At 69.8% G+C, this 55,217-nt stretch carries 52 protein-coding genes and 1 CRISPR repeat array (2 of these 53 cut by a window edge); of the genes, 25 read left to right on the forward strand and 27 right to left on the reverse strand.

Annotated features, from left to right (window positions below; all coding sequences use genetic code 11):
* From DFP85_RS02285 to DFP85_RS02300, 4 genes are all read right to left on the reverse strand, one after another.
* Nucleotides 1-275, reverse strand: partial view of an ABC transporter permease gene (locus tag DFP85_RS02285; protein ID WP_133634544.1) — the 5' end (the start) only. 490 nt of this gene lie to the left of the window's left edge; 275 of the gene's 765 nt are visible here — the first part of the coding sequence; its start codon is at nt 273-275; its stop codon lies beyond the left edge, outside the window.
* Nucleotides 272-1,300: an ABC transporter substrate-binding protein gene (locus tag DFP85_RS02290; RefSeq protein ID WP_133634546.1), complete on the reverse strand. Its 1,029-nt coding sequence runs from the start codon at nt 1,298-1,300 to the stop codon at nt 272-274. The genes DFP85_RS02285 and DFP85_RS02290 overlap by 4 nt, the downstream gene beginning before the upstream one ends.
* A 161-nt stretch (nt 1,301-1,461) precedes the next feature.
* On the reverse strand, nt 1,462-1,983 hold the full coding sequence (locus tag DFP85_RS02295; protein WP_133634548.1) for a C40 family peptidase: 522 nt from the start codon (nt 1,981-1,983) through the stop codon (nt 1,462-1,464).
* 51 nt (nt 1,984-2,034) lie between these two features.
* Entirely contained in the window at nt 2,035-2,379 is a 345-nt protein-coding gene (locus DFP85_RS02300; protein ID WP_133634550.1) for a hypothetical protein, read from the reverse strand.
* A 244-nt stretch (nt 2,380-2,623) separates the two neighbouring features.
* Between DFP85_RS02300 and gloA the strand changes: the two genes are divergently transcribed.
* Complete coding sequence (gloA, locus tag DFP85_RS02305) at nt 2,624-3,157, forward strand: lactoylglutathione lyase (RefSeq protein WP_133634552.1); 534 nt, start codon at nt 2,624-2,626, stop codon at nt 3,155-3,157.
* A 102-nt stretch (nt 3,158-3,259) separates the two neighbouring features.
* A complete protein-coding gene (locus DFP85_RS02310; protein WP_133634554.1) occupies nt 3,260-4,228 on the forward strand; it encodes an ABC transporter substrate-binding protein in 969 nt (322 codons plus the stop codon).
* 87 nt (nt 4,229-4,315) lie between these two features.
* Here DFP85_RS02310 and DFP85_RS02315 read toward each other — a convergent pair whose 3' ends face one another.
* From DFP85_RS02315 to DFP85_RS02360, 11 genes are all read right to left on the reverse strand, one after another.
* Complete coding sequence (locus DFP85_RS02315; RefSeq protein ID WP_133634556.1) at nt 4,316-5,053, reverse strand: DODA-type extradiol aromatic ring-opening family dioxygenase; 738 nt, start codon at nt 5,051-5,053, stop codon at nt 4,316-4,318.
* 66 nt (nt 5,054-5,119) lie between these two features.
* Entirely contained in the window at nt 5,120-5,542 is a 423-nt protein-coding gene (locus tag DFP85_RS02320) for a DoxX family protein (protein WP_133634558.1), read from the reverse strand.
* A 113-nt stretch (nt 5,543-5,655) separates the two neighbouring features.
* On the reverse strand, nt 5,656-6,549 hold the full coding sequence (locus DFP85_RS02325; protein ID WP_133634560.1) for a LysR family transcriptional regulator: 894 nt from the start codon (nt 6,547-6,549) through the stop codon (nt 5,656-5,658).
* Between the two features lie 25 nt (nt 6,550-6,574).
* The gene (locus DFP85_RS02330) at nt 6,575-7,744 is read right to left on the reverse strand and encodes a lipocalin-like domain-containing protein (protein ID WP_133634562.1); all 1,170 of its coding nucleotides are present in this window, start codon (nt 7,742-7,744) and stop codon (nt 6,575-6,577) included.
* Nucleotides 7,741-10,278: an FtsX-like permease family protein gene (locus DFP85_RS02335; RefSeq protein WP_133634564.1), complete on the reverse strand. Its 2,538-nt coding sequence runs from the start codon at nt 10,276-10,278 to the stop codon at nt 7,741-7,743. Before DFP85_RS02335 ends, DFP85_RS02330 begins: the two co-directional genes overlap by 4 nt.
* Nucleotides 10,269-10,952, reverse strand: coding sequence for an ABC transporter ATP-binding protein (locus DFP85_RS02340; RefSeq protein WP_133634566.1), 684 nt, complete (start codon nt 10,950-10,952; stop codon nt 10,269-10,271). The genes DFP85_RS02335 and DFP85_RS02340 overlap by 10 nt, the downstream gene beginning before the upstream one ends.
* 105 nt (nt 10,953-11,057) lie before the next feature.
* Nucleotides 11,058-12,098: a metal ABC transporter solute-binding protein, Zn/Mn family gene (locus DFP85_RS02345; RefSeq protein ID WP_133634568.1), complete on the reverse strand. Its 1,041-nt coding sequence runs from the start codon at nt 12,096-12,098 to the stop codon at nt 11,058-11,060.
* A gap of 37 nt (nt 12,099-12,135) precedes the next feature.
* Nucleotides 12,136-13,026: a metal ABC transporter permease gene (locus DFP85_RS02350; RefSeq protein ID WP_133634570.1), complete on the reverse strand. Its 891-nt coding sequence runs from the start codon at nt 13,024-13,026 to the stop codon at nt 12,136-12,138.
* Nucleotides 13,010-13,744 (reverse strand): metal ABC transporter ATP-binding protein, encoded by a 735-nt coding sequence (locus DFP85_RS02355; protein WP_133634572.1) that lies wholly within the window; start codon nt 13,742-13,744, stop codon nt 13,010-13,012. Before DFP85_RS02355 ends, DFP85_RS02350 begins: the two co-directional genes overlap by 17 nt.
* Nucleotides 13,744-13,893, reverse strand: a complete 150-nt coding sequence (locus DFP85_RS18845) for a hypothetical protein (RefSeq protein WP_166644574.1) — start codon at nt 13,891-13,893, stop codon at nt 13,744-13,746. The genes DFP85_RS02355 and DFP85_RS18845 overlap by 1 nt, the downstream gene beginning before the upstream one ends.
* A gap of 93 nt (nt 13,894-13,986) precedes the next feature.
* Nucleotides 13,987-14,652 (reverse strand): hypothetical protein, encoded by a 666-nt coding sequence (locus DFP85_RS02360; RefSeq protein WP_133634574.1) that lies wholly within the window; start codon nt 14,650-14,652, stop codon nt 13,987-13,989.
* A 172-nt stretch (nt 14,653-14,824) separates the two neighbouring features.
* On the opposite strand from DFP85_RS02360, the gene DFP85_RS02365 reads away from it, so the two are divergent.
* The 3 genes from DFP85_RS02365 to DFP85_RS02375 all read left to right on the forward strand — a co-directional run bounded on the left by DFP85_RS02365 (nt 14,825) and on the right by DFP85_RS02375 (nt 18,556).
* Nucleotides 14,825-17,104 (forward strand): CehA/McbA family metallohydrolase, encoded by a 2,280-nt coding sequence (locus DFP85_RS02365; RefSeq protein WP_133634576.1) that lies wholly within the window; start codon nt 14,825-14,827, stop codon nt 17,102-17,104.
* A gap of 78 nt (nt 17,105-17,182) precedes the next feature.
* A complete protein-coding gene (locus DFP85_RS02370) occupies nt 17,183-17,659 on the forward strand; it encodes a TspO/MBR family protein (protein WP_133634578.1) in 477 nt (158 codons plus the stop codon).
* Between the two features lie 3 nt (nt 17,660-17,662).
* Complete coding sequence (locus tag DFP85_RS02375) at nt 17,663-18,556, forward strand: alpha/beta hydrolase (RefSeq protein WP_133634580.1); 894 nt, start codon at nt 17,663-17,665, stop codon at nt 18,554-18,556.
* A gap of 52 nt (nt 18,557-18,608) precedes the next feature.
* Here the strand turns inward: DFP85_RS02375 and DFP85_RS02380 are convergent, their stop codons facing one another.
* Together DFP85_RS02380 and DFP85_RS02385 are read right to left on the reverse strand one after the other, a co-directional pair.
* Complete coding sequence (locus tag DFP85_RS02380; protein ID WP_133634582.1) at nt 18,609-20,975, reverse strand: putative inorganic carbon transporter subunit DabA; 2,367 nt, start codon at nt 20,973-20,975, stop codon at nt 18,609-18,611.
* A complete protein-coding gene (locus tag DFP85_RS02385) occupies nt 20,972-22,582 on the reverse strand; it encodes an NADH-quinone oxidoreductase subunit L (protein ID WP_133634584.1) in 1,611 nt (536 codons plus the stop codon). Before DFP85_RS02385 ends, DFP85_RS02380 begins: the two co-directional genes overlap by 4 nt.
* 128 nt (nt 22,583-22,710) lie before the next feature.
* Between DFP85_RS02385 and DFP85_RS02390 the strand changes: the two genes are divergently transcribed.
* Entirely contained in the window at nt 22,711-23,610 is a 900-nt protein-coding gene (locus DFP85_RS02390) for a LysR family transcriptional regulator (RefSeq protein WP_133634586.1), read from the forward strand.
* Between the two features lie 66 nt (nt 23,611-23,676).
* Here the strand turns inward: DFP85_RS02390 and DFP85_RS02395 are convergent, their stop codons facing one another.
* Nucleotides 23,677-24,270, reverse strand: a complete 594-nt coding sequence (locus DFP85_RS02395; RefSeq protein WP_133634588.1) for an SAM-dependent methyltransferase — start codon at nt 24,268-24,270, stop codon at nt 23,677-23,679.
* 124 nt (nt 24,271-24,394) lie between these two features.
* Here DFP85_RS02395 and DFP85_RS02400 point away from each other — a divergent pair, with 124 nt between their 5' ends.
* Nucleotides 24,395-25,357, forward strand: coding sequence for a DUF4349 domain-containing protein (locus tag DFP85_RS02400; RefSeq protein ID WP_133634590.1), 963 nt, complete (start codon nt 24,395-24,397; stop codon nt 25,355-25,357).
* Nucleotides 25,358-25,484: 127 nt separating this feature from the next.
* Complete coding sequence (locus DFP85_RS02405) at nt 25,485-27,395, forward strand: LTA synthase family protein (protein WP_133634591.1); 1,911 nt, start codon at nt 25,485-25,487, stop codon at nt 27,393-27,395.
* A 63-nt stretch (nt 27,396-27,458) separates the two neighbouring features.
* Here the strand turns inward: DFP85_RS02405 and DFP85_RS02410 are convergent, their stop codons facing one another.
* Complete coding sequence (locus DFP85_RS02410; RefSeq protein WP_133634593.1) at nt 27,459-28,484, reverse strand: aldo/keto reductase; 1,026 nt, start codon at nt 28,482-28,484, stop codon at nt 27,459-27,461.
* 264 nt (nt 28,485-28,748) lie between these two features.
* On the opposite strand from DFP85_RS02410, the gene cas3 reads away from it, so the two are divergent.
* The 16 genes from cas3 (at nt 28,749) to DFP85_RS02485 (ending at nt 46,127) form a co-directional block, all read left to right on the forward strand.
* A complete protein-coding gene (gene cas3, locus DFP85_RS02415) occupies nt 28,749-31,454 on the forward strand; it encodes a CRISPR-associated helicase Cas3' (RefSeq protein ID WP_133634595.1) in 2,706 nt (901 codons plus the stop codon).
* Nucleotides 31,435-33,132, forward strand: coding sequence for a type I-E CRISPR-associated protein Cse1/CasA (gene casA, locus DFP85_RS02420; protein WP_243737181.1), 1,698 nt, complete (start codon nt 31,435-31,437; stop codon nt 33,130-33,132). Before cas3 ends, casA begins: the two co-directional genes overlap by 20 nt.
* Nucleotides 33,129-33,785: a type I-E CRISPR-associated protein Cse2/CasB gene (gene casB, locus DFP85_RS02425; protein ID WP_243737182.1), complete on the forward strand. Its 657-nt coding sequence runs from the start codon at nt 33,129-33,131 to the stop codon at nt 33,783-33,785. Before casA ends, casB begins: the two co-directional genes overlap by 4 nt.
* Nucleotides 33,786-33,814: 29 nt before the next feature.
* Nucleotides 33,815-34,888 carry a type I-E CRISPR-associated protein Cas7/Cse4/CasC gene (cas7e, locus tag DFP85_RS02430; protein ID WP_133634599.1) on the forward strand — a complete coding sequence of 358 codons (1,074 nt, stop codon included), beginning with the start codon at nt 33,815-33,817 and terminating at the stop codon, nt 34,886-34,888.
* Between the two features lie 9 nt (nt 34,889-34,897).
* Entirely contained in the window at nt 34,898-35,653 is a 756-nt protein-coding gene (gene cas5e, locus DFP85_RS02435) for a type I-E CRISPR-associated protein Cas5/CasD (RefSeq protein WP_133634601.1), read from the forward strand.
* Nucleotides 35,653-36,345, forward strand: a complete 693-nt coding sequence (gene cas6e / locus DFP85_RS02440; protein ID WP_133634603.1) for a type I-E CRISPR-associated protein Cas6/Cse3/CasE — start codon at nt 35,653-35,655, stop codon at nt 36,343-36,345. The genes cas5e and cas6e overlap by 1 nt, the downstream gene beginning before the upstream one ends.
* Before the next feature lie 27 nt (nt 36,346-36,372).
* The gene (gene cas1e, locus DFP85_RS02445; RefSeq protein WP_133634605.1) at nt 36,373-37,293 is read left to right on the forward strand and encodes a type I-E CRISPR-associated endonuclease Cas1e; all 921 of its coding nucleotides are present in this window, start codon (nt 36,373-36,375) and stop codon (nt 37,291-37,293) included.
* A 1-nt stretch (nt 37,294) separates the two neighbouring features.
* Complete coding sequence (cas2e, locus tag DFP85_RS02450) at nt 37,295-37,591, forward strand: type I-E CRISPR-associated endoribonuclease Cas2e (protein ID WP_133634607.1); 297 nt, start codon at nt 37,295-37,297, stop codon at nt 37,589-37,591.
* 106 nt (nt 37,592-37,697) lie between these two features.
* Nucleotides 37,698-39,738: a CRISPR direct-repeat array (repeat unit 29 nt; unit sequence CCGGTCCCCGCAGGCGCGGGGATGATCCG).
* Between the two features lie 243 nt (nt 39,739-39,981).
* On the forward strand, nt 39,982-41,205 hold the full coding sequence (locus DFP85_RS02455) for a YbfB/YjiJ family MFS transporter (protein ID WP_133634609.1): 1,224 nt from the start codon (nt 39,982-39,984) through the stop codon (nt 41,203-41,205).
* A gap of 158 nt (nt 41,206-41,363) precedes the next feature.
* Nucleotides 41,364-41,777, forward strand: coding sequence for a hypothetical protein (locus DFP85_RS02460; RefSeq protein WP_133634611.1), 414 nt, complete (start codon nt 41,364-41,366; stop codon nt 41,775-41,777).
* 106 nt (nt 41,778-41,883) lie between these two features.
* Entirely contained in the window at nt 41,884-42,960 is a 1,077-nt protein-coding gene (locus tag DFP85_RS02465) for a DUF2235 domain-containing protein (protein ID WP_133634613.1), read from the forward strand.
* A gap of 94 nt (nt 42,961-43,054) precedes the next feature.
* Nucleotides 43,055-43,189 carry a hypothetical protein gene (locus tag DFP85_RS19185; RefSeq protein WP_279512915.1) on the forward strand — a complete coding sequence of 45 codons (135 nt, stop codon included), beginning with the start codon at nt 43,055-43,057 and terminating at the stop codon, nt 43,187-43,189.
* 2 nt (nt 43,190-43,191) lie between these two features.
* Nucleotides 43,192-43,653 (forward strand): DUF3592 domain-containing protein, encoded by a 462-nt coding sequence (locus DFP85_RS02470; RefSeq protein WP_166644575.1) that lies wholly within the window; start codon nt 43,192-43,194, stop codon nt 43,651-43,653.
* An 80-nt stretch (nt 43,654-43,733) separates the two neighbouring features.
* The gene (locus tag DFP85_RS02475; protein WP_133634617.1) at nt 43,734-44,795 is read left to right on the forward strand and encodes an endonuclease/exonuclease/phosphatase family protein; all 1,062 of its coding nucleotides are present in this window, start codon (nt 43,734-43,736) and stop codon (nt 44,793-44,795) included.
* 90 nt (nt 44,796-44,885) lie between these two features.
* Nucleotides 44,886-45,443: a hypothetical protein gene (locus tag DFP85_RS02480; protein WP_133634619.1), complete on the forward strand. Its 558-nt coding sequence runs from the start codon at nt 44,886-44,888 to the stop codon at nt 45,441-45,443.
* A gap of 96 nt (nt 45,444-45,539) precedes the next feature.
* Nucleotides 45,540-46,127 (forward strand): DUF4202 domain-containing protein, encoded by a 588-nt coding sequence (locus DFP85_RS02485; RefSeq protein WP_133634621.1) that lies wholly within the window; start codon nt 45,540-45,542, stop codon nt 46,125-46,127.
* A gap of 33 nt (nt 46,128-46,160) precedes the next feature.
* Here the strand turns inward: DFP85_RS02485 and DFP85_RS02490 are convergent, their stop codons facing one another.
* The 3 genes from DFP85_RS02490 to DFP85_RS02500 all read right to left on the reverse strand — a co-directional run bounded on the left by DFP85_RS02490 (nt 46,161) and on the right by DFP85_RS02500 (nt 48,566).
* A complete protein-coding gene (locus DFP85_RS02490; RefSeq protein ID WP_133634623.1) occupies nt 46,161-46,529 on the reverse strand; it encodes a DUF6746 family protein in 369 nt (122 codons plus the stop codon).
* Nucleotides 46,530-46,653: 124 nt separating this feature from the next.
* On the reverse strand, nt 46,654-47,709 hold the full coding sequence (locus DFP85_RS02495; protein WP_133634625.1) for a C45 family autoproteolytic acyltransferase/hydrolase: 1,056 nt from the start codon (nt 47,707-47,709) through the stop codon (nt 46,654-46,656).
* Between the two features lie 92 nt (nt 47,710-47,801).
* Nucleotides 47,802-48,566 (reverse strand): dienelactone hydrolase family protein, encoded by a 765-nt coding sequence (locus DFP85_RS02500; RefSeq protein ID WP_133634627.1) that lies wholly within the window; start codon nt 48,564-48,566, stop codon nt 47,802-47,804.
* A 139-nt stretch (nt 48,567-48,705) separates the two neighbouring features.
* On the opposite strand from DFP85_RS02500, the gene DFP85_RS02505 reads away from it, so the two are divergent.
* Nucleotides 48,706-49,911 (forward strand): ABC transporter substrate-binding protein, encoded by a 1,206-nt coding sequence (locus tag DFP85_RS02505; protein WP_133634629.1) that lies wholly within the window; start codon nt 48,706-48,708, stop codon nt 49,909-49,911.
* Nucleotides 49,912-50,023: 112 nt separating this feature from the next.
* Here DFP85_RS02505 and DFP85_RS02510 read toward each other — a convergent pair whose 3' ends face one another.
* From DFP85_RS02510 to DFP85_RS02530, 5 genes are all read right to left on the reverse strand, one after another.
* The gene (locus DFP85_RS02510) at nt 50,024-51,325 is read right to left on the reverse strand and encodes a branched-chain amino acid ABC transporter permease (RefSeq protein WP_133634630.1); all 1,302 of its coding nucleotides are present in this window, start codon (nt 51,323-51,325) and stop codon (nt 50,024-50,026) included.
* A complete protein-coding gene (locus tag DFP85_RS02515) occupies nt 51,325-52,329 on the reverse strand; it encodes a branched-chain amino acid ABC transporter permease (protein WP_133634632.1) in 1,005 nt (334 codons plus the stop codon). The genes DFP85_RS02510 and DFP85_RS02515 overlap by 1 nt, the downstream gene beginning before the upstream one ends.
* 34 nt (nt 52,330-52,363) lie before the next feature.
* Complete coding sequence (locus tag DFP85_RS02520) at nt 52,364-53,068, reverse strand: ABC transporter ATP-binding protein (RefSeq protein WP_133634634.1); 705 nt, start codon at nt 53,066-53,068, stop codon at nt 52,364-52,366.
* An 88-nt stretch (nt 53,069-53,156) separates the two neighbouring features.
* Complete coding sequence (locus tag DFP85_RS02525; RefSeq protein ID WP_133634636.1) at nt 53,157-53,924, reverse strand: ABC transporter ATP-binding protein; 768 nt, start codon at nt 53,922-53,924, stop codon at nt 53,157-53,159.
* A gap of 24 nt (nt 53,925-53,948) precedes the next feature.
* A protein-coding gene (locus DFP85_RS02530; RefSeq protein WP_133634638.1) for a sodium-dependent transporter crosses the window boundary here: on the reverse strand, nt 53,949-55,217 show its 3' portion. The gene runs 177 nt beyond the window's last position; 1,269 of the gene's 1,446 nt are visible here — the last part of the coding sequence; its start codon lies beyond the right edge, outside the window — the gene reads right to left on this strand; it ends in the stop codon at nt 53,949-53,951.

Below are 55,217 nucleotides of genomic sequence, written 5' to 3' on the forward strand. Positions count from 1 at the left end.
GCCGGTAGCAGCGCCGCCGACACCCCCACGGTGATGCCCAGCAGCGAGCCCAGTAGCAGCCCCACGCTGTAGTGGGCGAGACTCGCCGTTACCACTTCGAGCCAGATGCCGTCGGCGATCTCGGCGGCCAGGACGCCGGGAATCGTCGAGGGCAGCGGCACCAGGCTGCCGGGCAGCAGGCCGCTGCGCAGGGCCAGTTCCCAGAACAGCAGGAAGGCGGCCAAGCCCAAGGCGCCGAGCAGGCTGCGGCGATGGCGCGACAGGACCGGTGTCATGATCCTGCCTGCTCCTCGGCCACCGCATCGTAGAGGTCGGTGTCGAACAGCGCGTCCAGGTCGACGCGCTTCCTGAGCGTGCCCTGGGCGGCCTGGAAGTCATGCATGGTGCGGGTGGCCTCAAGGATGGCATGGGGGTCGGCGAGGTAGTTCGAAGAGGGAGAGCGCAGGGCTGCCTCCACGGTATCGAGCCCGATCAGGCGCTTGCCGACGAACTCGCGGACGTGGGGCGCGGCCCGCTCGGGTTCCTCGACCAGTACCTCGGTGGCGCGCAGGTGCAGGGCCATCAGCGCACGCATCGCCTCCGGATGGTCCGCCAGCGCGCTCTCGCGGGCCGCCAGCACGGCCCCGGGCTGGCCCGGCAGCATCTCGTCGGCCCGGGCCACGACCCGGGCGCTGTCGTCGCGCTCCTGTACGGTGGTGAGGATCGGCTCGAGGATCGAGGCGGCATCCACCGCCCCGGCCAGCAGCGCCTGCTGGACCCGGTCGGCGCCCATGGCGACGATATCCACGGCCTCCTCGCCCACGGCCAGCTGTTCGACCAGCCAGTAGCGCAGCACGGTGTCGGGTACCGAGCCGCGGGGGAAGGTGGCGATCTGCGGCTTGCGGCCCTGCTCCTCGGTGAAGCGGGCGATGGCCTCGGCCGGATCCGCGACGCGGGCGAAGGTATCGGCCAGCTCGCCGCGGGCAACCAGGCCGATCTGCTCGCGGATGCTCGCCGCCAGCACCTTGATCGGCACGCCATTGGCGCGGGCGACCATGGCCGGCCCGATGCCGAAGTACATGACGTCGAGCTCGCCGGAGGCCAATGCCTGGACCATGGCTGGGCCGCTGGAGAAGCGGGTCAGCTCGAGTTCGAGGCCGGCATCGGACGTCCAGCCCTCGCCCTCCATCACGAACAGCTGGGCGACCGGCAGGATCGGCATGTAACCCACCTCGAGGCGGGTGGGGTCATCGGCCTGGGCCGGGCCGGCGGCGATCAGCAGGGCCACCAGCGGGGCCAGCAGGCGGGGGACGCGGGACATGGGCTCTCTCCGGGCGTGAATCACGACCCTTCATCCTAGTGCTTCGACCCCTTATGACGTAAATGTTTGCATAAAATAATTTTTTATACACATATGTTATTAGTTGCGCCCCGGGCGCTGACAGGAGGAGGCAGGCCTGGTGGGGCGGTTCGGCCGTGGCGTCAGGGCGCGGGCGCGGCGGCACCCAGGAAGCGCTCCTGCCAGTAGTCCAGCGCCAGGGTGGTGGTGGTGACCCGGCGACCCCGCCCCGGGGCGTGGATCATCTCGCCGTCGCCCAGGTAGATGCCCACGTGGCTTGCCTTGCGCCCCCCCGCGGTGGCGAAGAACAGCAGGTCGCCGGGGCGCGCCTCGTCAACCCGCGGCAGGGCCTCGAACTGCTGCCGGGAGGTGCGGGGCACGCGTATGCCGGCCCGTGAGTAGGCCCGCTGCACCAGCCCGGAGCAGTCCATGCCGCGCTCGGTGGTGCCGCCCAGGCGATAGGGGGTGCCCAAAGCGCGCCTGGCCTCGGCGAGGATCAGCGCCCGGTCGATGGAGAGCTCCCCCGGCGCGTCGCGAGTGGCGAGCTCGCGCCCCGCGCAGCCTGCCAGCAGGACGGCCAGCAGCAGCATGACCAGCATGCGGATGCTGGCCATCGGCAGGACACGGCCGGTCGCAGGACGGGGCAGGGCAGGGGTCGCGGGCATCTCCGGGTCACTCTCGGGCGGTCATGCCGTCAGCCTACCCCTTGGCTTGCATCAGCGAAAGGCGATGCGCGTGCCGCTGGCGAGCATCTCGTCCGGCGAGAGGGCGTGGCCCGGCACGCCGATCATCTCGTCGCCGCACTGGTCGCCCCAGGTCAGCACGCCATGGGTCAGGCCGATGCCGCCGAGCAGGTCGCGGATCTCGCCGGTGCCGAGGAAGGTGCGAGTAAGGCCCTGGCTGTCGGAGAGCTCCGAGACGTCGTTGGCGTGGTGGAAACGCACCGTGTAGATGCCATCCATCGACTCGACCTCGACGATCGGCGTGAGGCCATGGGCGACGGCATTGGCGATCTGCTTCAGGGTGACATGGTCACCCAGTTGATAGGCCGGGATGGACATGGGGCTGCCTCGTGAGGGGTCATGGATGTACAACTAGTGTAGAAGGTGGTTCGCCCATATCAAGCGCGTTTCTCGCTTGTGGCGATCGACGGTGCGGCGGCGAATGCAACATATGTATATGACTTATAAAGAGAGTGGCGGCCCCTGGTGCCGGGTGGGCTCCACCCGAGGGGGTGGAAAAGCGTGCCGGCCGCCCTCAAGTTCTTGACTCATCGACCATCCACCCTTGCGAGAAGGAGTCCCCATGAGCTTCCAGGGAGAGCAGCACCCCGGCGTCCAGGCGCCCACCGCGGATAGCGAGGGCTTTCGCCTCAACCACACCATGCTGCGGGTCAAGGACCCGGAGAAGGCGCTGGCCTTCTATACCCGGGTCTTCGGCATGCGAGTACTGCGTCGGCTCGACTTCGAGGAGATGCAGTTCTCGCTCTACTTCCTGGCGCGGCCGGAACCCGGCGAGCGCGTCCCGGAGGAGACCGGCGAGCGCACCGTCTGGACCTTCAGCCAGCGCGGGGTGCTCGAGCTGACCCACAACTGGGGCACCGAGGAGCAGCAGGACTTCGCCTACCACGACGGCAATGCCGAGCCCCAGGGCTTCGGGCATATCTGCTTCAGCGTGCCGGACCTCGAGGCCGCCCAGGCCTGGTTCGACGCCAACGACGTCACCTTCGTCAAGCGCGGCGACCAGGGCAAGATGAAGGACGTGGTCTTCGTCAAGGACGCCGACGGCTACTGGATCGAGGTCGTGCAGGCCGACCGTCTCGGCCAGATGGGCGACTGACCCCTCTCCGTGCTGCCAGCGGGGCGGCCTTTGCCTTAAACGGCGCTGGGGGATAAGGTCTTGGCCATGTTCGTTCATGGCATGACCTGCCAAGGAGACCCGATGAAAGCGCTGAACCGTCCCGTGACCCTGGCCCTGGCCGGTGCCCTGCTGGCCGCTCCGCTGGCCTGGAGCTCCGTTGCCCTGGCCGAGGAGCCCGAGCAGGTGCGCTTCTCCGTGCCCGCCTGGCCCGGCGTGACCGTCAAGACCGCCCTGGCCGCCCAGCTGCTGGATGCCCTGGGCTACCAGACCCGCCAGCAGGAGCTCGGCTCCACCATCACCTACGAGGCCCTCACCCAGCGCGAGCTGGATGCCTTCCTCGCCGCCTGGCTGCCCGCCCAGCAGTCGATGTTCGACGCCACCATGGAGAAGGGCCTGATCGTCGACCTCGGCAACAACGTCGAGGGCGCACGCCTGGGCTTCGCGGTGCCGACCTATGTCTATGACGCCGGCGTGACCTCTGCCGAGGACCTGGCCGACGAGGAGATCGCCGAGAAGCTCGGTCGCACCGTCTACTCCATCGAGGTCGGCTCGGGCATGAGCGACACCCTCAACGAGGCGGTGGAGAACGACACCTATGGCCTGGGTGACTGGAACCTCTCCGAGACCTCCACGCCGGGCATGCTCAGCGCGGTGGACGCGGCCATCAACCGCGAGGAGTGGATCGTCTTCGCCGGCTGGACGCCCCACTGGATGAATATCGAGTATGACGTCGAGTACCTGACCGACACCCAGGACATGTGGGGCCCCGACGGCGGGCGCAGCGACGTGCGTACCCTGGTGACCAGCGACTTTGCCGAGGCCGCCCCCAATGCCACGCGGCTGCTCGACCAGCTCAGCTTCACCGCCGATGACCAGAGCGCGATGATCCGCGGCTTCAGCTACGAGGAGCGCGAGCCCGAGGCGGTGGCGCTGGACTGGATCCGCGCCAACCCGGCCAAGGTGAAGGCCTTCCTGGAAGGGGTCACCACGCGCGACGGCGAGCCGGGCTGGTCGGCCGTGCAGCAGGCGCTGGAGATCCCCGACGCCTGATCCTGCCGCGATGAGTGACACGACGAGGCCGCCCCACGGGGCGGCCTCTTGCGCTCTGGCCTGGCCCTTTCCCGGGCGCCCCGCTCCTCAGGCGAAGGCATAGAGGTCCATGGCCAGCACACCATGCTCCACGCTGTGGTGCAGCCGCTTGCCCGGCCCGCCGGCCCCCATGGCCACCAGCAGCGGCTGGAAGTGTTCCGCGGTGGGATGGTTCTTGCGGGCCTGGGGGGCGCGTTTCCAGGCCAGCAGCGCCTCGCGGTCATCCGCTTCTAGCCGGGCATGGACCCAGTCGACGAACTCGCCGACCCAGGCCGGCGTCGGCGCCGCCAGGGCCTGCATTTCCGCCAGGTTGTGGGTCAGGCTGCCCGAGCCGACCACCAGGATGCCCTCCTCGCGCAGTGCGGCCAGCTTCTCGCCCAGGGCCACCAGCTCGGCGTTGGACCATCCCACCGGCAGCGACAGCGAGACCACCGGGATCTCGGCCTCGGGATACATCAGCGACAGCGGCACCCAGGCGCCGTGGTCCAGGCCACGCTCGGTGGGCACGGCGTTGAGTTCGCGGGCCAGGCGCATCGCCAGCGCCGGGTCGCCCGGGGCGGGGTACTGGCACTCGAAGAGCGCCCGGGGGAAGCCGCTGAAGTCGTGGAGGGTCTCGGGACGCTCGCTGGTGCTGACCAGCAGCTGGCGGCTGGCCCAGTGGGCCGAGACCACCAGGATGGCCTTGGGTTGCCTCTCATGACCCAGCCGGCGCAGGAAGTCGTGGGCCGGCCCGGGGGTCAGGGCCAGCATCGGCGAACCATGGGAAATGAACAGGCTGGGCAGCATCTCGGCTCTCCTCCGGTGGACGGGCGCCGGCCCCGAGGGGCCGGCGCGGTCGAGGTGGATGATGGGTTAGGCGAAGCGGCGGTTAAGAGTCAGGCTGCCGCTGCCCAGGCCGGCCTGGACCAGCAGGGCGATGGCCCAGAATACCGGGAACTCCCAGCCGCCGCCCTCGCTGGAGAAGACCCAGCCGTTGCCCAGGTGGACCCAGGCGGCGCCGAGCAGCACCGGGACCAGGGCCAGGCTTACCCAGCGGGTGAAGAGGCCAAGGATCAGTGCCATGCCGCCGCCCACCTCGGCGAGGATGGTCAGGTAGGCCAGCACGCCGGGTAGGCCCAGCGACTCGAAGTAGCCCACGGTGCCGGGCACGGTGAAGAGGAAGACCTTCATCAGGCCGTGGGCCAGGGTCATGACGCCGAGCGCGAGGCGCAGCAGGGCGATGGCGTGGGGCTGCAGGGACTCGGGGCGGTTCGCGGCAAGGGGCTGGGGGGTCATGGTGTCAATCTCCGTCGAGGGGGTGGGGTATGTCGATGGGGTTCACTCTACCCGCGACCCGTCAGGAGATAATCTGGCCTGCATGAAAATCATTGTTGCGTAAATAGCGACAATTAAAGCTCCCGCTCCCAGGTCGGTGGGTCTCCCCAGGCCGCGGCCAGGAAGTCGAGGAAGCGCTCGATCTTGGCCGGCAGGTGGCGGCGAGCCGGAAACACGCCGTGGATGCCCAGCGTCACCGGCGCCTCATCGGTGAGGATCGGGACCAGCCGCCCGCGGCGGATGCTCTCGGCGACCAGGAAGCTTGGCTGATGCACGATGCCGAGCCCGGCCTCGGCGGCCTGGGTCAGGACATCGCCATTGTTGCTGTCCAGCGGCCCCTGCACGGCCAGGCGCCGGCCCCCCAGCTGCCACTCGGTGCCGCCGCCGTTGCGATAGCGCAGGCAGCGGTGCCCGGCCAGCGCCTCGAGGCTCTCGGGCTGGCCGTGTGCGGCGAGGTAGCCGGGCGAGGCGCACAGCAGCAGCCGGCAGCGCGTCAGGCGGCGGGCCACCAGGCTCGAGTCCGGCAGTTCCCCGATGCGGATCGCCAGGTCATAGCCCTCCTCGAGCAGGTCCACGCGACGGTCGTTGAGGTCGAGGCGCACCTCCAGGTCGGGGTGCTCGACCATGAAGCGGGTGACCTGGGGCGCCAGGTGGCGAGTGCCGAAGCTCATCGGGCCGTTGAGCCGCAGGCGGCCCCGCACCTCGAGGTGGCCCGCGCCGACCTCGGCCTCGGCCTCCTGCAGCGCCTGCAGGATGCCCTGGGCCCGCGCCAGGTAGCGCTCGCCCGCCTCGGTCAGGTGCAGGCGCCGAGTGGTGCGCTGGATCAGGCGAACCTCGAGGTGGGCCTCCAGCTGCATGACCAGCCGCGACACCCGGGTCCGCGACAGCTCCAGGGCCTCCGCGGCCCGGGTATAGCTGCCCAGCTCGGCAACACGGACGAAGGCGGTGATGGCATCCAGCAGCGGCATGGCGGTCCTCCCGGTCGTCATCGGCTCAGTAGCCGGTCATCTCGAGATAGCCCCGCCCTCGCGGCGCGCCACTGGCGTGGTCGGTCACCCTCACCGCGCCCTCCCAGTAGCTCACCGTGGTGGCCATCCAGCGATCGGCATGGGGCGCCTCGACCGTGAGGTCGAGGCCCTGGTCCGGAAGCCGCAGCCGCCAGCGGGTAGGCAGCGTCCGGCCGGCCACGGTCGAGGTGGCCAGGGGCTCGAGGGCGAGGCTGTCGTCATCGAGGGGGGTGGTCTCGCCCTCGGGGGTGATCCAGCTGCCCGAGAGGTAGTCGCCCCCGTCCTCGCCGCCGCCGCGCAGGCGGAAGGCCATCAGCCGGTGGCCATCGGCCAGGTGCAGCGAGAACCAGTCCCAGCCCGCCTGGTCGGGGCCGAGCAGCTGGCTGCTCCACTCGCGGTCGAGCCAGGCGCGGCCCGTCACCCGCCGGGATTCACCGTCCAGGGTCACCTCGCCGCTGACCCGGTAGAAGGGCTGGCTGACGTAGATCGAGCCCTGGCCGTCGGCGGACTTCTGGCTGAAGCCATTCTCTCCATGGCGCACCAGGGGCCCCTCGGCGTCCAGCAACAGCCGGTAGCCGAAGGGAGCGCCGTCATGCTCGGCCGTGGCGACCAGTTCAAGCTGTGACAGGGCATCCCGGTCGCTTTCCCCGACGCGGCTGGTCAGCGTCCAGTCGTCGAGCCAGGCGTGGAAGGGGGCCGCGGTGACGCCCGCCTGGTCCCGCCCGGGGTCGCTTTCCCGGGAGCCGCCCCGGGCGAAGCGTTCGGCCACCCGGTGGGTATCGCCCCGGGAGACGGCCATATGGGCCATCCACAGCTGGTCGGCGGCCCAGGGGCCGGCCGTCTCGGGGCGCTCGGCGGGAGGCAGCTGGGCCTGGCGGAACAGGGTCCACTGCACGCCGAGTGGCTCGCCGCTGGCATCTTCCAGGTTGGCGGTCAGGTACCACCACTCCAGGCGATAGTCGGGATGGGGGCCGTGGTCCTCGGGAAAGCGCAGGCGGGTGCCTGGGGCGGCTTGGCGGAATCCCCCGGCCTCGGCGCCCAGCCCCGCGAAGCCCTGGGAGGGGACAGGGGGCGCCTCGTCCTCGCAGCCCGCCAGCCCTGTCGCCAGTACGGTAGCCAGCAGGGCGACCCCCAGCCAGGTCGGCCAGCCCTTCATGACGCCTCCTCCTCGGCCAGCAGGGTGCGGGGCGGCGTGCGCCACAGGGTCAGGGCCGGGAGGGCGGCCGCCAGCAGGGCCACCCCCAGGGCGGTGGCCAGGGTCAGCCCGATCTCGCCGGGGAAGACATGCAGCGGCAGGCGCCAGCCGAAGGCGGCCACGTTGATCACCGCCACCAGGCAGACGGTGATGGCGATACCCAGCGGCACGGCGGCGAGCCCCGTCACCAGTGCCGCCCCGCCCAGCTGGGCCAGCTGGATGGCGGCCAGGCGCCCCCGGGTCACGCCCAGCGCCCAGAGCGGCGCCAGCCGGCGGCGGCGCTCCCGAGCCTGGGCCAGCAGGCTGGCGAGCAGGGCCAGGGCCGCCACGGCCAGGGTCAGGGCGTTGAGGGCCCGGGTGATGGCGAAGGTGCGCTCGAAGATCTCGGTGGAGAGCGCCTTGACATCGCGCTGGTCGCGCAGTGCGTCGCGGCCCAGCCCGAAGCGGGCGTCGAGCGCCCGGGTGAGGGCTGGAGAGAGCGCCTCGGCCTGGCGCTCCCCCGGCGGGCCCGTGTCGGCGAGCACGATGCCCAGCGACCCCGGCGCGGCGGCGAAGCGCTCCCGCAGCGCGGCCGTGGCCAGCAGCACCTCGCCGCGGGGGTTGCCGTAGTCGGGGTAGATGGCGGCCACCGTCACCCGCTGTTGGCCGCCCGGCGAGCGCAGCACCAGCCGGTCCCCGGGGCCGATGCCCTGGCCGAGGGCCAGCTGCTCGTTGATGAAGGCCTCGCCCTCCTCGAGGGCGCGCCAGGCCGCCTCCCGCCCGGCCCGGGTCTCGAGCAGTGGCCAGGTCGGGGTGAGCCGGGCGCCCGGGGTGATGCCGAACAGCGTCATCGGCACCGCGAGGCCCCGAGGGTCGTCCCCGGCCTGCACCTCGAGCAGGGTCGACTCGGCGTCGGCGGTGGGCAGCAGCTCGGCGACCTCGTCGCGGGCGACCAGCCAGGCCTGCACCGCGTCGAACTGTCCGGCCGGCGGGCGCAGGTAGAGGTCGGCGGTCAGCCGCTGGTCGAGCCAGTCGAGGAAGGTCAGGCGAAAGCCGCCGACCATGCTGCCCACCCCCAGGTTGGCGGAGAGCGCGATCAGCAGCGCCATCATGGCCAGCGACAGCCGCGGCAGCTGGAGCTGCAGGTCGGCCAGCGCCCACTGGGTCAGGGGACGGTGCCGGGCGAGCCGGCCCAGGCCGGAAAGCCCGGCCGCCAGCAGCGGCGACAGCCAGAGGGCGCAGGCCAGCATCATCGCCCCCACCAGCACGAAACCGGCGAGGAGCCCCTCGCCGGCGGGCTGCGTGGCCAGCCAGGCCCACATCGCCAGGGCCAGCAGGGCGGCCAGGGTGCCGGCGATGGCCTGGCCACGCAGCTGGCGCTGGAAGCCCGCGCGCCACGCCTGGGCCTGGCCGAGCCCCAGCACGCCGAGCCGAGCCGCCCGCCACAGGATGCCGCTGCCGGCAACGAAGAGCCCGCTCAGGGTCACGCCGAGCCCGCCCAGCCAGTAGTGCCAGGGCAGGCGCAGCTCGGTGCCCACCGCGGCGCCGTAGAGGCTCTGCAGCGTGGCCGCCACGTCCGGCAGCAGGGCCCGGGCCAGCCACACGCCGCTGGCGATGCCGGCCAGGGCGCCGATGACGCCCAGCAGCGCGAGTTCCAGCGCCAGCAGGGCGACCAGGGTGCGGCCCGGCACGCCCAGGGCGCGCAGGGTGCGCAGCAGCCCCAGGCGCTGCTCCAGCGCCAGCCCCAGCGCCGACTGGACGATGAAGAGCCCGACGATCAATGCCAGCAGCGCCATGGCGGTGAGGTTGAGATGGAAGCTCGCGGTGAGCTCGCCGGGGTCGACCAGGGTGTCGGCGCGGCCCAGCCGGTACCCCTCGGGGGCCGTCTCCAGCGCGCCGGCCGCGGTCACCAGCCGGCTCACCGCGTTGCCACGTTCCAGCAGCCGGGCCGCGACGGCGATGTCCACCACCAGGGTATCCGGCGGCAGCGCCGGGGCGAGGACCAGTGGCGGCAGCCGCCGTCCATCGGCCAGCGTGGGCTCGGCGCCCGGGGCCGCCCGCCGCGCGAGCCCCAGCCGCGGGGCGGTATCCGGGGCCAGCCGGGTCTGCCAGGGCGGCGTGAAGAAGGCCGTCAGCTCGCCGCGGCTGCCCGCCGAGGCGAAGGCGCTGTCGCCGGGCAGGGTCAGCGGGTCGATGCCGATCACCGTCAGCCGCTCGCCCTCTTGTGTGACCACCTGGCCCTCCAGCAGCGGCGAGACCGGCAGGCCGGCGCGGCGCAGGCTCACGAAGTCCGCACGGTCCAGGGGCTCGCCATCGCGGCGCTCCAGGCGGTCCAGGCCGGTGGTGAAGAGTGCCTCGGCCCGGTCGTAGCTGTCGCGGGCCGAGGCGTTGATCGCCTGCACGCCGCTCCACAGCGCGCCGGCCACCCACAGGCCGAGCAGCAGCATGGCGAGCTGGCCGGGGTGGCGGCGATAGTGGGAGAGCAGGGTCAGCAGGGCGGTGAGTATCAGGGGCATGCGTCCTGCCCCGCCTCGGGTCTCGTCAGTCGGCCATGGGTGAGGTGCAGGCGGCGGTCCAGCGGGGCGGCCACGCGTGGGCTGTGGGTGACCATCAGCAGCGCGCAGCCGGTATCGCGGACCAGGGCCAGCAGCAGGTCCAGCACCTCGTCGGCGGTGCCTTCATCCAGGTTGCCGGTGGGCTCGTCGGCGAGCAGCAGGGCCGGGCGCGGCGCCAGGGCGCGGCCGATGGCCAGGCGCTGCTGCTGGCCGCCGGAGAGCTGTTCCGGGTAGCGCCTCGCCAGCCCGGCCAGGCCCAGCCGCTCGAGGAGCTCCGCCGTCCAGGAGCTATCCTCGCGTCCGGCGAGGCGCGCCTGCAGGCGCAGGTTGTCGAGCACCGAGAGGCTCGGCACCAGGTGGAACTGCTGGAACACCAGCCCCAGGGTCTCGCGACGCAGCCGGGCCCGGCCCGCCTCGCCGAGCGACGAAATGGCCCGGCCGGCCACCCTGACCTCGCCGCGGTCGGGCAGGTCGAGCCCCGCGGCCAGGTGGAGCAGGGTCGACTTGCCGCTGCCCGACTCGCCCATCAGTGCCAGGCTCTCGCCGGCGTCCAGGGTCAGGTCGACCCCAGCCAGCACCTCGAGGGGCCCCTGGGGCGTGGCATAGGCCTTGTGGACCTGGCGGAACTCGAGCATGGCGGCCTTCCTGGCGGTAGAGGCTTCGATGGTCCCACAAAATCGGTGTCCATATGAAAACAGCGCCACCCGAAGGTGGCGCTGGTCGCGTCATGAGCCTGTCGCTCAGTGACTGTGCCCGTGGTCATCGTCATGCTCGTGGTCGTCATTGCCATGGTCATCATGGCCCGGCTCGGCCAGGGCATCGTGCAGGGTACGGGCGTTGTGGCGCATCATGCCGAGCCAGCTGCTGGCCTCGCCGTCGCTTGCCAGGGCGTCGGCATAGAGGGTGCCGGCCACCGGCAGGCCGGTCTCCTCGGCCAGCTGGTCGATCATCGCCGGGCTGGTCATGTTCTCGTGGAACAGCGCCTGGACGTTCTCCTCGCGGATCACGTCGATCAGCCGGGCCATGTTGGCCGCGCTGGGCTCGGCCTCGGTGGAGAGCCCCTGGGGAGAGAGGAACGTCAGGCCATAGGCGCGGGCGAAGTGGCCGAAGGAGTCGTGGCCGGTGATCACGCTGGTGCCGGCGGGAATCTCGCCGAGCAGTTCGCGAAGTTCGCGATCGACGGCGGCGACCTCCTTGAGGTAGCGCTCGGCGCCGGCCCCGTAGGCCGCACTGTTATCCGGGTCGGCCTCGATCAGGCCCTCGAGGATATTGGCCACGTAGACCTGGCCCATCCCCAGGTCCTGCCAGGCGTGGGGGTCGATGGGGCCATGGTTATGGCCGTTATGGGCCTCGTTGCCCTCATCGCCATGCGCTTCATGCCCGTGATCATGCGCATTGTCCTCGTGGTCGTCATGGCCGTCATCCTCGGCGGTGGCGATCCTCGCCTCGATGCCGTCGGTGGCCACCACCAGGGGGCCGGTGAAGTCGCTGGCGTCGATCAGCCGTTCCATCCAGCCCTCGAACTGCAGACCGTTGAAGACCACGAGGTCGGCCTCGGCCAGGGCGCGGGCGTCGGTGGGGCGCGGCGAGTAGACATGGGCATCGCTGTCCGGCCCCACCAGGGCGGTCACCTGGACATGCTCGCCGCCGACGTTCTCGATCATGTCGGCGAGGATGCTGAAGCTGGTGACCACCTGGACCCGCTCGGCGGCCAGGGCGGCGGGCAACGCCAGCAGGGTGGAGACCCCGGCGAGCAGGGCAACGGGGTGGGAAAGACGCATGGCAGGCTTCCTCGATGGTTGTGTCAGGGGTGCTGTGTCAGTCGTGTTCGGGGGTGCCCAGCGGCGCGGCATGGCGGCGCCAGCGGGCGGTGAGGCTATGGTGGCGGCCGAACAGTGCGGAGAGCACGTAGCCGCTGCCTGCCAGCAGGATGATCGCCGGCCCCGACGGTAGGCTGAGGTGATAGGAGAGCAGCAGCCCGCCGGTGCTGGCCACCAGGGCGATGCCGATGGCGATGGCGATCAGCCCCTCCAGGCGCTGGCTCCAGAAGCGCGCCGTGGTCGCCGGCAGCATCATCAGGCCCACCGCCATCAGGGTGCCCAGGGTCTGGAAGCCGGCGGTGAGGTTGAGCACCACCAGTCCCAGGAAGATGCCGTGCACCACGCCGCCGCGCACCCCCTGGCCGCGCAGGAACAGCGGGTCCAGGCACTCCACCACCAGGGCGCGGAAGATCACCGCCAGGACCACCACGATCAGGCTGCTGATGCCGGCGATCAGCACCAGGGCGGTGGAGTCCACGGCCAGGATCGAGCCGAACAGCACATGGGTGAGGTCCACGCTGCTGCCGCCCAGCGACACCAGCATCACCCCGGCGGCCAGCGAGATCAGGAAGAAGCTGGCCATGGCCGAGTCCTCGCGGTGGCCGGTCATCTGCGACACGCTGCCGGCGAGCACCGCCACCAGCAGCCCCGAGAGGATGCCGCCCAGGCTCATGATCGGCAGCGAGAAGCCGGCGGCCAGGAAGCCCAGTGCCACCCCGGGCAGGATGGCGTGGGCCATGGCGTCGCCGATCAGGCTCATGCCGCGCAGCATCAGGAAGACCCCCAGCGGCGGGGCGGCCAGCGACAGCGCCAGGCCGGCCACCAGGGCGCGCTGCATGAACCCGTACTCGAGGGGCACCAGCAGCCAGGCGTCAAGCAGTGCCAGCATGGGAAGCATCCGGAAAGGTCAGGGGCAGGCGCGGCGCCCGGGGCGCCACACCGCCATGATGATCGAGCAGGGCATCCGGGCTGACCCAGCGGCCATGGCCGCCGGACAGCAGCAGCACGTCGTCGGCCAGGCGGGCAAGCTGCTCCATGTCGTGGATCACCACGATGATGGTGGCGCCTTGTCGGGCCATGTCGCGCAGCACCTCCATCAGCACGTCCACCGTCTCGATGTCGACGTTGGCGAAGGGCTCGTCGAGCAGCAGCAGCTCGGCCTCCTGCATCAGGGTGCGGCCCAGCAGGGCGCGCTGGCGCTGGCCGCCGGAGAGCTCGCCCAGCGGCCGGTGGGCCAGGTGCGAGATGCCCAGTCGGGCCATGATCTCGCGCCCGCGGCGGTAGTGGGCGGCACAGTAGCCCTTCAGGGCCCCATGGCTCGGCCAGGTGCCGGTCATGATCAGCTCTTCCACGCTCATCGGGAAGGTGAGGTCCAGCGCCAGCTGCTGGGGGAGCCAGGCGCAGCGCTCACGGGGGACCCGGCACTCCACGCGGCCGGCCACCGGGGCCAGCATGCCCATGATCGCCGAGATCAGCGTGCTCTTGCCGGCGCCGTTGGCGCCGATCAGGGCGGTGATGGCGCCATCCATGAAGCGGCCGTCCAGGTGCTCGAGGACCGTCTGGCCGCCGCGGGCCAGCTGCAGGTCGTGCAGTTGCAGGCGCGACATCAGGACCACCATCCCGCGGCCCAGGAGACCGTCAGCCACAGGGCGGCGAGCGGGGCCGCGACCAGCAACAGGCGGCGGGTCGCGGAGAGCGACATCAGCGAGAAGTGGCAGGGCCCTTCCGGGCGATGCCGGTGTCGATGGTGTGCCATGGGGGAGCCTCCGGAAAACTGGCGGAGGTTATAACATAACAATACGGGCGCTGGCCACCGCGAGATGCGACGCCGGGTGCTCTCCTCTGCTCATCAGTAGCGCAGCGCCACCCCCAGCTGGTTCGGCCCCACCAGCCAGGCATACTCCCCCTCCAGGTGCACGTCGCCGAACGACACCGCCGCCGGCTGGAAGCGGTTCATTGCCGCCATGGCTTGCCCCGGCTGGGTGCGCAGCTGCAGCTCGCTGACCAGCATGCCGGTGGCGAAGTTGAGGGCGCCGTCGTCGGGGCGGTCGTCGCCCACGCCGATCACCAGCCCCGCCGCGGTGTTCACGGCGAGCGACCCCAGCCGTGCCTCCCAGCTGCGCCGCCGGCGCTCCTCCTCGGCCACCGCCTGCAGCAGTCGTCGGGCGCCTTCGATGTCGCTCGCCTCGCCCGTCTGGAGCGCCCGGTAGGCGGCGGGATGGGGCTGGCGGTCGAGCAGCATGCCGCCCAGCGCCAGCGCCGACTTCACCACGCCCACCCGGCCGTCAAAGCGCTCCTCGTCGTCACTCGCCTCGCTTGCCTGCCAGGCGCTGAACGCCAGGCTGCCGGCATAGACGGTGGTCCAGCCGGCCTGCCAGCGGTCGGCATGCTGGGCGCCCCGGGCCAGGGCATTCTCGTAGGCGCGGAATTCCACCTCGCCGGACTGGGCGAGCGCGGCGCCGGCCAGGCACAGCAGGCAGAGGGCGGCTAACGGCTGGCGCAAGCGGGGGGACATGGCGGGCTCCGGCAGTCGGGTGGCAAGACCCCCTTACTATAGCCGCCATCCGGCTCCCCTTGGCCAGGTGTTGCGCAGGGGCGATGGGTGTTTATTTGAATGATCAGTCAAAATAAATCATGCTGTTAAGGTCACGTTTTGATTACAAATTGCAATGCAAGGGAGATCTCCGATGACCCAGCGACTCAGCCGCCTGCTGCTGGCCGGCCTTCTGGTCGGTGCCTCCAGCGCCCACGCCGAGGTGAGCGTCACCCGTGGCGCCACCGCCATTCCCGACGGCGAGGCCCTGGCCGACGAGGACCTGACCATCGCCAACGACCGGCTGGCCTTCGCCATCGCCGTGGAGTCGCGGCCGCCCTGGGGCGTACCGCGTGGCACCCTGGTGGACCTGGCCGCCGTCAAGGAGGGTGAAGTCGATCTCGACCGTATCGCCTTCGCTGACTTCATTCCCGACAACTGGTCCGCCTGGCCCAACGACGGCAAGGAGGTGGAGGTCGTCGAGGATTCCGCCGAGCGCGCCGTGGTGCGCATCCGCCGCAACTGGGCCGATGCCTGGGTGACCACCACCTACACCCTGGAGGCCGGCAGCGACCGCATCCACCTCCAGACCGAGCTCGAGAACGCCGGCGACGAGGCGCTGGACGCCATCCGCTCCGGCTTCACCCTGTGGCCGGACACCGGCTACCTGTTCGGCGTGCCGGGCCTGGGCGACGCCAAGGAGACCACCGCCGAGGGGGCGCTCAGCGACCGCATGGTGGCCTACGACCGCGACTGGGTGTTCGCCCTGCACGCGCCCTACTTCGACCGCGTCAACTACGAAGGCCAGGACATGTACCTCGAGCATGACCTGGCACCCGGCGATTCGCGCACCTTCGAGGGCTGGCTGCAGGTGGTGCCGGACGGCGACCTGGCGCCGGTGGTGGCCGCCGAGGCCGAGCGTCGTGGCGAGGCCACCGGTCGGGTCGCCGGCAGCCTGCGCAATGACCAGGGCGAGGCGCCGCCGGATGGCCTGGTGATGATCGAGAAGGCGGGTCACCCCTACGCTTGGACGCTGGCCGAGGAGGGCGAGTTCGACATCGCGCTGCCCGAGGGCGAATACGCTGCCTATGCCACGGCCCTGGGGCATGCCAACAGCGAGCCCGTGACCCTAAAGGTCGGCGCGGACGGCGAGCAGGTCATCGACTTCGAGGGCCTGCAGGGCCCGGGTAGCCTGAGCCTGGACGTGCGCGACGCCGATTCCGGCGAGCCGCGCGATGCCCGCCTGGTGATCCTCGAGGGCCAGCAGCCGCCGGTGGAGTTCCTCGGCAAGCAGACCTTCTTCACCGAGCTGGAACCGGTGGGACAGGCCGAGCTCGAGCTGGCGCCGGGCGACTACCGGCTGAGTGTCGACGCCGGCGCGGGCTTCACCGCCGAGCAGCAGGAGCTCGCGGTGAGCCTGACGTCCGGCGAGACCGTGGAGGAAAGCCTGGAGATCGAACGGCTCGCCGAACCCAACGACCAGGATTGGTACGGCGGTGACCTGCACCACCACGCCAACATCCTGGAGGGCACCACGCCGCCGGAGATGGTGGTGCGCGCCCAACTGGCCACCGACCTCGACCTGACCTTCATCAGCGACCACGACTCCACGGTCAACCACGCGGAGTTCCTCGAGCTCTCCGAACGGCGCGGGGTCCCCTTCATCCCCTCCGTCGAGGTCTCGCCCTCCTGGGGTCACATCAACCCCTTCCCCATCGACCTGGGTGGCGAGCTCGAGGTGGATCCGGGAACCGACAGCGTGCAGGAGGTCCTCGCCGATGCGCGGCGCCTCAACGCCGAGGTGATCCCCCTGAACCACCCGTTCAACGACTACGGCTACCTGCGCAACCTGGCCGGTGACAGTGTGCCCGGCGGCTTCACGGCGGGCTTCGACCTGCTCGAGCTCAACGCCGAGGTCGACAACGCGCCGACCCGCGCCACGGCCCACAATCTCTGGGACCAGGGCACGCGCGTCTACTTCACCGCCGGCACCGACACCCATGATGCCTGGAACGACCTCACCGGCCGTATCCGCATGATGGCCCGGGTGCCCGGCGAGCTGACGCCGCGCGCCTTCGCCCGGGCGCTCAAGAACGGCCACGGCTACGCCACCCAGGGGCCGTTGCTCTATCCGCGCAACGGCCTGTTCGGTGATACGCTGCGCCTGACCGAGGGCGAGGCCTTCAGCTGGACGCTGGACGTGGAGGCCGTGGACGGCCTGGCCGAGGCCCGCCTGATCGGCCCCGGCGGCGAGGTGCTGGAGCGCGTCGCCCTCGACGGCCGCCAGGCCGAGCTGGCCCTGGCGCTGGACGAGGGGCTCGAGGGCTGGGTCGCCCTGGAGGTCGACGACCAGGATGGCGACACCGCCTGGAGCAACCCGCTGTGGGTCGAGCGGGAGGTGCCCGACGCCTTCATGGCGGCGCTTGACGACTGAGCCGTGCTCGGTAAGCTGCCAACAGTGATGGCCGCGCCCCATGGGGTGCGGCCTTTTACTTCTCCTTCAGGAGGCACCATGACCCCCACCCGCTCCCTGCTGGTGCTACTCGGCTGGCTGGCCCTGGTCGTGCTGACCGCGCTGAGCGGCATCGCCACCCCGCCCGGCGAGTGGTACGCGGGGCTGGCCAAGCCGCCGCTCACCCCGCCGAACCTGGCCTTTCCCATCGCCTGGAGCACGCTCTACCTGCTGATGGCGCTGGCTGCCTGGCGGGCGACGCTGGCGGCGTCGCCGGCGATGCGCCGGCACACCCTCTGGCCCTTCGTCGCCCAGCTCGCCGCCAACGCGCTCTGGTCGATCCTGTTCTTCGGCCTGCACTGGATGGGCCTGGCGCTGCTCGACCTGCTGCTGCTGTGGGGGCTGATCGTGCTCACCATCCGCCGCTTCGCCGCGGTCTCGCGCCTCGCCGCCTGGCTGCTCGCGCCCTACCTGGCCTGGGTCAGCTTCGCTGCCTACCTCAACGCCGCCACCTGGTGGCTCAATGGCGGCGGCTAGGCGATGACCGCGGAGCCGGCTTGGCTCTGGTGGGGCCTGCTGCCGGCGGGGCTGGCGCTGCTGCTGCACCTCTTCCATCGGCGGCTTAGGGTCAGCCTGGCCGCGCCGCGGGTGCCGATCGCGTGCTCCCTGGACGAGCACGGCGTGGCCGGGGAGAAGGTGACCATCCCCACCCGACGGGGCAGGCGGCTGGCGGGCTGGTGGCTGCCCGGCCAGGGTCGTGGCACGGTGGTGATCACCCACGGCTGGGGCGCCAACCGCGAGCTGATGCTGCCGCTCGCCAGGCCGCTGCAGGCGGCGGGCTGGAACGTGCTGCTGTTCGATGCACGCAACCATGGCGAGAGCGACGCCGACAGCTTCTCCTCCATGCCGCGCTTCGCCGAGGACACCGAGGCCGCCCTGGCCTGGCTGCGTGCCCGCCCGGGCATGGCCGATGCGCCGGTGGCGCTGCTCGGCCATTCGGTGGGGGCCGCGGTGGTGCTGCTGGCAGCCTCGCGACGCGACGACATCGCCGCCGTGGTCAGCCTCTCGGCTTTCGCCCACCCGGACGGGATGATGCGTCGCTGGCTGGCCGGTAAGCGGCTGCCGTTCGTCCCGCTGGGCTGGTACGTGCTGCGCTATGTGGAACACGTGATCGGCCACCGCTTCGACACCATCGCGCCCGTGACCACCCTGCCCAGGGTGCGCTGCCCGGTGCTGCTGGTGCACGGCCGTGACGACACGGTGATCCCGCCAAGCGATGCCGAACGGCTCCATGCCAGCCGCGGCAATACTCCGGCCGAGTTGCGCCTGCTGCCCGGCGATCACGACCTCAGCCGGCACATCGACGCCGAGATGCCCGAGCTGCTGGCCTTCCTCGAGAGGATTCGGGTCGAGGCCACGCCCCAGCCATCCTGAGCCGTGGCGTGTGGTACAGCCCCGCGGCGTTGGCCTGTTGCAGCGAGTGGCCTCATGGGATGCCCTGCCAACCGTCCGGCGTGTAGCGCTCAAGCCCCGCCTCGGTGAGGCGGCAGAGCCACAGCCAGCGGTGCTCCACCAGCCGGGCGACGTCGGGCTGGCGGGCCAGCACCCCCTCGATGCGCTCCCGGGGCGCGTCCACCACCACCGTCAGGCGCAGCGGCTCGTGGCGCCAGGCGTTGCCGTCGTGCAGCGACTGCCACGGCAGGCCGATGCGCAGCTGGGGCGAGTTGCCCTCGATCACCCCCAGATGGCCCCCCACCACCGAGTGCAGCAGCTTGTTGCCTGCCCCGTGGCGCTCGGGGTCGACCACGGAGGCGTAGTACTGCAGGTTGATCCAGTTCGCCACCAGCATGGGGGCGCTCATCAGCGCCTCCAGGGTGGCGCCGTCGGGGTCGCGCTCGGGGTGGTACTCGTGGAGGAATACCCGCCCCTCGAGGTCGCGGCCGCGGCTCGCTTCCCGCGGGGCCAGCAGCAGGGCGGCGTTGTTGGCCAGCCCCCACTCCGGGCGCGGCTGGGACCAGTCGCCACCGCGCCGGGCCAGGGCGGCCAGGCGTGCCGTGTCGTCCTCGGCGGCGACGTCCAGCGCCGCCGCGCGGGCCTCGCGGTTAGCCTGCCCAGCCTCTTCCAGCGCCTGTTCGAAGCGCTCGAGCAGGGGGGTGAGCGCCGCCGGCACCGCGTCGGTGTCGTGCAGGGTGACGCGGTCGGTGAGGGTGCAGTGGGTGGCGGCGAGCACATGGGTGCCCTCCGGCAGGCCGGCACCGCGGGCGGCCAGGCCATGGCGCACCTCGGGGTCGTTGAGCAGCCGCGCGGCCAGGCAGGCATTGAGCCCGCCGCCCTGGCCGCCGCAGGCGCCGCAGGTGAGGCCGGCGTGGTGCGGGTTGTTGTCGCTCGCCGAGTCGTGACCCACCAGCATCAGCAGCGGGGCGGCCTCGCCGCCCGGTGCCAGGGCATCGAGCAGCCCCCGGGCGAGCTCGACCCTTTCCGCCGTGGTCAGCGGCTCGCCGCCGACGGCGTGGAAGGGGCCCTCCAGGGGCGTCGGCGCGGGCGAGGCGGTGGGGCGCCGGCGGCTGTCCCGGATCAGCTTCCAGGCCCAGGCGAGGCCGGTGGTCTCCACCAGGGTGAAGGTGGAGAGCGCATGGTACTTGGCGTGGCGGACCCCCTGGCGGCTGGCCTCCCGGCGGTGGCGGCGGCGGTGCAGCGGGGCCAGCGGTGGCGCCTCGGCGGTACGGTAGCGTGGCACGAGAAGGCCGGGCAGGCGCGGCAGGTCGCGCTCCGGCCCGGCGCTCGAGTGGGTGATGGGCATGCCGAAGAAGCCCGCCACGCCCTGGGTGGCGACCTCCTCCCAGGCGGCCTCCAGGTGGCGCCGCAGCGGCTCGGAGCGCACGTCGATGCAGAAGGCCGCCTGCACGCTGGGTGCCGGGTGCGGTGCGGTAGGCGTGGCCAGGGTCGCCGCCAGGCGGCGCTGGTACCCGAGCTCCAGGGCGGCCTGCCAGCACCACAGGGCCTCGTGGTCGCGATCGGCAGGCGCCGGCGCCGCCTCCCACTGTGTCGCCCAGCGAGCACGCCGCGGCGCCTCCAGCTCGGCCAGCCCCAGCCACTCCCATGCCAGCAGGATCACCAGCAGCTGATCGATGCCGGCGTGGGCGGCGGCATGGGGGGTGTGCCAGGCCAGCCCCTGGCACCAGGAGGCCCAGCCATTGACCCGCAGCAGCAGGGCGTGGGCCAGCGCCTCCAGCGCCTCCGGTGGCAGCGCGAGCTCGTCGACGAGTCGCTCGCGGGCGGCCGAGGCGTCGTCAGGCAGCGTGGCCACCCGCCGACGCCGGGCGGCGCTCAGGCGCCGGTCGTGGCGGCATTGGGCGTGCCACCAGGCGTAGAGAGTCTCGTCCCGTGCGCCCTCCCAGCGCTGCTGGTGGTGGTCGAAGTAGCCGGCGCAGCACTCCGCCACCGCCTCGAAGGCGTTGTCGGTCGTCGGGGCGGTGTCCTCGCCGGCCAGTTCCCAGGCGCTCGCCAGTGGCCGCAGCGCGACCTCGGGGCGTGCCAGCTTCGCCAGCAGGGCGGCCTCGTCCAGCGGCGAGCCGCACAGGGTAATCGCCTCGCGCAGCTCCTCGTGGCGGATGCGCCCGCTCTCCCAGGCCTGGCGATAGGCCTCGGGGGCGAGGGTCAGGCGGCCCCCGCCGCGCCGGGCGAGCAGCGCCTCGGCCTGCTCGATGGGCAGGTCGCGCAGCCCCCACCAGGGGTTGACCGCGATCCAGCGGTCGAGCGGCCAGGTGGGGGCGATGCGCTCGGCGGCGCGGGCCAGCGCCCGGTGGTGCTCGGCGGCGACGCGCGGGGCGGCGGTAGCGGCGACGGCGGTCATGACACCTCTCCTCTGGCGGTGACGGTCCGGGACGGGCGGGTAAGCCGGGTGGGTTCGGGCAGGCGGTGGCGCATCAGGCGGTCGATGGCGCGCTCCAGCGGCAGGTGGGCGTAGAGGCCCTGGCGGAAGTGGATCCGCCAGCGCGCCACCGCGGGGTGCCGGGGCCACAGCGTGACCGCCAGGGCCAGGCCGACCAGCGCCAGCAGCAGCGCGGCGCCGAGCAGGCCGGCGGCCAGGGTCAGCGGGTCGGTGGCCCGCGGCAGGGCCGGCGCCACCAGGGCGTGGAGCAGCGCATAGAGCGGCACCAGGGCCAGCGCCAGGGCCGCGAGGGCGAGGCGCCGGGTGCGGCCCAGTCCCGCCGGCAGGCCCAGCAGCGCCCCGCCCACCGCCAGGGTCAGCAGTACGCCGAGCAGCGGGTTGTGGCTGACCAGGGCGGGCCAGGCCAGCAGCACGGCCCCCGCCACTGTGGCGGCGAGGCCGGCCGTCGCCAGGCGCTCGGACAGCGGGGCCAGCGGCAGCCGCGAGCAGCGCGCCGCGCGCACCGTGCGTCCGCAGGCGAGGAAGGAGTGGGCCTTGTAGAGGGAGTGGGCGAGCAGGTGCACCAGCGCCAGGGTGTAGGCGCCCAGGCCGATCTCCAGCAGCATGAAGCCCATCTGGGCGCAGGTGGACCAGGCCAGGGCGTGCTTGACCGAGGCCTGGGTGAGCATGGTCAGCACCGCGACGATGGCGGTGGTGCCGCCGATGGCGACCAGCAGCAGGTGGCCAAGGGTGAGGCCGTCGAACAGCGGGTAGAGGCGCAGCCAGACGTAGCCGCCGAGGTTGATCACCCCGGCGTGGAGCAGCGCCGAGACCGGGGTGGGGGCCTCCATCACCTTCATCAGCCAGCCGTGCAGCGGCAGCTGGGCGCACTTGCACAGCGCGGCCAGTGCCAGGGCCACGGAGGCCGCCGGCAGCGCCCACCCCTCGCCGGTCGAGGCCTCGGCGGCGGCCAGCAGCACCGGCAGCTCGAAGCTGCCGTAGTGGTGGAAGAGCAGGCCCACCGCGGCCAGCAGGGCGAGGTCGCCCAGGCGGCTGACGGCGAACTTCTGCCAGGCGGCGCGGCGCGCCTCGCGGCGCTCCGGGTAGAGGGTCAGCAGGTGGTGGAGGGCCAGGCTGACGCCGACCCAGGCCACCAGCATCACCAGCAGGTGGTGGGTGAACACCAGCAGCAGCACGCTGGCCAGCACCACCAGGCACCAGGGCAGGAAGCGGTCGCGCCCGCGATCGCCCTCCAGGTAGCCGTCGGCGAAGCGCAGCAGCACCACGCCAAGGAAGCTGATCAGCAGCGCCATCCACACCGCCAGGCCGTCGGGGTAGAGGCCCAGGGGCGCGGCGACCGCCGGCAGGCCGGTGGCAAGGCCGGCGGCATCGGCCACCAACAGGAGGCCGATCAGCGCGCTGGCGAGGAAGCTGCCGGCCATCAGCGCCTGGCCGAGGCGCCAGCCACGCCGCTGGCGGGCGGGGGTGGTCAGGCGGCTGGCCCAGCCGGCGAGCAACAGCAGCGCGACCGGCAGCGCCAGCCACACCGCCAGCGACGCATGGATCACCGCATCGAGCAGGGTCGTCATGGTAGGGCTCCTGTGGGAGAGGGGATGCCCGTACTATGCCGCCGGAGCCTTGTTGCAAAAAAATGGTTTATCTAGAAGGTATCGTTCGTTTAAAAAGAACGAGTCTCGCCACCGCCCGGAGCGCGGCCATGAAGCTCAACTACCACCACCTCTATCACTTCTGGCAGGTCGCCAAGTCGGGGCACCTGACCCGGACCGCCGAGGCGCTGCATGTCTCGCAGTCGGCGCTCTCCCACCAGATCCGCCAGCTGGAGGAGCGCCTGGGGCAGAAGCTGTTCCTGCGCGAGGGGCGCAAGCTGCGCCTCACCGAGGCGGGGCGTCTGGCGTTCGACCACGCCGACGCCATCTTCCGCCAGGGGGAGGAGCTCACCGCGCTGTTCGCCGAGGGCGGCCACGCCCATCGCGAGGTGATCCGGGTGGGGGCGGTGGCGACGCTGTCGCGCAACTTCCAGGAGGAGTTCCTGCGCCCGCTGCTCGACCGCGAGGACCTGGAACTGAGCCTGCAGAGCGGCGGGCTCGACGACCTGCTGCGGCGTCTCTCGGCCCACCGCCTGGACGTGGTGCTGGCCAACCAGTCGGTGCGCGGCGACGACCAGCACCCCTGGCGCTCCCAGCGCCTGGCGCGCCAGCCGGTGAGCATCATCGGGGCGACGCGCCTGGGCCCGCTGGCGCCCTTCCCCGAGGGGCTCGCCGGCCGCGGCCTGATCGTGCCCGGGCCGGAGAGCAGCGTGCGCCAGGCCTTCGACCGGCTCTGCGATCTCCACCGGCTGTCGCCGACGATCATCGCCGAGGTGGACGACATGGCCCTGATGCGCCTGCTGGCCCGCGACACCGGCCACCTGGCGGTGATGCCGCCGGTGGTGGTGCGCGACGAGCTGCGCGTCGGGAGCCTGAGCGACTTCGGCGCCCTGCCCGGGGTGTTCGAGGAGTTCTACGCCATCACCATCCGCCGGCGCTTCGAGTCGCCACTACTCAAGCGCCTGCTGAGCCAGCCCAGCGAGGCGCTACTGCCGGGCACGCGGGAGTGACTCGCCGCACCAGGATTTCGATGCCGGCCGGGCCTCGCCAGAACGCGCCCGTCGCGTGTTGGGCGCTCAGCGCTTGCGGGCGATGAACTGCACCACGGCGCCGAGGCCGGTATGGCCGCGGCCCTCGACCACCTGGCGGTCGAACTCGCGGCTCGAGAGGATCTCGAAGTCGGCGAAGGCCGCCTCCAGCTCCGCGGCCGTGGGGGTGCGGTCCGGGGTGTCGGGTCCGCCGGTATCCCGCGGCACCTGGGCCGGGGTATAGGCCTCCAGGATCAGGATCCCGCCGGGCTTCAGGGTGTGCGCCACCTGGCGGTGGAGGTGCGGGCGGCCCGCCTCGGGCACATGGCAGAAGATCGACACCACCGCGTCGAAGGCCTCGGCGTCGAAGGTGTGCTCGGTGAGGTCGGCGACCAGGGTCTCCAGGGGCACGCCCTCCCGCTCGGCCAGGCGGTCCGCCTTGCGCAGGCCGACCGCTGAGGCATCCACAGAGAGCACCCGATGGCCGAGCTTGGCCAGGTAGACGCCGTTGCGCCCCTCGCCATCGGCCAGGCACAGCACCTCCCGCGGCGGCTCGCCGATCAGCCCTACCTGCTCGCGCAGGAAGTCGTTGGGCTCGGTGCCGTAGACGTAGTCATCGGTGTCGTAGCGCTCATCCCACATGGCAATTCCTCGAACTTGGCTATGGATATAGCCATCGAGAATACCAAGGGGCGGGGGCCGCGTCTGCGGGAGGCCGGGGGTGCTACGCTTGAGGTTCCCGATTCGTCACGGATGACCGCCTGCCATGCCAGACCTGCCCCGTCCTTATCGCCTTCTCCTGCCGTTCCTGCTGCTGGCCGCCACCCTCGGCCTCGCCGGCTGCGACGGGCCCGCTCTCGACAACGCGCCACCGCGGCCGACCCCGCCGGAGGGCCGCTTCTCCGGCGAGGCCATGGTGCGCCAGGCCGATGTCGCCGGCGCTGCCCGACCGGCCGACGGGGCGGGCGAGGCACCCGACACCCGCATCGAGGAGCGCCGCGGCTACAACCTGCAGTTCGACGAGGCCGAGGCCTTGGTGGCCGCCTACCGGGAGACCCACGAGGCCTGCGTGGCGAGTGAGCACTGCCAGGTGGAGCAGGGGCGCCTGCAGACGCCGCGGCATGGCCTGGCCAGCGGTTACCTGGCCATGCGCGTGGCCCGCGACCAGGTGGAGAGCGCCGAGCCGGTGCGTCTGGTGGCCAAGTCGCCGGCGCTCAGCGGTGTGGAGGTCACCCGCCACGACCGCACCCAGCAGGTGATCGACACCGAGGCACGGCTGGCCCAGCAGGTGGTGCTGCGCGAGCGCCTCAAGGAGCTCGCCCAGGAGGGGCGGGGCTTCAGTGAGCGGCGCATCCAGGACCTGCTGCAGGTCGAGCGTGAGCTCGCGAGGGTGCAGGGCGAGATCGAGTCCATGCAGGGCCAGCAGCGCCACCTCGCCCGGGTCACCGACACGGTGGCGATCTCGGCCGACTTCCAGCAGCAGCGCTGGGTGGAGCCCCGCCAGCACGGCGTTCTCGCGCCGCTGTGGCGGGCGCTGGACCGCAGCGTGTCGCTGTTCTTCGAGTCGGTGGGCCAGGTGATCCTGGTGGTAGTCTTCCTCACCCCCTGGCTGGTGATCGGCCTGCCCGTGCTGTGGCTGCTCAGCCGGCTGTGGCGACCGCTGCGCCGCGCGCTCTCGCGTCTGGGCGAGATGCGGCGGGCGCGCAGGAGGGCGGCGCGCGAGGAGTAGGGGCGCCGGACCAGCGGGGCACCAGGGTGACTGCGCGCCACCGGGCCCTGTCCGGGCATCATGGCCGCAGGGCGGCATGCTAGAATCGACGCCTTGCATTTCATGAACGTAACATCGGACAGACATCGTGATACCACCCGCCCGACGCCCACGCCCCGGCCTCTTCCTCACCTGGCTGCGCTTCCTCGTGGTCCTCACCCTGATCACCGGGGGCCTTCGCCTGGTGTCGGATGCCGTGATGACGCCCGAAGGGCTCTGGCCCACCGCCTGGTGGTGGGGGCTGCGCTTCGACCTGGCCATCTCGGCCCTGCTGGCCGGCCTCACCACCCTGGTGCTGTGGCCGGCCTCCCGCCTGCTGAAACGACTGCCCCGTCGCGGCTGGCTGGTGCCCGCCGGGGTCATCCTGCTGTTTGCCCAGCTGGGCGACTGGCTCTACTGGCAGGAAACCGGACGCCATGTCGGCTACGAGGCGGCGGAGCTCGCCAACTCCGCCGGCAGCCTGGGGGGCATGCTCATCGCGCACTGGCCCTACCTGCTGGGCATCTTCATCCTGCTGGTCGCCATCGCGCGGGTTCCCGTCGCCGAGGCTCGCCTCAGGGTGCGCTTCGCGCCCGAGCTGGCCATGCTGGCGGTGATCATCGCCACGGTGCCGATCGTGCGAGGCGGCGTGAGCGGCGTGCCCCAGAGCCCCGACGACGCCCTGAGGCTGGGCAACCCCGAGGCCGCCACCGCCGCCCTCAACGGTGCCTACGCGGCGCTGCACGGCCTGCAGCGTGGCCAGAAGTACGCGCTGGAGCCCGTGCCGCTCGGCTGGATGCGTGACGACGAGGCTCGTTCGCGGGTGGATCGGCTCTATCCCGATGCGGCCCTGGCGAACGGCGAGCCCCGCCGGATGAACGTGGCCTTCGTGCTGCTGGAGAGCTGGGCCAGCGTCTTCATGGCGCCCCTCGACGACGGCCGCCCGGTGACGCCGCGCTTCGACGCCCTGGCCGAGCGCTCACTGCACAGCAAGGATCTCATCGCCGGCGGCCGGCGCACCACCGAGGGGATGTTCAGCCTGTTCTGCAGCTACCAGAACCCGCCAGGCCAGACCATCGCCCAGACCGACCTGGCCCGCCACGACTACGACTGCCTGCCTGAGCGCCTTGCCAAGGCCGGCTGGCAGACCGCCTTCTTCCAGGGGTCCCACGAGAACACCAGTGGCACCGGCGCCTTCGCTCAGGCGCTGGGCTTCCGGGAGAGCCTCGGCAAGGAGGACATCGAGCAGCGCCAGTGGCCCGAGAACTACTGGGGCGTCTACGACCGGGACCTCTATCGCTTCGTCCTGGAGCGCATGGGGGACATGCGCGAGCCCATGCTGGTCGGCATCAACACCAACACCACCCACGACACCCAGGTGCCGTCCGGCATGACCCCGCTGATCGACAGCGACTCACGTGCCGCGGGGATCCGCAACACCCTGCACATGGCCGACGAGGCGGTCGGCGACTTCGTCGAGGCCATCGAGTCCCGCGACTGGCAGCATCCCTGGCTGATCGTGCTGGTGTCCGACCATACCTCACGGGTGGAGGGCTCGATCCTCGAGCGCTCCCGGCTGCCGTTCCTCCTCTATGCGCCGGGCATCGTCGAGCCCGGCCGTCCCTCGCGCACCGGCCATCAACGCGATATCGCACCGACCCTGGCCGACCTGCTGGACCTGCCCCTTCCCGGCGCCATGGGTCACTCGCTGCTCGACCCGGCCGCGCCCCAGCTCGCCGAATACCATCAGGCGGGGACCCTGGGCTGGGTCATGGACGACCATGCGGTGGAGTTCTCGCTGCTCGACCCGAGCCGGCAGCGCTGTTTCGGCTGGCAGCCACCGTCAGCTCCGGGCCCCGAGCAACCGTGCGACGAGCGCGCCCGGCAGGGCGTGAAGGACGCCTATGCCCTGACCCAGCACGCCCAGCGGCACCTGTTCGATGGCACCACCGAGGCGCTTGCCCGCCAGGCTCGCCATCTCGATACCCGCCGCTCACTCGCCTCCGGTACCTCGCCATAGCCAGGCGACGCCAGGGCCCCCCATCCTACCTGCCCGTCGAGGCCTCACGGTGGGTTTACGCAGCTAGGCGGGGGTTCCTGTATCTGACTCGCCGAACTCCTCGGTGTCGACCTCCGCCTGCTGGGCCTCGCCGTAGCGGGCCCCCGCCACCTGGTGCGGGGTCAGCATGGCATCCAGCCGGGCCACATTCTCCGGTGCCAGCGGCAGGTGCTCCGCCGCCAGGTTCTCGCGCATGTGATCGATATCGCGCGAGCCGGGGATCGGCAGGATGTCGTCGCCCCGGGCTCGCAGCCAGGCCAGGGCCAGCTGGCTTGGTGTAATGCCCAGCTCCTCCGCCAGCGCCGTGAACTCCGCCAGCAGGCGCAGGTTGCGGGGATGGTTCTCGGCGCTGAAGCGCGGCATGCCGCGGCGCAGGTCGCTCTCCTCGAGGCGCGAAGGGTCGCTGACGGCACCCGCCAGGAAGCCGCGCCCCAGGGGGCTGAAGGCCACCAGGGCCGTATCGGCCTCGCGGCAGGCCTCGATCAGGCCGATCTCCGGGTTGCGGGTCCACAGCGAGTACTCGGATTGCACTGCCGCAATGGGATGCTCGTTGCGTGCCCGGCGCAGGGTGGCCGCCGAGACCTCGGAGAGCCCGATGGCCCGCACCTTGCCCTGCGCCACCAGTCGGGCCAGCGCGCCGACGCTCTCCTCGATGGGCACGCCCTTGTCCCAGCGGTGCAGGTAGTAGAGGTCCAGGTGGTCGGTGCCCAGCCGCGCGAGGCTCGCCTCGCACTGGCGATAGAGCGTCTCGGGGCGCCCATCGATCACCTTGCGGCCGAGCTCGGGGTTCATGGCCATGCCGCACTTGCTGGCCAGCAGGATCTCGTGGCGTTTGCCCGCCAGGGCCTTGCCCACCAGCCTCTCGTTGGCCGTGGCGCCGTAGAGGGTGGCGGTATCGAAGTGGCGGTAGCCCATGTCGAAGGCCGCCTCCAGGGCATGCAGCGCCTCGCTCTCGGGAAGCGGGCTGCCGTAGCCGTGGGAGAGGTTCATGCAGCCCAGGCCGATCTTCGGTGAGGCTACTTCCATTAGGCTGTCAAACACTGTCGACATGGCGATTCTCTCAGGCGGTGGGGAGGTGGAGAAGGGCCATCATGCCAGAATGCATTGATCTGGTTCAGTCGATTGCATGCCAAAGGAGCCCAGTGGCGGGATGCCTGCGTTGATGATGTCTCGCGCAGTAATAATCGGTGAGGGTATATAGATGTCCTGAATCAAGGCCGGCTTGATCAGTGTCGTGGGTGGATCTTCAGGGTGGCAGGGAATGATTAAGGATGCTTGTATGGAGATGGCGACGAAATAATGTGAGAGACAGGGATGTTGTATCACCTCTACTGGGGCAAGGCGAAAGCGGTGGGTGAGGGCGATAGCTGCCACCTACTGCCCTATCACAGCCTGGATGTGGCCGCCGTCGGCTGGACTCTACTCGCCCCTGAACGGCCCTTGGCGCAGCGACTTTCCCAGCAGTTGAATATCCCCCCTGACGCGCTTCGCCGACTTCTCGTTTTCCTGCTCGGGTTGCATGACCTTGGCAAGTTCGCGCGTGCCTTTCAGGGGCTGGCCCAGCCGGAAGGCGTCGACCTTGTGCCGCCCATCGAGCGTCTCGCCTACACCGAACGCCATGATCGACTGGGAGCGCTGGTGTGGCAGTCCTGCTGGATCGAGTGGTGGCAGGACGGCACGCTGAAAGACTCCGTCGCGCTGCCGCCGCGCCGTGAGCGCCGGCAGCTGGCGGAGTCGCTGCGCGCCTTGCTGGCCCCGATGTTCGGTCACCATGGCCAGCCGGTAGAGGCCGGAAATCTGTGTGTGGATCAGTTCTTCGGTGAGGATGATTTCGCTGCCGATAGCAAGGCCGCACGCCATTTCGTCGCCGACTGGGCGAAGGTGATCGACCTCGATTGGCCGCTCGACCGGCTGACATCGCCACAGTGGCGAGACGCCTTCCTGGCCGTGAGCTGGACGATTGCAGGCTGGGCGACGCTCAGCGACTGGCTGGGTTCCAATCGTGACCACTTCGCCTACTGCCAGGAGGCCATGCCGCTGGCCGACTACTGGCCGATCGCACGTGAACGGGCCGACCAGGCGCTGCAGGATAGCGGCTTTGCACAGCCACCCGAGCCTGTGCCCTATGCCGGGCTTGCCAGCTGGTTCGGCGGGCAGGCGATCACGCCGACCCCGCTGCAGCGGGAGGCCGAGCGCCTGTCCATCGGCGACGGTCCGCAGCTCTTTGTCCTCGAGGACGTGACGGGGGCAGGCAAGACCGAGGCGGCCTGTATCCTCGCCCAGCGTCTGCTGGCGGCCGGTCAGGGCGAGGGGCTCTATTTCGCCTTGCCGACCATGGCGACCTCCAACGCCATGTACGAGCGTCTCGGCCGACTGCATCACCGCTTCTATACCGAGGCCTCACGGCCCTCCTGCGTGTTGGCCCACGGTGCCCGGGAGCTGAACGACGCCTTCATGCAGGCCGTGGCGGCGGCGCAGCCGGAAGATCGGGACTACGCCACCGACGACATGACGGCCACCACGCGTTGCAATCGCTGGCTGGCCGATTCGCGCAAGAAATCGCTGCTGGCCGACGTGGGCGTCGGCACCATCGATCAGGCGCTGATGGGGCTGCTGCCCTTTCGGCATCAGTCGCTGCGCCTCTATGGCCTGGCACGCAAGGTGCTGATCGTCGATGAGGTGCATGCCTACGATCACTACATGCAGACCCTGCTCCATCAGCTGCTGACCCATCACGCCCGCCAGGGCGGCAGCGCCATTCTGCTGACGGCCACCATGCCGCTTGCCATGCGCGAGGCTCTGGCCATGGCATGGCGACAAGGGCTGGGACAGGCGTCGGCCAAGCTTCAGGAAGAGGCGTTCCCGCTGTTGACTCAAGTGGGTGAGGAGCTGGAGCACGAGACCCCGTTGGCCACCCGGCCTGAGGTAGCCCGCGAGGTGGGCATCGACTGGCTGGCCGCTGAGGAGGACGCGCTCGAGACCGTGATGGCGGCGGTCGAGGCGGGGGAGTGCGTCGCCTGGGTGCGCAACACCGTGGACGACGCCATTCGCGCCTTTGAGCAGCTTCGCCAACGTCACCCCGATCCCGAGCGCTGCCTGCTTTTTCATAGCCGCTTCGCGATGGTGGATCGCCAGCTCATCGAATCGGACGTCCTCGAGCGGCTGGGCAAGGCCTCTACCCCCGACCGGCGTCGCGGCCAGGTACTGATCAGTACCCAGGTCTTCCAGGAATCGCTCGACTGCGACGTGGATCTCATGATCAGCGATCTGGCGCCCATCGACTTGCTGATTCAGCGCGCCGGGCGCCTGCAGCGTCACGTCCGTGGCTCGCGCCGCGCCCCGGTGCTCAGCGTCCTGGCCCCCGAATGGAGCGATGCGCCGGATGCCCAGTGGCTGAAGCGTGTCCTGCCGGGCACTCAGGCGGTCTACCGCGATACGTCCCTGCTGTGGCTGACCCAGCGCACGCTTCGTGAACTTGGTGCGATCCGCATGCCCGGGGAGGCGCGCGAGCTGATCGAGAGCGTCTACGGCAACATCGCCGAGCTGGTGCCGGATGATCTCCAGGAGGCCAGGTGGGAGCAGCGCGGCATGCAGGGCGTGGCCGTTTCCATGGCCCACTTCAACGCCCTGTCGCTCGAGCAGGGCTACCTTCGTCAGCCGGAGATCGACCAATGGCAGGAGGAGCGGGAGATAGGCACTCGGCTGGTCGACGAGCCCACAGTGAACGTTGTGTTGCTGAAGCGTGACATCGACGGCGAGCCGGTGCTGTGGGCCGAAGGCGAGCGCCATGCGGCCATGCTCAGCCAGGTAAAGCTGCGCCAGAGCCAGGCGGAGAAGCTGGCGGACCTGTCGGCCGGCGACCAGGACCGCTGGAAGGTCCTGCAGGGGCGCCACAAGGCGCTGCACTTCACCCGCCCCTGGCTGGTCGAGGCCGATCCCGGCTGCGCCTATGACGCCCAGTGGGGGGTGAGGTTCTCCATGACAACGGACAATCAGGGAGATGGATGTGAATCTGCTTAATGAGCCGTGGCTGCCTTTTCGTACCAGGGACGGTGCCATCGTCCACCGGCCTCCCAACGTGATGGCCGATCCCGAGATCATCGATCTCGCCCTGCCGCGGGCCGACTTCCAGGGCGCGGCCTACCAGTTCCTGATCGGCCTGCTGCAGACGGCGCTGCCGCCGGAGGATCAAGGCGCCTGGTTGGATCGCTTTCTCGAGCCGCCCGGCGTCGGTGAGCTCGATGCCGCCTTTTCGCCCTTCGTCGCTGCCTTCGAGCTTGACGGCGAAGGACCGCGCTTCATGCAGGACCTCGATCCGCTCGAGGACGTCAAGGAGGCCACGGTCAGCGGCCTGCTGATCGACGCGCCGGGCGCGAACGGCATCAAGAACAACACCGATTTCTTCGTGAAGCGCGGGCGGGTCAAGGCGATGTGCGAAGACTGTGCGGCGCTTGCCCTGTTTACCATGCAGATCAATGCCCCGGCCGGTGGGGCGGGCATTCGCGTCGGCCTGCGCGGCGGCGGACCGCTGACCACGCTGGTGTTGCCGGAGTCGACCGACGCCAGCCTATGGTCTCGGCTCTGGAGGAACGTCGTGACGCCCAGGGCGCTCGCTCGCTCCGGGCAATCATGGCAGCCTCCGCGCGCCGATGATGACAGCCTTTTCCCGTGGATGGCGCCGACCCGCGTCAGTGACAGGAAGGGCACCGAGGCTCTGCCCGAGAACATGCATCCGCTGCACCCCTACTGGTCGATGCCGCGTCGTTTCCGGCTGCTCTTCGAGGACGAATCGTGTGTCTGTGATCTCTGTGGCCGCGACACCGCGCGTTCCGTGGGTCGTATCCGCGCCAGGAAGCAGGGGATCAACTATGACGGCCCCTGGCTGCATCCGCTGACGCCCTACCGTCGGGATCCCAAGAAGCCCAATGAGCCGCCGCTGTCCACCAAGGGCCAGCCCGGCGGCCTGGGGTATCAGCACTGGTCCAACCTGGTGCTGCAGGACGCCGATGGCAGCGGTGCGCTGCCCGCCCTGGCTGTTCAGGACTACGTCTCCCGCAAGGTACAGGCCGTCGATGAGGAGCGCCGGGCCGGGGAAGAAATCGCGGCACTGCTGAAGCATGCTCGGCTGTGGGCCTTCGGCTACGACATGGACAACATGAAGCCCCGCGGCTGGTTCGGCGTCGAGATGCCGCTGGTGGCCGTTCCGCCCGCACAGCAGGAGCAGCTGCGTGCCTGGGTCCAGCACTACACCGATCTGGCCAGGCAGATCGCCTGGATGGTGCGCACCCAGATCAAGCAGGCCTGGTTCGATCGACCCGCCGAGGCCAAGGGCGATATGAGCCATCTCGACCTGGCGTTCTATGACGCGACGCAGGGCGCCTTCTTTGGGGTCCTGCAGGGCTTCCAGGAAACTCTCGCCGCGGCTGACGGCCCCCCGTGCTTGCCTTCCGAGGTGGCCGAGCGCTGGTATCGCACGCTCAGGCGCGAGGCCATGGCGCTGTTCGAGGAGCAGGCGCTGAGCGGGGCGCTGGAGGCGGTGGACCTCAAGCGTGCCACCGCGGCGTGGCGACAGCTGCAGGGCTTCCTGGCTGGACGCAGCAAGGGCAGCAAGGGCAGCAAGGCCATTCGTGAATTTGCCGAGACCGGCGGCTTTCGCCTGACCGCCGCGCCGGCCGCCACCGAGGAGAGCGTATCGTGAGTGAAGTGCAACTTGCCCCGGAAGCCGAGGCGTCATCGCGCGTGCCGGAGCGGCTCCATGCCATCGAGCGCGGGGAAGCCGAGGCCCTGCGGCGCTGGTGGCAGCGCCTGACGCTGCCGGCAGAGACGCTCAAGGCTCATATGTCCCTTCCGCCCTGGCCCAAGGGCCTGCGGGCAACGCTGAGGCGCTGCGACACCACCGAGGCGGCGATGCTTACGGAAGCGTTTCGCCACCTCTGGCATCAGCTTCCGGACACTGTGGACCAGCCCGAATGGCGGCGCAATCGGCGGCTGCAGGCTTGGTCCTGCATCGCCCTGGTGGTGGCCGAGCTGCGCGAGGAGCGTCCCGGGATGCCGCTGGGGGCCGCGCTAGGTCAGCAGAAGCGTGAAACCGGCAAGCCGTGCATGAGCGAGCTGCGCTTTCAGCAGCTGATGACGTCGCGCACGCCGGAGGAGCTGGTTCAGCGCTTGCGCCGTGCTCTCGCGCTGATCGACAAGCGCGGCGTCAGCGTCGTTCATCTGGCCGGCGACATCGCGCTGTGGTGGCGGGAGTACCAGGGTGGAGTGTCACCCAAGCCGACACAGCGTCTCGGTTTCATCTGGGCCAACGACTACTTCGGTGCCGCCGCCGGCTACCGGACAGACACCCCGTGATCCGTCAACCACGACAGGGAGCCAATTCCATGAGCCACTTCATTCAGCTGCATCTGCTCACCGCCTATCCGCCGGCCAACCTCAACCGTGATGACCTGGGCCGGCCCAAGACCGCCATCATGGGCGGCGCCAAGCGCCTGCGCGTCTCGTCGCAGAGCCTCAAGCGCACCTGGCGCACCTCAGCACTGTTTGAAGAAGCCGTGGGTCAGCATCGCGGCATGCGTACCAAACAGGTGGGCGTCCAGGCCGCCACGCGCCTGCAGGAAAAGGGCGTGAAGGAGAAGGATGCCAAGGCGTGGGCCACGGAGATCGCCAAGGTCTTCGGCGACGTGTCCAAGGGCGAGCTGGAAACCAGTCAGCTGGTGCATGTCGGCCCCGAGGAGCAGGCTGCGGTCGACGCCCTGGTGGAGAAGTTGGCCGACGAGCAACGCGCGCCGGAGAAGGAAGACCTCAAGCTGCTGCGCCACAAGCCGTCGGCCGTGGATATCGCGCTGTTCGGCCGCATGCTCGCGGCCTCGCCCGCGTATAACGTCGAGGCCGCCTGCCAGGTCGCCCATGCCATCACCGTGCATGCCGCAGAAGTGGAGGACGACTACTTCACGGCAGTGGACGATCTGAACAGCGGTGACGAGCATCGCGGCGCGGCGCACGTCGGCGAGGCCGGGTTTGGCGCGGGCCTGTTCTACGGCTACGTATGTATCGATCGCCGACAGCTGATCGAGAATCTGGACGGTGACGTGGCGCTGGCCGATCGGGCCATCGCGGCCCTGGTGGAGGCCGCCGTGAAGACCTCGCCCAAGGGCAAGCAGAACAGCTTCGGCTCCCGCGCCCACGCCAGCTATGCGCTGGCCGAGACGGGCGGACAGCAGCCGCGCTCACTCTCGGCAGCCTTCCTGCGTCCCGTGGCCGGGCAGGATCAGGCACTGGATGCCATCGCGCGCCTGGAGCGTCAGGCGCAGGCCTTCGACGCCGCCTATGGCCCCGGTGCCGATAAGCGCTTTATCGTGGCGGCCGACCCCGATTATCCGGAGCCGCAGCTGTCCGGTAGGGTGCTCAAGGGCAGCCTGTCTGAGCTGATCGACTTCCTGTCCAGCGAGCAGTAAGGAGAGCTCATGACGGAGTATCTGATCTTTAGGCTCTACGCGCCGCTCGCCAGCTGGGGCGAGGCCGCGGTGGGCGAGTCGCGCCCGACCGCCACCTACCCGCGGCGCAGCGCCATCATTGGACTGCTCGGCGCGGCGCTGGGGGTACGCCGCGATGACGACGAGGGGCAGCGCCGGCTGCGTGACAGCCTCGGCATCGCCATCAAGCAGCGTTCACCCGGCAGCCTGCTGCGCGACTACCACACGGTACAGGTCCCGGCCTCGCAGTCCAGGGTGACCTATCGCACACGACGAGACGAATTGAATGCCCCAAAAAAGGTTATCAACACCATCCTTTCCAGCCGGGACTACCGCTGCGATGGCCTGTGGACGGTCGCCGTCTGGCTGATGCCCCGGGCGGAGCTGGCGCTCGAGGCGCTGGAACGGGCGCTCGAGTCGCCCTACTTCCCGCTCTACCTGGGGCGCAAGGCGTGCCCGCCGGGGGCGCCGCTTGCACCCCGTCGCAAGACCGTCGCCTGTCTGCGAGACGCTCTGGACACCGACTTTCCGCCGCTGTGTGGAAGAACCACCGAAGAGGAGCACCGGGCGTTGAGGCTGCCGGATAATTCGCTCTACGCCTGGGAAGGTGATGCGGAACGTCTGGACGGCAATGGTCGCGGCGTGGAGTCCAGCGAAGCCTGGGATGACCCACTCCATCGCCGGCGTTGGCAGTTTGGTCCGCGCACCGAATATCGCCGCATGGTCCGGGCAGGGGAGGAGCGCTAATGTACCTTTCTCGTGTGCGTGTCGACCTGAACGGCCTCTCTCGAGGCGTCCTGTTCGACATCATGGATGGCAGGGCCTACGCCGCCCATCAGCTGCTCTGGCGGCTGTTTCCGGATCATCAGGGCGCTCGCCCCTTCCTGTATCGTCAAGAAATGGAGGAGTCCGGCGAAGACGGAGTGCCAAAAGGACTGCCGCTGTTCTATGTGCTGTCGGACCGCGAACCGCAACCGATTGCCGGACTGCTCGAGGCGCAGTGCAAGCCGTTTGCACCGGTGCTGGAGGCCGGGGATAGGCTCGCCTTCCGGTTGCGAGCCAACCCCACGATAGCGAAGTCGGTGACGGGCCAGCGTGGGCAGCGCGCCGATGTCCTGATGGCCGCCAAGTATCCCTTCGAGTCGGGCGGAGACAGGAAGAGTCAGGCGTGCGCCGACGCGATGGATGCCGCCGCTCGAGGCTGGCTCGAGGAGCGTGCCGGTGCCTGGGGCTTCCGCCTGCCGGTGGCCCCGGAAGTGGGGGCCTATCGCCAGCACGCCCTGTCGAAAGACAAGGGCCGCCCAATCCGATTTTCCAGCGTCGACTACGAAGGGCTGCTGGAGGTCGTCGAGCCGGGGCGGCTGGTCGAGACCCTGGCGCAGGGCGTGGGGCGCGCCAAGGCGTTCGGCTGTGGCCTGCTGCTGTTGCGGCGTCCATAGCACCACCTTGCGGGCAGGGAGGCCGGGATGGGATTCATACCGCTCAAGCCGATTCCCGAGAAGGACCGCATGTCGATGATCTTCGTCGGCATGGGGCAGATCGATGTGCGCGATGGTGCCTTCGTCGTCATCGACGAGGTCAACGGGGAGCGCATGCATATCCCGGTGGGCTCGGTCGCCTGCCTGTTGCTGGAACCGGGCACGCGGATCTCCCACGCCGCCGTCAAGCTGGCCTCGGTCGTCGGCACCCTGCTGATCTGGGTGGGCGATGCCGGGGTTCGCCTCTACAGCGCGGGTCAGCCCGGCGGGGCGCGCTCCGACAAGCTGCTCTACCAGGCGCAGCTGGCGCTGGATGACTCGCTGCGGCTGAAGGTCGTGCGCAAGATGTTCGAGCTTCGCTTCGGGGAGCCGCCGCCCTCTCGGCGCAGCGTGGAACAGCTGCGCGGCATGGAGGGCGCCAGGGTGCGCAAGACCTATCAGCTGCTCGCCAGGCAATACGGCGTGAAGTGGCAGGGGCGTCGCTACGACCCCAGCCAGTGGAGCGCCTCCGATGTGGCCAATCAGTGCCTTTCCGCCGCCACCGCCTGTCTCTACGGCATCACCGAAGCGGCGATTCTGGCGGCGGGGTACGCGCCGGCCATCGGTTTCCTGCATACCGGCAAGCCGCAGAGCTTCGTCTACGATATCGCCGATATCGTGAAGTTCGAGACGGTGGTGCCGGCCGCCTTTCGGGTAGCGGCGCGCAATCCGATCTCGCCCGAGCGCGAGGTGCGTATTGCCTGCCGCGACGCCTTTAAGCAGACCAAGCTGTTGCAGCGACTGATCCCGATGATCGAGGAGGTGCTGGCTGCCGGTGAGATTGAACCGCCGCCCCCAGCCCCAGAGGCCATGCCGCCGGCCATTCCCGAGCCTGAATCCGTCGGCGACCAGGGACATCGGAGCAAGTGATATGGCAATGCTGGTGGTGGTGACCGAAGCGGTGCCGCCGCGCCTGCGCGGCCGACTCGCCGTCTGGCTGCTTGAGATTCGCGCCGGTGTTTATGTGGGCGATGTCTCCAAGCGTGTACGAGAAACGATCTGGGAGCAGATCAGTGCACTGGCTGAGGAGGGCAGTGTCGCCATGGCCTGGGCCAGCAACCATGAGTCCGGCTTCGAATTCCAAACGTATGGCGATAACCGCCGCGAGCCGATCGATCATGATGGTTTACGGCTGGTGCGTTTTCTGCCGTCTCGACCAACTGATTGATTTATAGAGATCTTTAACAATCTAGTCTGGTTGAAAAGCAAGCAAAATCGCCGGTGGAAATTCCGCTGGCGGTTTTCTTCTTTGTAAACAGGTGTCTACAATTAGTCCGGTCCCCGCAGGCGCGGGGATGATCCGCCCCCGATGCGGGTGGCGTCGGGGGCTAGCGTCCGGTCCCCGCAGGCGCGGGGATGATCCGCTGGCCGAACTGACCGAATAGCCATTGCCGAGCCGGTCCCCGCAGGCGCGGGGATGATCCGCCCAGGCCCGCGAGCATCCTGGCGATCCCGGGCCGGTCCCCGCAGGCGCGGGGATGATCCGATAACAAACGCCCCCAAGAAGGCTATAACGACCCGGTCCCCGCAGGCGCGGGGATGATCCGCGGCTCGGTCACTACTGACAGGAGGTGGGCATCCGGTCCCCGCAGGCGCGGGGATGATCCGTCGCTGAACCAGCGCTTGCTTTTCTTGCGCGTCCGGTCCCCGCAGGCGCGGGGATGATCCGGTAGGTGTGCGCATCAAAATGGACGTGTCGAACCGGTCCCCGCAGGCGCGGGGATGATCCGGCCGCTGAACTGCTGGGATTGGACCCGGTGACCCGGTCCCCGCAGGCGCGGGGATGATCCGCAGGCCGACAAGGCGAGCCGTCGCATTGTGTCCCGGTCCCCGCAGGCGCGGGGATGATCCGTCCCTAGACGCAGGAGTCGAGAAGATGACGAACCGGTCCCCGCAGGCGCGGGGATGATCCGCCGAGGCGGAACTGCGCGGCGCGGCGGTAGGCCCGGTCCCCGCAGGCGCGGGGATGATCCGGAGCGAACCACTGTCCGCCTGGCCTGCTCCAGCCGGTCCCCGCAGGCGCGGGGATGATCCGTCGGTATAGGCGCGGGTGTTGTTCTCGTGGGCCCGGTCCCCGCAGGCGCGGGGATGATCCGATCGACAATCCCGCCCAGGGCAAGCGGCTGAGCCGGTCCCCGCAGGCGCGGGGATGATCCGCTAGACCCGCTATCGACTTCATAAGCGACACGCCGGTCCCCGCAGGCGCGGGGATGATCCGGCGGTGAGGTCAGGGGCGCCACGATCGGCCAGCCGGTCCCCGCAGGCGCGGGGATGATCCGCAACGAGATCGTCGACGGCCTCAGCAACGAGACCGGTCCCCGCAGGCGCGGGGATGATCCGCCGTCGGCCATCCAGGCGGCGACGCCCCGGGCCCGGTCCCCGCAGGCGCGGGGATGATCCGGAACGGGACTTGACTTCGCAGTTACCGGCAAGCCGGTCCCCGCAGGCGCGGGGATGATCCGCCAGGTCATCCAGGCCGCCCGGCCCTGACCTTCCGGTCCCCGCAGGCGCGGGGATGATCCGGTTGCGGAACCACATAGGGTCTCTCCTCAGACCGGTCCCCGCAGGCGCGGGGATGATCCGCGCCGCCGGTGGATTGCGATTTTGCGGGCCGCCCGGTCCCCGCAGGCGCGGGGATGATCCGCGCCGGCTGCAGGGCGCCGTCGCGCGCCTGGTCCGGTCCCCGCAGGCGCGGGGATGCCCCGGTGGTGGTGTTGCGGTCTTCGGCCTCGCCGTCCCGGTCCCCGCAGGCGCGGGGATGACCCGCAGATATTGGCCGCGCACAGGCAGAACTATGTCCGGTCCCCGCAGGCGCGGGGATGACCCGGGATGCAGTGGATCGACACGACAAGGGAACTACCGGTCCCCGCAGGCGCGGGGATGACCCGGTCGAAAGCACCGCCAGATGCCCAGGGTAGAACCGGTCCCCGCAGGCGCGGGGATGACCCGGACATCGACGGCCACGAACTGGCGATGGTGCTCCGGTCCCCGCAGGCGCGGGGATGACCCGAAGACCGAGGACGGCGTGATTGCCGACGTGGTCCGGTCCCCGCAGGCGCGGGGATGACCCGTCGTAGATGTAGACGGTGCCCCGCGGGGCCCGCCGGTCCCCGCAGGCGCGGGGATGACCCGTCACGCTCCTGGCTCAACGCCATCTTCGGCTACCGGTCCCCGCAGGCGCGGGGATGACCCGTCCGCCTGGCACATGCCGGTCGGCGTCTCGACCCGGTCCCCGCAGGCGCGGGGATGACCCGTTGGCGCCGATCTGGTCGAGGTCGCTGCCCTGCCGGTCCCCGCAGGCGCGGGGATGACCCGCCGGCTCAAGATGGTGATGAGGCCCTGGCACCGGCGGTCAGGCGAGGAGGATGTGTTGGCACGCATGGCGTCCCCTGCCGTCAGGGGCCGCTGAGCGTTTCACATCGGGCCCTGGCCGTTGCCTTTTGGTCGCACGCCCCCGGTCAGAGCCGGGGGCGTGCGGTATGGTAGGCCGTTACCCTGCCGAACTGGCCCTCCATGGCAGGAAAATCCACCCTGACAGGGACTGACGGAGCGCCAGGCATGGCCCAATCCACTCCTCTCTCTCCGCGCTACCGGGTGCTGCTGGCCGGGCTGTTCAGCCAACTGCTGTGCGTGGGCGTGGCGCGCTTCGCCTACACGCCGCTGCTGCCGGTGATGCAGCAGCAGACCTGGCTGAGCGATGCCCAGGGCGGCTGGCTGGCCGCCCTCAACTACGCCGGCTACATGCTGGGGGCGCTGGTCGCGGCCTCGATCCACAGCATCCGGCTCAAGGACACCCTTTATCGCCTCACCCTGCTGCTGGCGGTGCTCTCCACCGCCGGCATGGCGCTGGCCGACAGCTTCTGGCTGTGGGCGGGCATGCGCTTCGTGGCCGGCTTCTCGAGCAGTGGGGCGATGCTGCTCGCCTCGGGGCTGATCCTGCACTGGCTGATCCAGCACCGTCATCGCGGCGAACTGGGCATCCACTTCGCCGGCCTGGGGCTGGGCATCCTTCTGGCCGCCCTGGCGGTGGAGCTGATGCGGTGGCTCGCCCTGGAGTGGCAGGCCCAGTGGTGGGGCTTCGCCGCCCTGGCCGTGGCATTGCTGGTGCCCGCCTGGCGCTGGCTGCCGCGACCCGCAAAGCCGGTCGAGGGTGGCGGTGGCAGCCGTCATCAGCAGGCTTCCCCGCCTTCGCGCACCTTTATGCGGCTGATGCTGGCCGCCTACTTCTGCGCCGGCTACGGCTACGTGATCAGCGCCACCTTCATCGTCGCCATCGTCGAGCGGGAGCCGCTGCTGGCTGGCGCCGGCAACTGGACCTTCGCGTTGGTGGGGCTGGCCGCCGCCCCCGCGGTGATGCTGTGGGACCTGATCGCCCGGCGCATCGGCTACCTGGGCGCGCTGATCTGCGCCATGGCCTTGCAGGTGGTGGGCATCGTGCTGCCGGCGCTGACCGATAGCCTCGCCGGCGTGCTGACGAGTGCGGTGCTCTACGGCGGCACCTTCCTGGGCTGCGTGAGCCTGGTTCTGACCATGGCCGGCCGGCTCTACCCGCAGAGCCCGGCACGGCTGATGGGGCGCATGACACTCGCCTACGGCGCGGCACAGATCATTGCCCCGGCGCTGACCGGCATGCTCGCCGAGGCCACCGGCCACTACGACACCGGGCTGTGGCTGGCGGGCGGCTTCGTGGCGCTGGGCGCGGTGCTGCTTGCCTGGCTGCGGCGGGTGGATAGAACCGCCCAGCGGCTGGATGCCGAGGCCAAGGCGGCCCCGGCGGGGTGAGGGGAGGCGACCGCGGTTGGCGGCGTGTCGATGGCGGGACCGGGGTGGGTTACCTAAGCTTACGCCATTGAAGGCTCGTTGATGCGATGGCAGGGAGGCCCTGGCCTGGGCCGCGCGGGGGCTTTCGCCGCTGCGGTTCGAGAACGAAGGGGCGAGTCATGATGACCATTATCGATACCATTCTGTCGGTGGGGCAGAAGCTGTTCAGTCTTCGCGAGGAGCTGTCCCAGGCGAGGCAGGCTCGCAAGCAGGTGGTGGCCGAGTTTCTGGAGGCCATCGCGGCAACCATCGAGGAAGCCAGCGCTGAGCTGAAGCAAGGGCACTATCCTCACGGAAAGTGTCAGGAGCTGTTGACCCACTCCCAGCACATGGAGGAGGCGATAGGCGACCTGATCGGCAATGCGCAAGCCGCCGAGCTCGGCGCCCAGCTCGCCGAGGTCCATGAGATAGAGCGGCTGCATGCCGAACTGGGCGGGACGGATGATGCAGAGCGTCAGCGCAAGCTCGGCGTGCTCGACCAGGCCGCAGGGCAGTTCAGGGCCACGTCGGCCTTCGTGAAGGTCAGCGCCTGAGCTGGCTCTGCCTTGCGGGTGGTCGACCCGGTGAGGGTGGGGTCGTCAGAAGGGGCTCTGCAGCGAAGGTCTGTGAAACGCCGTGACGTGAAGAGGAGTGCGTCCGATGTCACAACCCGTGCAGCGCCTCATCCTGCTGTTCGACGGCACCTGGAACGACCCCCAGGACCGCACCAATATCTATCGGCTGGCGCGGGACCTCCATGACCGCGACGCCCAGGGCGTCAGGCAGCGCTTCTACTACGAGCCGGGCGTCGGTACGCGGCAGTGGGAGCGCCTGGTCGGCGGGGCATTCGGGCTGGGGTTGAGCCGTAACCTGCAGCATGGCTATGACTGGCTGGTTCGCAACTACGTTGATGGGGGCCAGGTCTTCGTCTTCGGCTTCAGCCGCGGTGCCTATACGGCGCGCAGCCTGGTGGGGATGATCCGCAAGTGCGGGCTGCTGCGCATCGCGACGCCTGGCCTGGTAAAGGAGGCCGAAGCCCTCTACCGCGACAAGACGCTGTCGCCCAGGGATAGGGCCTGCTGCAGGTTCCGCGAGCGCTATAGCCGCGAGATCGAGATCGACTTCATCGGGGTATGGGATACCGTGGGGGCCCTGGGCATTCCCGGGACCCACTTCTCGGAACATGGCCGCTTCGACTGGCATGATACCGAGCTGTCGTCGATCGTGAAGCGGGCCTACCAGGCGATGGCCCTGGATGAGCACCGCAAGGCCTACGATGCCGCCCTCTGGACCCATGTCGGGGGCGAGAAAAAGCCCAGCCAGGACGAGGTAGAGCAACGCTGGTTCATCGGTGCCCATGCCAACGTGGGCGGTGGCTACCGGATGGAGGACGGTGGCTTCGATCCGCTGGCCAGCCTGGCCTATGGGTGGATGTGCGACAAGGCCGCAATGGCGGGACTCTCGCTGCATTGGGCCGAGCTCCCGGCCGACGCCCATCGCGCGCCGCCGAGAGACTCCTACGCGGAGTTCATGGCAGGCCTCTATCGCCGCTACCGTGCCCTGTGGGATCGGGATGGCGATGGCAGACACCATCGGCACTATGCCCGGGATGCGGAAGGCAACCGGGCGGTGGGTGTCAGTGTGGACTCCTCGGTGTGGCGCCGCTGGCAGGAAGATGAGGCCTATCGGCCGCCAACGCTGGTCCACGCGGGGTGCAAGCCGCCATCCGAGCCGTGATGGCGTCGAAGCGTCATGCCAGGGCTGGCTTACCTTGATGCCCTGGGGGAATATTCAGGACGGGCATCATTCACCGAGGCCAGGGAGACCTTCCATGCCCACCATCGCCCATTTTCAGGACCTGCGGCGCCTGGCGCGTTACGGCGCGCGCGATATCCACGACGCCGATCCCCACTGCCTGTGCCACGGCACCCCTTTCATGGCGGGTGCCGACAGGATGGGCGCCTGAACATGCCCGACATTCCCCTGCTGATCGCCATCGCCGCCCTGGTGGGTGCGGCCTTCTCTGCACGAAGCGTCTGGCAGCGCCGCCACGTCAGCCGCTGGCAGGAGGTGGCGGCTACCGTGACCGGGGCTGAGCTGGTCGAGCTCGGGTCCCGGGTGCAGAACCGCGAGGGGCCCGACCAGGAACGCCGCTACCTGGCCCGGGTGCACGTCCGCTATCGGGTGGCGGGGCGGGAAGTACGCTCCGACAACGGCCGCTTCGACGGCGCGCCCACCTTTACGAGCCGCGAGGCGGCCGAGGCCTGCCTGGCGGACTTTCCCGAGGGCCGCACGCTGCGCGGGCGCGTCGATCCCCGGGCACCCGAGCGCCTGCAGCTCGGCGACTCGAGGATCCCGGCGCGTCGCATCGGCCTGACGCTGTTCCTGCTGGTCATTGCCGCCTTCGCGCTGTTTATCTCCTTTCGCTGACATCCCCCTCCAGTTCTCGATAAGAGATTGATTATCCGGGTCGAGGCCGCCAGGATGGCGGCCTTTTGCGCGGAGGAAGGATGCCCCGTATCCGGCTCGCAGGGCTGCTGGCCCTGCTCCCCCTGTTCGCCCAGGCCGACGTGATCGTTGGCAGCTGGAACATCAAGCACCTGGGCTGGAACAACGACAAGGCCATGCCGCAGGTGGCTCATGTGGCCAACCACTTCGACCTGCTGGCGGTGCAGGAACTGATGGACCCGGCGGCGCTCGAGGCACTGGAGGGCGAGCTGGAGGCGCTCTCCGGTGAGGCATGGTCCTCCATGGCCAGCCACGCCCTGGGGCGCAGCTCCTACGAGGAGCACTATGGCTTCCTGTGGCGGGAGCGCGAGGTGGCCTATGAGGATGGCGCCGTGGTGTTCATCGACCATGGCGATGTCTTCTCGCGCGAGCCCTACTCGGCGCGCTTCCGCGACGTGGAGAGCGGCAAGGCCTTCACCCTGGCCACCGTGCACGTGGTCTATGGCGACAGCGTGGGCGACCGCCTGCCGGAGATCGAGGCGCTGGCCGACTACTGGCAGTGGCTGGGCGAGGTCCATCCGGGGGCGCCGCGTTTGCTGGCGGGGGACTTCAACCTGCCGCCCGACCATCCGGCCTGGCGAGCGCTTCGCGAGCGGGGTGCCAGGCCCGCGATCACCGAGGGTCGCTCGACCCTGGCGACCACGGCGGGCCAGTACGCCAGCCTCTATGACAACCTCTGGTACGACGCCGGGCGGCTGGCCCCCGACGACCAGGGCATCCTGCGTTTTCCTGAGCTGCTGCCCCTGGCCCACCAGGCGGCGCGCGATCGGGTCTCGGACCATGCGCCGGTCTATCTGACACTGAACGGCGCGGCGCTGGTCACGACCCAGGCCGGCAGCGGCGAGCTGGTGGCGACCCAGCGGCTGGCGAACTGCATCGACCTGAACGACAGCGACGCCACTCGCCTGGCAGAGCTGCCCCACGTAGGACCGGCGCGCGCCGCGGACATCATCGCCGGCCGGCCGTGGCGGGTGGCCAGTGAGCTCACCCGGATCGCGGGGATCGGCGACGGGCGGATGGGGGAGATCCGGCGCAGCGGCCTGCTATGTGGCGACAGGGGCTGACTGACCGGGACGGGACTGACCTGCCTCAAGGCGGCTCCTACGGGTGGCGACTACGCTTTTCAGGGTGCAAGCCCATAGAGGAGACCCGCCATGCTATTCCTCCTAGCTAGCCGATCGTTGACCCCTGCTTGTGGCCGGCGAGGCGCCCTCGTCCTGGGCACCCTGGTCACGCTGGGGGCCAGTACGGCCAGCCTGGCGGCGGACCCCGTCCGGTCCGAGCTGACGCCCAAGCTGCAGGGCCTGCTGCAGAAGGAGATGCTGCAGATCGAGCAGGCGATGCAGGAGATCTACAGCGCCATGCTGCAGGGCCGACACGCCGTGGTGGCGCAGAAGGGGCAGGCAATCCACGACAGCTTCATCCTCGAGCAGTCGTTGACCGATGAGGACCGCCAGGACCTGAAGGCTGCCGTGCCGCAGGCGTTCCTGCAGATGGATGCGACCCTGCACGAGCTCTCGGCGTCCCTGGCCGAAGCCGGCCAGGCCCGGGACACCGCCCGGCAGGTAGCGTTGTACGGGCGCATGACCGAGTCCTGCGTGGCGTGTCACGGCGCCTACGTCACCGACCGCTTCGAGGGCCTCGAGGGCGCCGACATCCCGGCCGGCTGGGGAATGGCGCCCTCCGCTCAGGGCAACGATCCACAGGATTGACCTGTCTGGGGTTTTGCGTCAGAACAGGCTGATGTTCCGGCCCGGTGGCGCGATATCGCCGGGCCGGCCCGCTTGTTCAGCACGGAGGCCAGACCCATGCCCCTTTCCCCCCTTGACCAGACCCTCGCCGCCCTGGATGCCCTGCACGCGGAGGACCCGCGCCGTGTGGAGGTGGATGGCGAGCCGGTGCCCCAGGAGCTGTGGCATGCCGGACGCATGAGTGCCTGGCTGGAGCGGCTGCACGAACATCCTGACGAGCTGATGCGCCTCGCGGTGCGCGGCCAGCACCTGCAGCGCTGGCAGGTGCCGCGCACGGATTACCCCGAGGGCCGAGTGGGCTATCTCACCTGGCGGCGTGACCAGGGCCAGCGGGCCGGCGAGACCACCGCCCGGCTGATGCAGGAGGCGGGCTACACCGCCGAGCAGGCCGAGCGGGTGGCGCGGATGATCCGCAAGCAGGGCCTGGGTCGTGACCCGGGCGCCCAGGCGGTGGAGGACTGTGCCTGCCTGGTGTTCCTGGAGAACTACTTCGGCGACTTCTCGAAGCAGATCGACCACGACCACCTGATCCGCATCGTGCAGATGACCTGGAAGAAGATGTCACCGCGGGCCCATGAGCTGGCGCTGGGGCTGCCGATGACGGCCGAGGCGCGCGGCCTGGTGGAGGAGGCGCTGGCAGGGTGAGTGCCCGCCCGGCGAGGGCAGGCGGGGGCGGGGCTACTCGACCAGGGTCCGGGCGGCCTCGAGGTAGGCCTCACCGTGGGTGCGCACGCGCTCGCGGTCGACGCTCTCGGAGCCCAGGTGCACCTCTTCAAGGTCCACGGCCATGGTGTCGAGCTCCTCGTCGATCTTCGCCATGGCGTTCTCCAGGGTGTAGGTGAGCTCATGGATGGTGCCGAGGTCGGCGTTGCTCAGCTCGTCCTGGGCGAGCAGCTCGGCCAGCTGGCGGTTGGTCTCCGAGAACTGGGTCACGGCCTCGGCCAGGGTGTCGGCGGCCTCGCCCTCGAAGTGGTCGGGGCGTTCCTCGGCCTGGGCGGTGGAGGCCAGCAGGCCGGTGCAGAGGGCGGCGAACAGCAGCTTCTTCATGGGGGCGTCCTTCCTGGTGATGATAATCAATCGCATGAATGACGCTATCACCCTCCCTGCCTAGTGACAATCCTTATCGTTTGCATTGATTTCGCATTTGATCTGTATCAGGTGCGGCGTGCCATCACTCGCTACCGAACTTCACCGTCAGGCTCTCGTCGCTCTCGCAGGGCTTGCCGTGACGCAGCGTCAGGCGACGCTGGGTGAGGTTCATCACCACCGAGAACAGCGTCTCCATGCGCTCCTCGGGGGGCTGGTCGGGGTTGAAGTGTCGGCAGAGGGAGAGCGGCGCGTTGTCATGGTCGCTCAGGACGGCGAACAGCTCGCCCTCGCCGATCTCGCCCTCGGCGGGCAGCCGCTCGCGCAGCAGGCGATCCAGCCGCGCCAGGCGGGGGCGGGAGTCGGGGCGCGGGAAGTCCTCGACCTGGCAGGTCGCGGCGCGGGCATAGAGGTGGTTGGTGTGGGTGACCAGGCCGCCCTCGGGGGCCAGTCGGCCGGGTTCGCCGGGGTGGACCTCCAGACCAGCCGCCTGGCCATCGGCACTGGCGATCAGGAAGTGGGCGGGCGAGCAGACCCGGTCGCGACTGGCCACGGCCACGGCACCGTCCATGTCGGGGCTCTCGAGGATCTTGCGCAGGGCGACGTGGATGGGCAGACCCTCGCCGCAGGTCTGCGAGCGGATGGCGTTGAGGCAGACCCCGATGCCGTGCTCGTTCATGCCGATCTTGGCCACCATGCCGGCCTCGCCGATGCTGATCAGGACGGGGGCGTCGAGGCCGCTGATCTCCAGCGCCACCACGTTGTGCAACTGGTCGGTGCGCCAGTCCCAGTTCTGGGCCAGCCACTGGGTGCCGTCGCGGTTCAGGGCAAAGGCGGAGCAGCCGCCGCTGGCCTGGGTCAGCGAGATCTCGCTGCGGCAGTTGAGGGTGAGGATGTCCTCGAAGTCGAGCCCGGCCCCGCGGGCGATGCCCTCCATCTCCTCGAGGATGGCGGGGAAGCCGCGCTCGATCATCGGCAGGAAGCGGCTGGCCGTCTGGCGCGCCCCGGCCCAGTCCAGGCCCACGAAGTCCTGGAACAGCCGGTCGTAGACCTCGAGGCTGTGGGTGATCAGCCCGGCATGGGCGCGGCCGTGGGCCTCGCCGATCTCGCTGCGGCTGCCGGAAAGAGGAGTGATATGCATGGTGACCTCATGACGCGGGGGCTGGTCACGATCACTGTAGCAGGCGGCGGGGCGCGGCAGCACCGGATCCTCGCCGGCGCTGCCGCCAGGCGTTAGAGCACCTCGTCGAGCAGGTCCTGGAAGGCCGCCCAGGACTTCTCGTCGGCGCGCTGCTGGTAGCGTTCGCTGCCGAAGACGGTGAAGGCGTGGGGGGCGCCGGAGTAGACCTGGATCTCGTAGGTGACGCCGGCGGCCTCGAGTTCCTTGCCGAGGGTGGCGACGTCGTCCAGCGAGATCGACTGGTCGGCGCCGCCGTGGGCGACCAGGATCGGGGCGGTATCGGCGTCGTACGACTGGCCCTCGGGGGTCGCCAGGCCGCCATGGAAGGTGGCGTAGCCGGCCACGTCCTGCGCCTCGCCGGAGCGGGCGAGTTCCAGCACCACGGCGCCGCCGAAGCAGTAGCCCATCACCACGGCGGGTTGGGCGGCCCCCTGGTTGCGGGCCTCGGCCAGGCCGGCCAGGGTCAGGCTGCGCATGCGCTCTCGGTCCTCGTAGAGCCGCGCGGTCTCGGCCTTCCTGGCCTCGATCTCCGCCGGGCGATTGCCCTGGCCGTAGAGGTCGACGGCGAAGGCGTCATAGCCCTGCTCGGCGAGCATGTCGGCACGTTCTCGCTCGTAGTCGTCGAGGCCGTCCCAGTCGTGGATGACCAGCACGGTGCCGCGGGTCTCGCCCTCGGCGGTGGCGAGGTAGCCCTCGAAGGCCTCGCCGCCGACGTCATAGGTGACGTCCTGGCCGGCGGGCTCGAAGGCGAAGGCGCTGCCGGTGGTAAGGCCAAGGGTGGCGGCCAGGGTCAGGGTGGCGTGAAGCGGGTGGGTCATGGTGTGCCTCCAGGGTCGATGGACGCCTGTCAGTATAGGCGTCGTCTCGGTGAGCGTTGGCGAGGCGGACTTGTGTTCTGCGGGCAAGGGTTCCAGATTGTGAAGGTGTGTTACCCGAGCAACCTGAGCGAGACGAACAATCATGAAAAAGCGCGTACTGGCGATGGCAGTCGCCGCCTCCACCGTGGCCCTTTCGGGCATGGCCCAGGCCGAGGTCAAGATCGGTTTCCTGGGTGGCTTCACCGGCGGGATCGAGAGCCTGACCCCGCCGATCTTCGATGGCGCCCAGCTGGCGGTGAACCAGATCAACGAGCAGGGGGGGCTCCTCGGCGGCCAGATGATCGAGATGCCCACCGGTGACACCACCTGCTCCGATGCCTCGGCGGCCTCCAACGCGGCCGACCGCATGGTCAACACCGAGCAGGTCACGGCCATCGTGGGTGCCCTGTGCACCGGCGCCACCATCGCGGCGGCCAACAACGCGGCCATTCCCGGCGGGGTGGTGATGGTCTCGCCGGCCTCCACGGCGCCGGCGGTCAGCGAGCTGGACGACAACGACCTGGTGTTCCGCACCGTGCCTTCGGACGCCTTCCAGGGCGAGATGCTGGCCAAGCTGCTGCTCGAGAAGGGCATCGACGAGGTGGCGGTCACCTACGTCAACAACGATTATGGCCAGGGCCTCTCCGACGCCTTCACCGAGACCTTCGAGGCCGAAGGTGGCACGGTGGCCGCGAACCTGGCTCACGAGGACAACCGCGCCGACTACCGTTCCGAGCTCGGCACCCTGTCGTCCAGCGGCGTGCCGACGCTAGTGGTGCTGGCCTATGCCGATACCTCCGGCCAGACGGTGCTGCGCCAGGCCTACGAGAGCGGCATGTTCACCCAGTACGTGGGGGCCGACGGCATGGTCGGCAACAGCCTGGTGGATGCCGTGGGCGCCGATGTCCTCGAGGGCATGATCGCGACCCGGCCGGGCAGCCCGGACCTGCCCGGTACCGCGCTCTTCGCCGAGGCGGCCGAGGCGGCCGACGTCGACCCCGATGCGGTGTTCGCGGCCCAGGCCTACGATGCCGCCTTCCTGCTGGCGCTGGCCATCGAGCAGAACGGCAACGCCGAGCGCGAGGGGCTCTCCGAGGCGCTGCGCAGCGTCGCCACGGCCCCCGGCGAGGAGATCCTGCCAGGTGAGTGGGAGAAGGCGGTGGAGCTGATCGCCGCCGGTGAGGAGATCAACTACGAGGGGGCCTCCGGTCGCCATGAGTTCAATGAGGCCGGCGACGTGCCGGGCATCGTGGTCGAGATGACCGTCGAGGGCGGCGAGTTCGTGCAGGTCGGCGAGCTCGAGTAGCATCCTCCCCCGGGCTGCCAAGCCCGGTCAGCACGAGGCCCCGGCGGGTAACCGCCGGGGCCTTTCATTGGGGCATGCTGCAGGTTGTGGTGCCTGCAGCTTGCCGCCAGAGTCACCCGTGGTGGCGGACCTTCTCCGGCAGCAGCCCCTTGGGCGCGTAGCGCAGCACCAGGGTGATCAGCAGCCCGATCACGAACACTCGCGCCTGCAGGGCCCGGCTATCCAGGTTGGTGGGGGCCTCCCAGCCGAAGGCGCCCTCGCCGAAGGCAACGGCCAGCTCCATCAGGAACAGCGCCAGCGGCTCGGACATGATCCAGATGATGTAGACCGCCACGGCGCCGAAGATGGTGCCCAGGTTGTTGCCGGGTCCGCCCAGGATGACCATCACCAGCACCAGGAAGGTGTGGTTGAGGGGCAGGTAGCCCTGGGGGTCGAACATGCTGTTGAAGCTGGCCAGGACCGCCCCGCCGATGCCCATCAGGATGCAGCCCAGCACGAAGATCTCCAGGCGGCGCCTGTTGATGTCCTTGCCCATGGCGGCGGCGGAGATCTCGTTGTCGCGGATGGCGCGGATCATCCGCCCCCAGGGGGCATGGTAGGCACGGCTCAGCAGGAAGAAGATCGCCGCGATCATCACCGCGGTGACCGAGAGGTAGAGGGCCCGGGCCAGGGTGAAGCCGACCTCGGCCGGGCCCGGCACCGGCCAGGGCAGCGGCGACACGGTGGCGGTGCCGCGGGTCAGCCAGTCGGAGTTCTTGAGGAAGGCCTTGATGATCTCGGCGATGCCCAGGGTGGCGATGGCCAGGTAGTCGCTGCGCAGCCCCAGGCAGACCCGGCCGATGAAGTAGCCGACCCCGCCGGCCAGCACCCCGCCCACGATCCAGCCGACGCCGACCGGCAGCCCAAGGCCGCCGATGAAACCGGCACGGGACTCGATCTGGTCGGTCACCCCGCGCAGGGCGTTGATCACCACCAGGTAGAGCACCACCGCGAGCATCACGGTGATGACGGTGCGCAGCGTTTTCGGCACACCGAGCCGGTCGAGCCGGGTGGCGCCGAACACCACCAGGGCGGCGGCGACCATGTAGAGCAGCACTTGGCCGAGCTCGCCGGGCAGCTCGCTGCCCCAGAAGGCCTCGTTGACCGGGATGCTGAAGAACATGGCGCAGAAGCCGCCCAGGGCCACGAAGCCCATCACCCCGGCGTTGAACTGGCCGGCATAGCCCCACTGGATGGTCAGGCCCAGGGCCAGGATGGCGTAGCAGGCGGCCTCCACCAGCATGCGGGTGCTGTAGGCCGGGCCCATGACGGCGTAGACGCCCAGCACGGCCACCAGCACGGCGGCGAAGAGGAGGAGTTCGCGCAGCGGGAAACGGCCCGGCGCGGCGACGGTATCGGCGCGTTTGGTATCCATCAGATCACCTTGCCCTTGAAGATGCCGGTGGGGCGCCACACCAGGATGACGACCAGGATGAAGAAGGGCACCACGATCTTGTACTCGGTGCCGACGAAGGCCAGGTTGCCGGCCTGGGTCAGCCACTCCGGCAGGCTTTCGCGGAAGGGGCGCAGCAGCACGCTCCAGTTGAATACCGCCAGGGTCTCGGCGAAGCCGACCACGAAGCCGCCGGCCACGGCGCCGTAGGGGTGGCCCACGCCGCCGACGATGGCGGCGGCGAAGATCGGCAGCAGCAGGAAGAAGCTGAGGTCGGGCTTGAAGGTCACGTCCAGCGACAGCAGGGTGCCGGCGATGGCGGCGAGTCCCCCGGCGATCACCCAGGTCACGGCGACGATGGTGTTGGTGTTGATGCCCGAGGCCTGGGCCAGGTCGGGGTTGTCGGACATGGCGCGCATCGCCTTGCCCAGCCGCGAGCGGCTGAGGAAGAGGTGCAGGCCGACGACCGCGACCAGGGTGATGACGAAGAGGTAGAGCTGCGGCTCGGTGATCACCACCGGGGCCCGCACGCCCTCGAAGGGCAGGGCGAGGCGGAAGATCTCCTTGCGGTCGTCGATGTAGAGGCTCTGGCCGCTGGTGCCGGCAAACAGGCGGATCAGGCCCTGGAGCATCAGGGTGACCCCCAGCGAGCCGATCACCAGCACGATCGGTTTGACCCCGTGGGCGCGCAGCGGCTTGTAGAAGGCCCTGTCGATGCCCACCGCGAGCAGGGCGGTGAGCGCCATGGCCAGCGGCAGCAGGACCAGCGCGGAGGGCACGCCGAAGGCGGCCCCGGCGCCGGGGAAGGCGGTGGTCAGCAGCAGCACCATGAAGGCGCCGAAGGTCATCATGTCGCCATGGGCGAAGTGGGCGAAGCGCATGATACTGAAGATCAGCGTCACGCCCACCGCGCCGATGGCGTAGATCGAGCCGGTCACGCTGCCGGCGATCACCACGTTGTTGATAAAGAAGACCAGTTCATTCACGTCGGTACACTCCCACCTTCTCTGGCCTTCTGGGCTAGCCGCCCAGGAAGCTCTTGGCGACTTCCGGGTCTGCCAGCAGGGCGGCGCCGGAATCGGTGAAACGGTTCTGGCCGGCGGCCAGCACGAAGCCCCGGTCGGCGATGGCCAGGGCCTGCTTGGCGTTCTGCTCGACCATCAGGATGCCCACGCCGGCCGAGTTGACCAGCTTCACCTGCTCGAAGATCTCGTTCATGTAGAGCGGCGAGAGGCCGGCGGTGGGCTCGTCGAGGAGCAGCAGGCTGGGCTCGGCCATCAGCGCCCGTCCCATGGCCACCATCTGGCGCTGGCCGCCGGAGAGCTCGCCGGCGGGCTGGTGGCGCTTGTCATGGAGCGGCGGGAAGAAGTCGTAGACCTGCTTGAGCATGCGCTTGACGTTGCCGGGCTTGAGGAAGGCCCCCATCTCCAGGTTCTCCTTCACCGTGAGGCTCGGGAAGACGTTCTTCTCCTGGGGGACGAAGCCCATGCCCTTCTGCACCAGCTTGTTGGGCGGCAGGTTGTGGATCGGCTCGCCACGCAGCAGGATCTCGCCCTGGCTGACGTGGAGCAGGCCGAAGATGGCCTTGAGCATGGTGGACTTGCCGGCGCCGTTGGGGCCGACGATCACGCCGATCTCGTCGGCCTCGATGGCCATGTCCACCCCGTTGAGGATGTTCATGCCCCCGTAGCCACCATGCACGTCGCGTGCGTCGAGTAATGGCATTGTCAGACGTTCTCTGCGTTCGTTCTCGTTGTTGGAAAGCGCTGGAATGCGCTGGCCGGGTGCCTGCCCGCGGGCGGTGGCTCTCCCGTCAGGACGCGGCGCCGAAGTAGGCCTCGATGACCTGGGGGTCGTTCTGGATCTCCTCGATCGAGCCCTCGACCATCACGCTGCCCTGGGCCAGCACGATCACCGGGTCGCAGAGGCGGGCGATCATGTCCATGTCGTGCTCGATGACCAGGAAGGTGTAGCCCATCTCGCGGTTGAGCCGCTCGATGTTGGTCACCAGGTCACCGAGCAGGGTGCGGTTGACCCCGGCGGCTATCTCGTCGAGCAGCACCACCCGGGCGTCGGTCATCATGGTGCGACCGAGCTCCAGGAGCTTCTTCTGGCCGCCGGAGAGGTTGCCGGCCAGCTCGTTGCGCACGTGGTGCAGGCCGATGAAGTCGATCACCTCCAGGGCGCGGCGACGCACCTCGGCCTCCTGCATCGTCACCAGGGAGGGCTTGAGCCAGGCGTTGAACAGGCTCTCGCCGGCCTGGGCCGGAGGCACCATCATCAGGTTCTCCAGGGCGGTCATGTGGGAGAACTCGTGGGCGATCTGGAAGGTGCGCAACAGTCCCTTGTGGAACAGCTCGTTGGCGGGACGGTTGGTGATCTCCTCGCCGTCGAGCAGGATCCGGCCACTGTCCAGCGGCAGGGCCCCGGCGATGATGTTGAACAGCGTCGACTTGCCGGCCCCGTTGGGGCCGATCAGGCCGGTGATCGAGCCCTGCTCCACCTGGATCGAGCAGTCGTTGATGACTCTGAGGCCACCGAAGGCCTTGTGGACGTGCTGGACGTCGATGATGGCTGCCATGTCGGTTTCCGTCGGTTGTTGTTCTTACAGCTCCTGGCTGTCATCGGCCAGGAAGGTGCGGCCGGCGGCGAAGGCGCCGACGATCACCACCGCGCCGATGGCCGGTATCAGATAGCCCTCCACCTGCGGGATGCTGCGCAGGAAGACGAAGGCGACCGCCGCGGGGGCCACGAAGCGCACCAAGAAGCGCCAGATGCGGAACCAGCGCTCGTTGGTGCGCATCTCCTTCATCACCTCGCTGTGGGTCAGCGCCCAGCCCGCGAAGAGCGCGATCAGAAGGCCCCCCAGCGGCATGAAGATGTTGGTCAGCAGCTCGATGAAGTCGAAGGCGCTGCGCCCGAAGAGCGCGTGGAAGAGGGTGCCCTCGGACCACAGATTGAAGCTGAGCACGGTGAGCAGCCCCAGCGCCCAGCTGGCGATGACCATGACCGCCACGGCCTGGGGCCGGGTCAGGTCGAAGCGCTCGACCAGGAAGGCCGCCACTGGCTCGATCAGCGAGATAGAGGAGCTGATCGCCGCGCCCAGCACCAGGATGAAGAAGGCCCCGCCGACCAGCGCCCCGCCGGGCATCTCGGCGAAGGCCAGCGGCAGGGTGACGAACATCAGCCCCGGCCCCTCGCCGGGGTCGAGCCCGGCGCCGAAGACCAGCGAGAAGATCGCCAGGCCGGCGACCATGGCCACCGCGGTGTCGACCACGGCGATGGAGAAGGCGGTGCGGGTCAGCGAGGCCTCGCCGGGCATGTAGGCGCCGTAGGCCATGATTGCACCCATGCCCAGGCTCAGGGTGAAGAACGACTGGCCCATGGCCTGCAGCCACCCCTCCAGGCTGAGGTCGGCGAGGTTGAAGGTGAACAGGAAGCCGGCCGCGGCACCGAAGTCGCCGATGATGGCGCCGTAGCCCAGTACCACCAGCAGGATCACGAACAGCGAGGGCATCAGTACCCGCAGCCCCGCCTCGATCCCCTTGTGGATCCCGAGGCCGACGATCAGCGCCGAGGCGGCGATGAACAGGGTGTGATAGAGCGTCAGCAGCCCGGGCGAGGCGAGCAGGGCATCGAAGCTCTCTCCCACGCCGGCGGCATCCACGTCGACCATGCTGCCGGTGAACATCAGCCCGGTGTAGTGGATCGCCCAGCCGGCGATCACCGAGTAGAAGCTCAGGATCAGGAAGGCCGAGACCGCCCCCAGCCAGCCGATCGATTCCCAGGCCCGCGAGGTGTGGTGGGTCTGGGTCAGGAAGCGCATGCCCATGATCGGGCTGCGGCGGCTGTTGCGCCCCAGCATGATCTCGGC

It is taken from the genome of Halomonas ventosae (genome assembly GCF_004363555.1).
Lineage (GTDB): Bacteria > Pseudomonadota > Gammaproteobacteria > Pseudomonadales > Halomonadaceae > Halomonas > Halomonas ventosae.

What these genes read in the sequence shown, in the direction of transcription:
- DFP85_RS02410 (WP_133634593.1), bottom strand. Translation starts at nt 28,484, where the DNA reads ATGTCGACAGTGTTTGACAGCCTAATGGAAGTAGCCTCACCGAAGATC.
- DFP85_RS02380 (WP_133634582.1), bottom strand. Translation starts at nt 20,975, where the DNA reads ATGACCGCCGTCGCCGCTACCGCCGCCCCGCGCGTCGCCGCCGAGCAC.
- DFP85_RS02330 (WP_133634562.1), bottom strand. Translation starts at nt 7,744, where the DNA reads ATGAAGGGCTGGCCGACCTGGCTGGGGGTCGCCCTGCTGGCTACCGTA.
- DFP85_RS02480 (WP_133634619.1), top strand. Translation starts at nt 44,886, where the DNA reads ATGCTATTCCTCCTAGCTAGCCGATCGTTGACCCCTGCTTGTGGCCGG.
- DFP85_RS02470 (WP_166644575.1), top strand. Translation starts at nt 43,192, where the DNA reads ATGCCCGACATTCCCCTGCTGATCGCCATCGCCGCCCTGGTGGGTGCG.
- DFP85_RS02370 (WP_133634578.1), top strand. Translation starts at nt 17,183, where the DNA reads ATGACCCCCACCCGCTCCCTGCTGGTGCTACTCGGCTGGCTGGCCCTG.
- cas5e (WP_133634601.1), top strand. Translation starts at nt 34,898, where the DNA reads ATGACGGAGTATCTGATCTTTAGGCTCTACGCGCCGCTCGCCAGCTGG.
- DFP85_RS02360 (WP_133634574.1), bottom strand. Translation starts at nt 14,652, where the DNA reads ATGTCCCCCCGCTTGCGCCAGCCGTTAGCCGCCCTCTGCCTGCTGTGC.
- cas2e (WP_133634607.1), top strand. Translation starts at nt 37,295, where the DNA reads ATGGCAATGCTGGTGGTGGTGACCGAAGCGGTGCCGCCGCGCCTGCGC.
- DFP85_RS02335 (WP_133634564.1), bottom strand. Translation starts at nt 10,278, where the DNA reads ATGCCCCTGATACTCACCGCCCTGCTGACCCTGCTCTCCCACTATCGC.
- gloA (WP_133634552.1), top strand. Translation starts at nt 2,624, where the DNA reads ATGAGCTTCCAGGGAGAGCAGCACCCCGGCGTCCAGGCGCCCACCGCG.
- DFP85_RS02315 (WP_133634556.1), bottom strand. Translation starts at nt 5,053, where the DNA reads ATGCTGCCCAGCCTGTTCATTTCCCATGGTTCGCCGATGCTGGCCCTG.
- DFP85_RS02395 (WP_133634588.1), bottom strand. Translation starts at nt 24,270, where the DNA reads ATGTGGGATGAGCGCTACGACACCGATGACTACGTCTACGGCACCGAG.
- DFP85_RS02310 (WP_133634554.1), top strand. Translation starts at nt 3,260, where the DNA reads ATGAAAGCGCTGAACCGTCCCGTGACCCTGGCCCTGGCCGGTGCCCTG.
- DFP85_RS02390 (WP_133634586.1), top strand. Translation starts at nt 22,711, where the DNA reads ATGAAGCTCAACTACCACCACCTCTATCACTTCTGGCAGGTCGCCAAG.
- cas7e (WP_133634599.1), top strand. Translation starts at nt 33,815, where the DNA reads ATGAGCCACTTCATTCAGCTGCATCTGCTCACCGCCTATCCGCCGGCC.
- DFP85_RS02485 (WP_133634621.1), top strand. Translation starts at nt 45,540, where the DNA reads ATGCCCCTTTCCCCCCTTGACCAGACCCTCGCCGCCCTGGATGCCCTG.
- DFP85_RS02500 (WP_133634627.1), bottom strand. Translation starts at nt 48,566, where the DNA reads ATGACCCACCCGCTTCACGCCACCCTGACCCTGGCCGCCACCCTTGGC.
- DFP85_RS02325 (WP_133634560.1), bottom strand. Translation starts at nt 6,549, where the DNA reads ATGCCGCTGCTGGATGCCATCACCGCCTTCGTCCGTGTTGCCGAGCTG.
- DFP85_RS02290 (WP_133634546.1), bottom strand. Translation starts at nt 1,300, where the DNA reads ATGTCCCGCGTCCCCCGCCTGCTGGCCCCGCTGGTGGCCCTGCTGATC.
- DFP85_RS02385 (WP_133634584.1), bottom strand. Translation starts at nt 22,582, where the DNA reads ATGACGACCCTGCTCGATGCGGTGATCCATGCGTCGCTGGCGGTGTGG.
- DFP85_RS02495 (WP_133634625.1), bottom strand. Translation starts at nt 47,709, where the DNA reads ATGCATATCACTCCTCTTTCCGGCAGCCGCAGCGAGATCGGCGAGGCC.
- DFP85_RS02300 (WP_133634550.1), bottom strand. Translation starts at nt 2,379, where the DNA reads ATGTCCATCCCGGCCTATCAACTGGGTGACCATGTCACCCTGAAGCAG.
- DFP85_RS02340 (WP_133634566.1), bottom strand. Translation starts at nt 10,952, where the DNA reads ATGCTCGAGTTCCGCCAGGTCCACAAGGCCTATGCCACGCCCCAGGGG.
- DFP85_RS02460 (WP_133634611.1), top strand. Translation starts at nt 41,364, where the DNA reads ATGATGACCATTATCGATACCATTCTGTCGGTGGGGCAGAAGCTGTTC.
- cas3 (WP_133634595.1), top strand. Translation starts at nt 28,749, where the DNA reads ATGTTGTATCACCTCTACTGGGGCAAGGCGAAAGCGGTGGGTGAGGGC.
- DFP85_RS02365 (WP_133634576.1), top strand. Translation starts at nt 14,825, where the DNA reads ATGACCCAGCGACTCAGCCGCCTGCTGCTGGCCGGCCTTCTGGTCGGT.
- DFP85_RS02320 (WP_133634558.1), bottom strand. Translation starts at nt 5,542, where the DNA reads ATGACCCCCCAGCCCCTTGCCGCGAACCGCCCCGAGTCCCTGCAGCCC.
- DFP85_RS19185 (WP_279512915.1), top strand. Translation starts at nt 43,055, where the DNA reads ATGCCCACCATCGCCCATTTTCAGGACCTGCGGCGCCTGGCGCGTTAC.
- DFP85_RS02375 (WP_133634580.1), top strand. Translation starts at nt 17,663, where the DNA reads ATGACCGCGGAGCCGGCTTGGCTCTGGTGGGGCCTGCTGCCGGCGGGG.
- DFP85_RS02525 (WP_133634636.1), bottom strand. Translation starts at nt 53,924, where the DNA reads ATGGCAGCCATCATCGACGTCCAGCACGTCCACAAGGCCTTCGGTGGC.
- DFP85_RS02520 (WP_133634634.1), bottom strand. Translation starts at nt 53,068, where the DNA reads ATGCCATTACTCGACGCACGCGACGTGCATGGTGGCTACGGGGGCATG.
- DFP85_RS02400 (WP_133634590.1), top strand. Translation starts at nt 24,395, where the DNA reads ATGCCAGACCTGCCCCGTCCTTATCGCCTTCTCCTGCCGTTCCTGCTG.
- DFP85_RS02490 (WP_133634623.1), bottom strand. Translation starts at nt 46,529, where the DNA reads ATGAAGAAGCTGCTGTTCGCCGCCCTCTGCACCGGCCTGCTGGCCTCC.
- DFP85_RS02350 (WP_133634570.1), bottom strand. Translation starts at nt 13,026, where the DNA reads ATGCTGGCACTGCTTGACGCCTGGCTGCTGGTGCCCCTCGAGTACGGG.
- cas1e (WP_133634605.1), top strand. Translation starts at nt 36,373, where the DNA reads ATGGGATTCATACCGCTCAAGCCGATTCCCGAGAAGGACCGCATGTCG.
- DFP85_RS02475 (WP_133634617.1), top strand. Translation starts at nt 43,734, where the DNA reads ATGCCCCGTATCCGGCTCGCAGGGCTGCTGGCCCTGCTCCCCCTGTTC.
- DFP85_RS02465 (WP_133634613.1), top strand. Translation starts at nt 41,884, where the DNA reads ATGTCACAACCCGTGCAGCGCCTCATCCTGCTGTTCGACGGCACCTGG.
- DFP85_RS02345 (WP_133634568.1), bottom strand. Translation starts at nt 12,098, where the DNA reads ATGCGTCTTTCCCACCCCGTTGCCCTGCTCGCCGGGGTCTCCACCCTG.
- DFP85_RS02295 (WP_133634548.1), bottom strand. Translation starts at nt 1,983, where the DNA reads ATGCCCGCGACCCCTGCCCTGCCCCGTCCTGCGACCGGCCGTGTCCTG.
- DFP85_RS02510 (WP_133634630.1), bottom strand. Translation starts at nt 51,325, where the DNA reads ATGGATACCAAACGCGCCGATACCGTCGCCGCGCCGGGCCGTTTCCCG.
- casA (WP_243737181.1), top strand. Translation starts at nt 31,435, where the DNA reads ATGGATGTGAATCTGCTTAATGAGCCGTGGCTGCCTTTTCGTACCAGG.
- DFP85_RS02355 (WP_133634572.1), bottom strand. Translation starts at nt 13,744, where the DNA reads ATGTCGCGCCTGCAACTGCACGACCTGCAGCTGGCCCGCGGCGGCCAG.
- DFP85_RS18845 (WP_166644574.1), bottom strand. Translation starts at nt 13,893, where the DNA reads ATGGCACACCATCGACACCGGCATCGCCCGGAAGGGCCCTGCCACTTC.
- DFP85_RS02455 (WP_133634609.1), top strand. Translation starts at nt 39,982, where the DNA reads ATGGCCCAATCCACTCCTCTCTCTCCGCGCTACCGGGTGCTGCTGGCC.
- cas6e (WP_133634603.1), top strand. Translation starts at nt 35,653, where the DNA reads ATGTACCTTTCTCGTGTGCGTGTCGACCTGAACGGCCTCTCTCGAGGC.